The sequence below is a fragment of the Synechococcus sp. H55.8 genome (assembly GCF_047462375.1).
Classification (GTDB): domain Bacteria; phylum Cyanobacteriota; class Cyanobacteriia; order Thermostichales; family Thermostichaceae; genus Thermostichus.
In genome coordinates, this window is the sequence record NZ_JANSJC010000016.1 from 1 (window position 1) to 55497 (window position 55497).

At 60.6% G+C, this 55497-nt stretch carries 61 protein-coding genes, 1 tRNA gene, 1 pseudogene and 1 riboswitch (1 of these 64 only partly in view); of the genes and pseudogenes, 45 read left to right on the top strand and 18 right to left on the bottom strand.

Annotated elements, in window-relative coordinates; genetic code table 11:
- The first annotated feature begins 171 nt into the window (after positions 1-171).
- From NW862_RS08095 to NW862_RS08140, 10 genes are all read left to right on the top strand, one after another.
- The gene (locus NW862_RS08095) at positions 172-903 is read left to right on the top strand and encodes an alpha/beta hydrolase-fold protein (RefSeq protein WP_414337128.1); all 732 of its coding nucleotides are present in this window, start codon (positions 172-174) and stop codon (positions 901-903) included.
- Between the two features lie 45 nt (positions 904-948).
- Positions 949-2007 carry an ATP-grasp domain-containing protein gene (locus NW862_RS08100; protein WP_414334826.1) on the top strand — a complete coding sequence of 353 codons (1059 nt, stop codon included), beginning with the start codon at positions 949-951 and terminating at the stop codon, positions 2005-2007.
- A gap of 212 nt (positions 2008-2219) precedes the next feature.
- Entirely contained in the window at positions 2220-3407 is a 1188-nt protein-coding gene (locus NW862_RS08105; RefSeq protein ID WP_414427092.1) for a GNAT family N-acetyltransferase, read from the top strand.
- 22 nt (positions 3408-3429) lie between these two features.
- A complete protein-coding gene (gene rlmD, locus NW862_RS08110) occupies positions 3430-4824 on the top strand; it encodes a 23S rRNA (uracil(1939)-C(5))-methyltransferase RlmD (protein ID WP_414348808.1) in 1395 nt (464 codons plus the stop codon).
- 193 nt (positions 4825-5017) lie between these two features.
- Positions 5018-6109, top strand: a complete 1092-nt coding sequence (gene ychF / locus NW862_RS08115) for a redox-regulated ATPase YchF (RefSeq protein WP_414334824.1) — start codon at positions 5018-5020, stop codon at positions 6107-6109.
- A 520-nt stretch (positions 6110-6629) separates the two neighbouring features.
- A complete protein-coding gene (gene folP / locus NW862_RS08120) occupies positions 6630-7532 on the top strand; it encodes a dihydropteroate synthase (protein WP_414334823.1) in 903 nt (300 codons plus the stop codon).
- On the top strand, positions 7519-7890 hold the full coding sequence (folB, locus tag NW862_RS08125) for a dihydroneopterin aldolase (RefSeq protein WP_414334822.1): 372 nt from the start codon (positions 7519-7521) through the stop codon (positions 7888-7890). Before folP ends, folB begins: the two co-directional genes overlap by 14 nt.
- Positions 7891-7898: 8 nt before the next feature.
- The gene (folK, locus tag NW862_RS08130) at positions 7899-8405 is read left to right on the top strand and encodes a 2-amino-4-hydroxy-6-hydroxymethyldihydropteridine diphosphokinase (RefSeq protein WP_414334821.1); all 507 of its coding nucleotides are present in this window, start codon (positions 7899-7901) and stop codon (positions 8403-8405) included.
- Between the two features lie 46 nt (positions 8406-8451).
- Positions 8452-10050 (top strand): glucose-6-phosphate isomerase, encoded by a 1599-nt coding sequence (locus tag NW862_RS08135; RefSeq protein ID WP_414334820.1) that lies wholly within the window; start codon positions 8452-8454, stop codon positions 10048-10050.
- 125 nt (positions 10051-10175) lie between these two features.
- Entirely contained in the window at positions 10176-11315 is a 1140-nt protein-coding gene (locus tag NW862_RS08140) for a glucose-6-phosphate dehydrogenase assembly protein OpcA (protein WP_414334819.1), read from the top strand.
- 14 nt (positions 11316-11329) lie between these two features.
- Here the strand turns inward: NW862_RS08140 and NW862_RS08145 are convergent, their stop codons facing one another.
- The gene (locus NW862_RS08145; RefSeq protein WP_414334818.1) at positions 11330-12253 is read right to left on the bottom strand and encodes an NAD(+) kinase; all 924 of its coding nucleotides are present in this window, start codon (positions 12251-12253) and stop codon (positions 11330-11332) included.
- Positions 12254-12372: 119 nt separating this feature from the next.
- Here NW862_RS08145 and NW862_RS08150 point away from each other — a divergent pair, with 119 nt between their 5' ends.
- The 3 genes from NW862_RS08150 to fabG all read left to right on the top strand — a co-directional run bounded on the left by NW862_RS08150 (position 12373) and on the right by fabG (position 15130).
- Positions 12373-13320, top strand: a complete 948-nt coding sequence (locus NW862_RS08150) for a sugar phosphate nucleotidyltransferase (RefSeq protein ID WP_414334817.1) — start codon at positions 12373-12375, stop codon at positions 13318-13320.
- 49 nt (positions 13321-13369) lie between these two features.
- Positions 13370-14080: a class I SAM-dependent methyltransferase gene (locus tag NW862_RS08155; RefSeq protein WP_414334816.1), complete on the top strand. Its 711-nt coding sequence runs from the start codon at positions 13370-13372 to the stop codon at positions 14078-14080.
- Between the two features lie 306 nt (positions 14081-14386).
- Positions 14387-15130 (top strand): 3-oxoacyl-[acyl-carrier-protein] reductase, encoded by a 744-nt coding sequence (gene fabG / locus NW862_RS08160; RefSeq protein ID WP_414334828.1) that lies wholly within the window; start codon positions 14387-14389, stop codon positions 15128-15130.
- 5 nt (positions 15131-15135) lie between these two features.
- Here the strand turns inward: fabG and NW862_RS08165 are convergent, their stop codons facing one another.
- Both NW862_RS08165 and NW862_RS08170 read right to left on the bottom strand, forming a co-directional pair.
- On the bottom strand, positions 15136-16788 hold the full coding sequence (locus NW862_RS08165; protein WP_414427088.1) for a gamma-glutamyltransferase family protein: 1653 nt from the start codon (positions 16786-16788) through the stop codon (positions 15136-15138).
- Between the two features lie 13 nt (positions 16789-16801).
- Complete coding sequence (locus NW862_RS08170) at positions 16802-17530, bottom strand: HAD family hydrolase (RefSeq protein ID WP_414334814.1); 729 nt, start codon at positions 17528-17530, stop codon at positions 16802-16804.
- A 318-nt stretch (positions 17531-17848) separates the two neighbouring features.
- Between NW862_RS08170 and NW862_RS08175 the strand changes: the two genes are divergently transcribed.
- Positions 17849-17921 (top strand) — tRNA-Glu (locus NW862_RS08175).
- Between the two features lie 157 nt (positions 17922-18078).
- Here the strand turns inward: NW862_RS08175 and NW862_RS08180 are convergent.
- Entirely contained in the window at positions 18079-18423 is a 345-nt protein-coding gene (locus NW862_RS08180) for a DUF1815 family protein (protein WP_414335905.1), read from the bottom strand.
- A gap of 703 nt (positions 18424-19126) precedes the next feature.
- Between NW862_RS08180 and NW862_RS08185 the strand changes: the two genes are divergently transcribed.
- Positions 19127-19279: a hypothetical protein gene (locus tag NW862_RS08185; RefSeq protein WP_414338101.1), complete on the top strand. Its 153-nt coding sequence runs from the start codon at positions 19127-19129 to the stop codon at positions 19277-19279.
- Here NW862_RS08185 and NW862_RS08190 read toward each other — a convergent pair.
- Positions 19276-20643: a cobyrinate a,c-diamide synthase gene (locus tag NW862_RS08190; protein WP_414348825.1), complete on the bottom strand. Its 1368-nt coding sequence runs from the start codon at positions 20641-20643 to the stop codon at positions 19276-19278. The two genes, NW862_RS08185 and NW862_RS08190, sit on opposite strands and share 4 nt — an antisense overlap.
- 17 nt (positions 20644-20660) lie before the next feature.
- A complete protein-coding gene (gene cobO, locus NW862_RS08195; protein WP_414352266.1) occupies positions 20661-21386 on the bottom strand; it encodes a cob(I)yrinic acid a,c-diamide adenosyltransferase in 726 nt (241 codons plus the stop codon).
- 100 nt (positions 21387-21486) lie between these two features.
- On the opposite strand from cobO, the gene NW862_RS08200 reads away from it, so the two are divergent.
- Entirely contained in the window at positions 21487-21855 is a 369-nt protein-coding gene (locus NW862_RS08200; RefSeq protein WP_414335902.1) for a hypothetical protein, read from the top strand.
- A gap of 68 nt (positions 21856-21923) precedes the next feature.
- Positions 21924-22034, top strand: a riboswitch (SAM riboswitch).
- Positions 22035-22317: 283 nt separating this feature from the next.
- Positions 22318-23577, top strand: a complete 1260-nt coding sequence (gene metK, locus NW862_RS08205; RefSeq protein WP_414335901.1) for a methionine adenosyltransferase — start codon at positions 22318-22320, stop codon at positions 23575-23577.
- Between the two features lie 475 nt (positions 23578-24052).
- Here the strand turns inward: metK and NW862_RS08210 are convergent, their stop codons facing one another.
- From NW862_RS08210 to NW862_RS08225, 4 genes are all read right to left on the bottom strand, one after another.
- On the bottom strand, positions 24053-24613 hold the full coding sequence (locus NW862_RS08210) for a hypothetical protein (protein ID WP_414427089.1): 561 nt from the start codon (positions 24611-24613) through the stop codon (positions 24053-24055).
- A gap of 148 nt (positions 24614-24761) precedes the next feature.
- A complete protein-coding gene (locus NW862_RS08215) occupies positions 24762-27137 on the bottom strand; it encodes a tetratricopeptide repeat protein (protein ID WP_414427090.1) in 2376 nt (791 codons plus the stop codon).
- A gap of 98 nt (positions 27138-27235) precedes the next feature.
- Complete coding sequence (locus tag NW862_RS08220) at positions 27236-27511, bottom strand: hypothetical protein (RefSeq protein ID WP_414333297.1); 276 nt, start codon at positions 27509-27511, stop codon at positions 27236-27238.
- 34 nt (positions 27512-27545) lie between these two features.
- Positions 27546-29534, bottom strand: a complete 1989-nt coding sequence (locus tag NW862_RS08225) for a hypothetical protein (RefSeq protein WP_414333295.1) — start codon at positions 29532-29534, stop codon at positions 27546-27548.
- Positions 29535-29977: 443 nt separating this feature from the next.
- On the opposite strand from NW862_RS08225, the gene rplC reads away from it, so the two are divergent.
- The 23 genes and pseudogenes from rplC (at position 29978) to NW862_RS08340 (ending at position 43480) form a co-directional block, all read left to right on the top strand.
- Positions 29978-30622, top strand: coding sequence for a 50S ribosomal protein L3 (gene rplC / locus NW862_RS08230; protein WP_414333293.1), 645 nt, complete (start codon positions 29978-29980; stop codon positions 30620-30622).
- Between the two features lie 42 nt (positions 30623-30664).
- A pseudogene (rplD, locus tag NW862_RS08235) lies at positions 30665-31291 on the top strand (50S ribosomal protein L4); the annotation flags it as partial.
- Positions 31292-31517: 226 nt separating this feature from the next.
- On the top strand, positions 31518-31817 hold the full coding sequence (locus NW862_RS08240) for a 50S ribosomal protein L23 (protein WP_414333291.1): 300 nt from the start codon (positions 31518-31520) through the stop codon (positions 31815-31817).
- Between the two features lie 58 nt (positions 31818-31875).
- Positions 31876-32760 (top strand): 50S ribosomal protein L2, encoded by an 885-nt coding sequence (rplB, locus tag NW862_RS08245; RefSeq protein ID WP_414333289.1) that lies wholly within the window; start codon positions 31876-31878, stop codon positions 32758-32760.
- Positions 32761-32830: 70 nt separating this feature from the next.
- The gene (rpsS, locus tag NW862_RS08250; RefSeq protein ID WP_414333287.1) at positions 32831-33112 is read left to right on the top strand and encodes a 30S ribosomal protein S19; all 282 of its coding nucleotides are present in this window, start codon (positions 32831-32833) and stop codon (positions 33110-33112) included.
- Between the two features lie 41 nt (positions 33113-33153).
- Positions 33154-33528: a 50S ribosomal protein L22 gene (gene rplV, locus NW862_RS08255; protein WP_414333285.1), complete on the top strand. Its 375-nt coding sequence runs from the start codon at positions 33154-33156 to the stop codon at positions 33526-33528.
- Between the two features lie 42 nt (positions 33529-33570).
- Positions 33571-34320 carry a 30S ribosomal protein S3 gene (rpsC, locus tag NW862_RS08260; protein ID WP_414333283.1) on the top strand — a complete coding sequence of 250 codons (750 nt, stop codon included), beginning with the start codon at positions 33571-33573 and terminating at the stop codon, positions 34318-34320.
- Between the two features lie 47 nt (positions 34321-34367).
- Positions 34368-34844, top strand: coding sequence for a 50S ribosomal protein L16 (gene rplP, locus NW862_RS08265; protein ID WP_414333281.1), 477 nt, complete (start codon positions 34368-34370; stop codon positions 34842-34844).
- 16 nt (positions 34845-34860) lie between these two features.
- Positions 34861-35097 (top strand): 50S ribosomal protein L29, encoded by a 237-nt coding sequence (rpmC, locus tag NW862_RS08270; RefSeq protein WP_414333279.1) that lies wholly within the window; start codon positions 34861-34863, stop codon positions 35095-35097.
- On the top strand, positions 35097-35348 hold the full coding sequence (gene rpsQ / locus NW862_RS08275) for a 30S ribosomal protein S17 (RefSeq protein WP_414333277.1): 252 nt from the start codon (positions 35097-35099) through the stop codon (positions 35346-35348). Before rpmC ends, rpsQ begins: the two co-directional genes overlap by 1 nt.
- Positions 35345-35713, top strand: coding sequence for a 50S ribosomal protein L14 (rplN, locus tag NW862_RS08280; protein WP_011434162.1), 369 nt, complete (start codon positions 35345-35347; stop codon positions 35711-35713). The genes rpsQ and rplN overlap by 4 nt, the downstream gene beginning before the upstream one ends.
- Positions 35714-36112, top strand: a complete 399-nt coding sequence (gene rplX, locus NW862_RS08285; protein WP_414333276.1) for a 50S ribosomal protein L24 — start codon at positions 35714-35716, stop codon at positions 36110-36112.
- 59 nt (positions 36113-36171) lie between these two features.
- Entirely contained in the window at positions 36172-36714 is a 543-nt protein-coding gene (gene rplE / locus NW862_RS08290) for a 50S ribosomal protein L5 (protein ID WP_414333275.1), read from the top strand.
- Positions 36715-36768: 54 nt separating this feature from the next.
- Positions 36769-37179 (top strand): 30S ribosomal protein S8, encoded by a 411-nt coding sequence (gene rpsH / locus NW862_RS08295; RefSeq protein ID WP_414333273.1) that lies wholly within the window; start codon positions 36769-36771, stop codon positions 37177-37179.
- A gap of 33 nt (positions 37180-37212) precedes the next feature.
- Positions 37213-37758, top strand: a complete 546-nt coding sequence (rplF, locus tag NW862_RS08300; RefSeq protein ID WP_414333271.1) for a 50S ribosomal protein L6 — start codon at positions 37213-37215, stop codon at positions 37756-37758.
- Between the two features lie 7 nt (positions 37759-37765).
- A complete protein-coding gene (gene rplR, locus NW862_RS08305) occupies positions 37766-38134 on the top strand; it encodes a 50S ribosomal protein L18 (protein ID WP_414333269.1) in 369 nt (122 codons plus the stop codon).
- Positions 38135-38152: 18 nt separating this feature from the next.
- Positions 38153-38689, top strand: coding sequence for a 30S ribosomal protein S5 (rpsE, locus tag NW862_RS08310; protein ID WP_414333268.1), 537 nt, complete (start codon positions 38153-38155; stop codon positions 38687-38689).
- Positions 38690-38724: 35 nt separating this feature from the next.
- Complete coding sequence (gene rplO / locus NW862_RS08315) at positions 38725-39192, top strand: 50S ribosomal protein L15 (RefSeq protein ID WP_414333266.1); 468 nt, start codon at positions 38725-38727, stop codon at positions 39190-39192.
- Positions 39193-39297: 105 nt separating this feature from the next.
- Complete coding sequence (secY, locus tag NW862_RS08320; RefSeq protein WP_414333264.1) at positions 39298-40596, top strand: preprotein translocase subunit SecY; 1299 nt, start codon at positions 39298-39300, stop codon at positions 40594-40596.
- Positions 40596-41177: an adenylate kinase gene (locus NW862_RS08325; protein WP_414333263.1), complete on the top strand. Its 582-nt coding sequence runs from the start codon at positions 40596-40598 to the stop codon at positions 41175-41177. The genes secY and NW862_RS08325 overlap by 1 nt, the downstream gene beginning before the upstream one ends.
- A 32-nt stretch (positions 41178-41209) precedes the next feature.
- Positions 41210-41983 carry a type I methionyl aminopeptidase gene (gene map, locus NW862_RS08330; protein WP_414333305.1) on the top strand — a complete coding sequence of 258 codons (774 nt, stop codon included), beginning with the start codon at positions 41210-41212 and terminating at the stop codon, positions 41981-41983.
- A 267-nt stretch (positions 41984-42250) separates the two neighbouring features.
- Complete coding sequence (gene infA, locus NW862_RS08335) at positions 42251-42475, top strand: translation initiation factor IF-1 (RefSeq protein ID WP_011434173.1); 225 nt, start codon at positions 42251-42253, stop codon at positions 42473-42475.
- A 24-nt stretch (positions 42476-42499) separates the two neighbouring features.
- A complete protein-coding gene (locus NW862_RS08340; RefSeq protein ID WP_414333261.1) occupies positions 42500-43480 on the top strand; it encodes an alpha/beta fold hydrolase in 981 nt (326 codons plus the stop codon).
- Positions 43481-43531: 51 nt separating this feature from the next.
- Here the strand turns inward: NW862_RS08340 and NW862_RS08345 are convergent, their stop codons facing one another.
- The 4 genes from NW862_RS08345 to NW862_RS08360 form a co-directional block, all read right to left on the bottom strand.
- Entirely contained in the window at positions 43532-44422 is an 891-nt protein-coding gene (locus NW862_RS08345; RefSeq protein ID WP_414333259.1) for a PRC-barrel domain-containing protein, read from the bottom strand.
- 74 nt (positions 44423-44496) lie between these two features.
- Positions 44497-45633, bottom strand: a complete 1137-nt coding sequence (locus tag NW862_RS08350) for a glycosyltransferase family 4 protein (protein WP_414333257.1) — start codon at positions 45631-45633, stop codon at positions 44497-44499.
- A gap of 71 nt (positions 45634-45704) precedes the next feature.
- A complete protein-coding gene (locus tag NW862_RS08355) occupies positions 45705-46148 on the bottom strand; it encodes a ubiquinol-cytochrome c reductase iron-sulfur subunit (RefSeq protein WP_414333255.1) in 444 nt (147 codons plus the stop codon).
- Between the two features lie 174 nt (positions 46149-46322).
- Positions 46323-47453 carry an AI-2E family transporter gene (locus NW862_RS08360; RefSeq protein WP_414333253.1) on the bottom strand — a complete coding sequence of 377 codons (1131 nt, stop codon included), beginning with the start codon at positions 47451-47453 and terminating at the stop codon, positions 46323-46325.
- A 77-nt stretch (positions 47454-47530) separates the two neighbouring features.
- On the opposite strand from NW862_RS08360, the gene xseA reads away from it, so the two are divergent.
- The 3 genes from xseA to folD all read left to right on the top strand — a co-directional run bounded on the left by xseA (position 47531) and on the right by folD (position 50048).
- A complete protein-coding gene (gene xseA, locus NW862_RS08365; RefSeq protein WP_414427091.1) occupies positions 47531-48817 on the top strand; it encodes an exodeoxyribonuclease VII large subunit in 1287 nt (428 codons plus the stop codon).
- Positions 48798-49034, top strand: a complete 237-nt coding sequence (gene xseB / locus NW862_RS08370) for an exodeoxyribonuclease VII small subunit (protein ID WP_414333250.1) — start codon at positions 48798-48800, stop codon at positions 49032-49034. Before xseA ends, xseB begins: the two co-directional genes overlap by 20 nt.
- A 144-nt stretch (positions 49035-49178) precedes the next feature.
- On the top strand, positions 49179-50048 hold the full coding sequence (gene folD / locus NW862_RS08375) for a bifunctional methylenetetrahydrofolate dehydrogenase/methenyltetrahydrofolate cyclohydrolase FolD (protein ID WP_414333248.1): 870 nt from the start codon (positions 49179-49181) through the stop codon (positions 50046-50048).
- Positions 50049-50061: 13 nt separating this feature from the next.
- Here folD and NW862_RS08380 read toward each other — a convergent pair whose 3' ends face one another.
- The 4 genes from NW862_RS08380 to NW862_RS08395 form a co-directional block, all read right to left on the bottom strand.
- Complete coding sequence (locus tag NW862_RS08380) at positions 50062-50646, bottom strand: hypothetical protein (protein WP_414333247.1); 585 nt, start codon at positions 50644-50646, stop codon at positions 50062-50064.
- Positions 50647-50847: 201 nt separating this feature from the next.
- Entirely contained in the window at positions 50848-51453 is a 606-nt protein-coding gene (locus NW862_RS08385) for an Npun_F5749 family FMN-dependent PPOX-type flavoprotein (RefSeq protein ID WP_414333245.1), read from the bottom strand.
- A 23-nt stretch (positions 51454-51476) separates the two neighbouring features.
- The gene (locus tag NW862_RS08390; RefSeq protein WP_414333243.1) at positions 51477-52745 is read right to left on the bottom strand and encodes a GNAT family N-acetyltransferase; all 1269 of its coding nucleotides are present in this window, start codon (positions 52743-52745) and stop codon (positions 51477-51479) included.
- A 122-nt stretch (positions 52746-52867) separates the two neighbouring features.
- Entirely contained in the window at positions 52868-53521 is a 654-nt protein-coding gene (locus NW862_RS08395) for a DUF3386 domain-containing protein (RefSeq protein ID WP_414348750.1), read from the bottom strand.
- A gap of 421 nt (positions 53522-53942) precedes the next feature.
- On the opposite strand from NW862_RS08395, the gene murA reads away from it, so the two are divergent.
- Together murA and NW862_RS08405 are read left to right on the top strand one after the other, a co-directional pair.
- A complete protein-coding gene (murA, locus tag NW862_RS08400) occupies positions 53943-55277 on the top strand; it encodes a UDP-N-acetylglucosamine 1-carboxyvinyltransferase (protein ID WP_414333303.1) in 1335 nt (444 codons plus the stop codon).
- 103 nt (positions 55278-55380) lie between these two features.
- On the top strand, positions 55381-55497 hold the 5' end (the start) of the coding sequence (locus NW862_RS08405; RefSeq protein ID WP_414348749.1) for a transglycosylase SLT domain-containing protein. The gene runs 2016 nt beyond the window's last position; 117 of the gene's 2133 nt are visible here — the first part of the coding sequence; its start codon is at positions 55381-55383; the stop codon falls past the right edge of the window.

The window sequence follows — 55497 nt, forward strand, 5'->3', positions numbered from 1 at the left end:
GGCAGAGGAAGAGACAAAAATCTCGCCGTAAAGCGGATGGGGAAACCCCACCCGCCTGCGCGGTGGGGTAGTTCATGGTTGCAGCTTGGCTTTCTTGGCCAGGCAAGGCACAACTTTTCCCCCGCAGAAGAGAAAGTTGGGTATGTTTTGAGGATCCCTTCCCCGTTTTTCATGTCCTACGCTCGCCGCTACTTGCGTTTTCCCTCTCCGATCTTGGGCCGGGAAATGGAGATGCTCCACTTTGGGCATCACGGCTACCCGCTCATCTGTCTGCCCACCAGCAACGGGCGTTTTTTCGACTTGGAAGATCGCGGCATTATCGCCAGCCTCGGCCATCATCTGGAACAGGGCTATTTGCAGGCTTTTTGCGTGGAAACCCTGGATTGGGAGACCTTGTTCAACCGCGAGCTGGACGTGCCCCAACGGCGGGATCGCTGGCTGTTGCTGGAGCAGCACTGGGTAGAAGAGCTGATCCCCTATGCCAAAGCAGAAGCACAAAATGACTTTCTGGTGGTGGCAGGCTTCTCTCTGGGGGCCACCCACGCCGTCAACCTCACCTGTCGGCACCCCGGCCTGGTGCGCCGTTGTCTGGCGCTGGGAGGGCCCTACGATGTGGCTGCTCTCGGCCCCATCACCGGCTGGGATCCCCAGCAGGCGGAGCAGGAGCTGTACTTCATCAACCCCTTGGCTTACATGTCCAACATGAGCCGACAACTCTGGGATCAACTGGGCGGGCAAAATACCGAGCTAAAACTGCTCACCGCCCACCGGGATCACTGCCTCAACGACAACCTGCGCCTGGCAGAAGTCCTCCGCCGCAACGACATCCCCCATCACCTGGAGGTGTGGGAAGGGGATCACGACTGGCCCACTTGGCAAGCCCAAATCCGCGCCTTCGCGTAGGATCCCTTGCAGAGGATTGAGAGAGCTTTTGACGAGGGAGCCTGGATGATCGAAGACTACTGGGTTGGCAGCCTGCACTTCAGCGAGCCTTTTGGGGACGACACCCTGGCCCGCCTCAACGCTCTTCCCCCCGTTCAAGCCCGCAACGGCCAAGCCTACAAGATCCGGGCGGAACATGTCACCATCCACGAGGTGAACCTGGATTACCGCACCAAGTACCGCCTCATCCTAGACCGCTTCAGCTACCTTTACCCCCAAGCAATTGGCCTGTTCATGGGCTTTGCCTTCAGGGGAGTATACATCATCAACAACCCCTTCAGCTTTTACTACTACTTGCGCAACAAAGATGCCGCCTACATGGTGGTCAAGGAGCTGGGGATCTCCATTCCAAAGACTTACATTCTACCTCCCAAGGAAGCTCCGGCTTTGAAAACAGAAGACTTTAAGTATCACAAGTTTTTCGATTGGCAGGGGATGGCAGAAGATCTCGGCTGGCCGATTGTCATCAAACCGGCGGAGGGACGGGAGGCCATCGGGGTCGAAATTGCCTATAACATGGAGCAGCTCCTCTACTTTTACGACCGCTCCGGATCCCAGGTGATGATGCTCCAGGAGAAGGTTAAAAGCCCCTATCCCTGGCAGATTCGCGCCCTCTGCATTGGCCGAAAGATCATCCCCATTAAATACATCTTTCGCAAGTTCGATGCCAGCGAGTACTTATTTGATCCAGAGTTTCTCACGCCAGAGATGGGCAAAAAAGTTATCGATACGTGCCGGATTATCAATCGGGCGTTGGGCTATGAAATGAACTCGGTGGAGCTGTTTATCGACGAGCAAGGGGAGCTGCAAGCCATTGACTTTAACAATCCGGTGCCCGATGGCCGCCTCAAGGCTTTGGGGGAGATTTTTTACAACGATTACCAGCAGGCCCTTTGCGATTTGGTCGTAGATATTGTGCGGGAACAGCGGCCTTTCGACTTCTTGCCCCCAGATGTCAACCGCTTTGCCCAGATCGCCCGGCAGGCCGACCTCACCCGTGAGCAGAAGTTTCAGATGGCTCTGGAATTGGCCAACCACTACTACGAGCCCAGGGATCGCGAATAAAATACGTTAACACAAAGGCACTCTCTGGCGCCGGGTCGAGGAGCAGTTCTCTGTTTTCCAATCTTGTACATATTATGTGGGTTAAGCAGGCAAGCAAGCGCAGGGATCCTGTCCCGTGTTGAACTTAAAGGCGGCGGATCCTCTCTGCAAGGAGTATGGGGACAGCCAAGCTGACGCGGCTGCAGGGCGAGTTGGTCTATCTGGGCAGGCAAATGTCAACCGGCTTGAAATGGCGCTGGTGCCACGATATTCGCGAGATCCCGGCGGTTGCCTGGCACACTTTGCAGACGGAGCGCACCTCTCCTTTTTTGGAATACGAATGGCTGCACAGCTTAGAGGCTTCCGGTTGTGCCAGCCGCAACACGGGTTGGTTGCCCTGTCACCTGTTGGTGGAGTCGGGGGGGCAATTGATCGCCGCTGCCCCCTTGTATTTGAAAAGCCACAGCCAGGGTGAGTTTATCTTCGACCAAGAATGGGCTGCGGTTGCCGGCCAACTGGGGGAACGCTACTACCCAAAGTTGATCGGCATGGCCCCCTTTACGCCGGCCACCGGCTATCGCATTCTCGTCCACCCCGACTACTCGGCAGCAGAAGTGTGGCCGTTGATGTTGGCCATTATCGACCGCTTTTGCCAAGATAATGATATTTCGGTGTTTAGCTTACTTTATGTGGATTTGGACTGGCGGGCCCAATTAGAATCGGATGGATTGACGCCTCGAATCACCCACAACTACCAGTGGCACAACCCTGGCTACCGCTCTTACGAGGACTTTTTGAGCCAGTTCAATGCCAACCAGCGGCGCAACATTAAGCGGGAGCGGGCTGCGATGGAAAAAAGCGGCATACAACTCAAGATCTACACAGGAGAGGAGATCACGCCGCGCCTGCTCTCTCTCATGTATGATTTTTACAGCAACACCTGCGCTCAATTCTGGAACTGGAGCAAATATCTCAACCGCCGCTTTTTTGAATCTCTCTATCCCAACTATCGGCAGCGGCTGGTGCTGGTGGCCGGGGAACGAAATACAGAAATTCTGGGGATGTCTTTTTGTGTTCGTAAAGAAGATCGCCTATTCGGTCGCTACTGGGGCTGTCGGGAAGAGGTGAAGTTTTTGCACTTTAACGTTTGCTATTACGAGCCGATTGCCCTGGCCATCCGCGAAGGGATCCGCAACTTTGATCCCGGCGCCGGCGGATCCCATAAGATCCGGCGGGGATTTCCGGCTACGCCTGTGTACAGCTACCACCGTTTTTATCGACCACGGCTGCAACAGGTTTTGGTGCCTTATTTGAATCGGGTTAATCCTCTCATGTTGGCCGAGCTGGAGAATGTCAATCAAAATGAGGTTCCTTTTCGAGAGGATGTTTTGCCTTCTCTGTCTGCTTTGACCCAGGAATAAGCCACTCTAGCGAAACAGCTTAATGGAACAGCCGCTCCCTTCTGGTTTTCTGGATCCCGTTAAACCCGGCGATCTCCTATCCCTGGAGATCACGGATCTGACCCCCCAAGGAGATGGCATTGCCCACACGGCGGGACTGGGACAAGGGCGGGTGGTGTTTGTCTCCCAGGCGGTGCCGGGGGATCAGGTGGTGGCCCAGATCACCGAGATCAAGCGCAACTATTTGGTCGGACGAATTCGGTCGTTAATGACTCCCTCTCCCGAACGGGTGCGACCGGCCTGCATCGTGGCTGACAAGTGCGGTGGCTGCCAATGGCAACACGTCAGCTACGCTCAGCAACTGGCCACCAAGCAGCAGATCCTCAGGGATGCGCTGGAACGGATTGGCGGCCTTACCCTGCCGGAGCCTGTCCCCATTTTGGGATCCCCGCAGCCGCTGCGCTACCGCAACAAGGTCACCTACCCCATTGCCAAAGCGGCAGGCCAGCCGTTGCGCGTGGGCTACTACCAACGGGGCAGCCACCGCCTGGTGAACCTCAACCAATGCCCCGTGCAGGATGAGCGGTTGGACGTGTTCCTGAGGGAGATCAAGCGGGATCTCCAGGAAACGGGCTGGAACGTGTATGACGAAAGCCGCCACCAGGGCCATCTCCGCCACCTGGGCTTGCGCATCGGTCGCCGTACCCGCGAGGTGCTGCTGACCTTGGTCAGTTGCAGCCGCGACCTGCCCCATCTGGAAAGCTGGGCTGAACGCTGGATGCAGCGCTACCCCGACCTGGTGGGGGTCTGTCTCAATCTCAATCCGGCCCGCACCAACGCCATCTTTGGCCCGCAAACGGAGGTGATTGCCGGTCGGGGATCCCTGCGGGAAGAATTTGCCGGTTTTTCCCTCTGGATCGACAGCACCTCTTTCTTCCAGGTCAATACCGAGCAAGCGGAGGCCTTCTTTACCTGGATAGTCGATCAACTGAACCTGCGGGGAGAGGAGACCGTCCTGGACGCCTACTGTGGCATCGGCACCCTGACCTTGCTGCTGGCGCAACGGGCCAAACGGGTGATGGGGGTGGAAGCGTTGCCGGAAGCGGTGGCCCAGGCCCGCTACAACGCTCGCTTCAACAACCTCTCTGCTGTCCAGTTTTTCGAGGGCACGGTGGAACAGGTTTTGCCAACCCTGCCCCCTGCCGACATTGTGGTGCTGGATCCGCCGCGACGTGGCTGCGACCGCCAAGTGCTCGAGATCTTAAAGCTGCGACGGCCACCGCGCCTCGTTTACATTAGCTGTCACCCGGCCACCTTGGCGCGCGACTTACAAATCTTGCTGGCCGAGGGATCCTACCACCTAACCCAATGGCGAGCTGCCGACTTCTTTCCCCAAACCGGGCATGTAGAGGGAGTCGCCTTTCTGGAGCGGGTTTAAGGGCAACCCCAAAAACCTCTCTCCGCCTATCCCCCCTCTCCCTTTGGGAGAGGGGCTGGGGGTGAGGGAGCGGATCTGTCACCGGGGAAGGTGCTCCAGCCGGAGGCGACAAATGCTAACGTCAAAATAGTGATCTTAAAGTTTTGCAACGGATCCCCTTGCCGTTACCCTAGCTTTTTCCTCCGCGATCTCGATGCTCAGAGCTGGAATTGTCGGCCTGCCCAATGTAGGCAAATCGACTCTGTTCAACGCCCTCTGCGAAAATGCCAAAGCCGAGGCGGCCAACTTTCCCTTTTGCACCATTGAGCCGAATGTGGGGCGGGTGGCGGTGCCGGATGAGCGCCTAGAGGTGCTGGCCAAGATCAGCGGCTCTGCCGAGATCGTCCCCAGCCAAATCGAGTTTGTGGATATTGCCGGGCTGGTGGCAGGGGCCAGCAAGGGAGAGGGGCTGGGCAACCAGTTTCTCTCCCACATTCGCCAGGTGGACGCCGTGGTGCATGTGGTGCGCTGCTTCCAGGACGAAAACATCGTGCATGTGGCCGGCTCGGTGGATCCTCTGCGGGATATCGGCGTCATCAACTTGGAGCTGGCCCTGGCGGATCTGGCCCAGATCGAGCGGCGCTTGGAACGGGTGCGCAAGCAGGCCAAATCCGACAAAGCTGCCCAAGCGGAGCTGCAGGCGCTGGAGAAGCTGCAGGCCGCTCTGGACGAGGGCAAACCGGCCCGGCTGGTGCCCCTCAGCCCGGAAGAAGAGCAGTTGATCAAAGGGCTGGGGCTGCTCACCCGCAAGAAGGTGATCTACGCTGCCAACGTGGCGGAAACGGATCTGGCCGGCGGCAATGCCTGGGTGGAGCAGGTGCGCCAGTTTGCCAAGGCGGAAGGGGCGGGCGTGGTGGTGGTCTCAGCCCAGGTGGAAGCAGAGCTGGTGGAGCTGCCCCCTGAGGAGCGACAGGCCTATCTGGATTCGTTGGGGGTGAAAGAAGGCGGGCTGAAATCCCTCATCCGGGCCACCTACGAGCTGCTGGGCCTGCGCACCTACTTCACCTCCGGCCCCAAGGAAACCCGCGCCTGGACGATCCCCGTCGGAGCCACAGCCCCCCAGGCAGCCGGCGTGATCCACTCCGATTTCGAGCGGGGCTTCATCCGGGCCGAGACGGTGGCCTATGCTGATCTGGTGGCGGCGGGATCCCTGAATGCCGCTAGAGAGAAGGGCCTGGTGCGCAGCGAGGGCAAAGACTACGTGGTGCAGGAAGGGGATGTGATGCACTTCCGCTTCAATGTCTAGGCTCATGTCCAGCTCCCCCTGCCTTTCTCTCAGGCAACCGGCTTTGCTCAGCACTGAGAATCTGCCCATACCCTGTAGGCCAAAAAACCTAGCCCCCTTCCGGCAAGGGATCCCAGCACAGCTCCGGTCTGGCCTGAGGAGGAGCTTTTTCCTGAGAGAACTGTTGACGCTGTAACGAAACATCACAATAATTGGACTAGATAAACAAATGTTTTAGGGATGTATTGATGGATCTGCTGCAATATAGCCCGATGGCCTGGGTTTACATGGCGATCTTTGCCTCTATCATTTGGTGCATCTGGGGTCGTTCGGAAGACGACATCATGTTCTAGAACGGGATGAGCTTCTCTGCCGGCTCAGGCCACCCCCCGCGCCTAAGCCGGTGGGAGATCCTCCCTGAGCTTGCTCCTAAAAGCTGGAGAGGCCAAAGCGCTTTATTGGATTTCAGGCAGGTGCAGAGCTTAGGCTGTAGTATCCTGAGCTACAGAAAAATGTCTCTGCTCCAGCAGCATAAGGCGACATGCTTGTTGCACGGGATCATGGTCTACTGCTTACACGTGTTACCGGCTTAACTTCTCGGCGTCCCCTGCCCAGGGCCGAACAGGTGGCCGAGGGCTACCGCCTCTCGTGGCGCGGGGTGGCGGTGATGGGGGTGCTGAATGTAACCCCTGACAGCTTCAGCGACGGCGGCCAGTGGGGATCCGTGGAAGCAGCCGTACAGGCAGCCAGGGCCATGGCGGCGGCGGGGGCCTTGATTGTGGATATCGGCGGCGAGTCCACCCGTCCGGGGGCGGAGCCGGTATCCGTGGAGGTGGAATGCGACCGGGTCTTGCCTGTGATCCGGGCCCTGGAAGGATCCGGGATCCCCATCAGCGTCGATACGCGCCGAACGGAGGTGGCGGCGGCGGCCCTGGCCGCGGGAGCGCACATCGTTAACGATGTCACCGGGCTGCGCGATCCGCAGATGATGCAGGTGTGCGCCGAGAAGGGGGTGCCGGCGGTGATCATGCACATGCGGGGAGAGCCGCGCACCATGCAGCAGCAGACCGACTACGACGACCTGGAGGGGGAGGTTTTTGGCTTTCTGCAGGCCCAGGCGGAGCGGGCTCTGGCGGCCGGTGTGCCCAGCGTGGTTTTGGATCCCGGCTTGGGTTTTGCCAAAACCGCCGAGCAGAATGTGGCCCTGCTCAAAGCCCTGCCACGGCTGGTTGCCTGCGGTTACCCCGTGTTGGTGGGGGCCTCCCGCAAAAGTTTTGTGGGCAAGCTGGCCGGCATCGCCGTGCCCAAAGAGCGGGATAGCGCCAGCGTGGCCGTGCATCTTTTTGCCGCCAGCCAGGGTGCTGCCTTGGTGCGAGTCCACAACGTCCCTGCTCATGTCTCCGCCCTGGCTGTTTGGGAAGGTCTCCACCGTGACCCAGGCTAGGTTGGTGCTGCAGGGTCTTGTCTTTCATGCCCGCCACGGCTACCGCCCTGAGGAAGCGGTTTTGGGCGGGCGCTTTGTGGTGGATGTGGAGATGCAGCTTTCCCTGGCCCCGATCCAGGATGACCTCTCTGGCACGGTGGACTACGCCCAAGTGTATGAGGTGGTGCGGCAAGAGGTGACCGAGCGGCGCTACCGCTTGATCGAGACCTTGGCAGACCAGATTGCCGAGCGGCTGTGGCAGAGCTATCCCCAACTGGAGGCCCTGACGGTGCGGGTGCACAAGCCCCAAGCTCCCCTGCCGGGGCTGTTTGGGGATGTCTACGTAGAGATCGACCGCTGGCGATCCGTCAGCAGATGAGAAGCCTCATGAATCCCGACCTGGCCTACATTGCCCTGGGCAGCAACCTGGGGGATCCGCTGCGGCAATTGCGCTCGGCTGGGCAGAAGTTGCTCAGGTTGGGCCAGGTGGTGGCTCGCTCCAGCCTCTACCGCAGCCCTGCCCAAGGGGGGCCAGCCGGCCAGCCCGACTACCTCAACGCCGTGGTGGCGTTGGATCCCTTTCCCCCTTACCAGTCCCCTCTGGAGTTGATTGGGGCGCTGCTGGCCATCGAGCAGGAGGCGGGGCGGGTGCGGCGCATCCGCTGGGAGGCCAGAACTCTGGATTTGGATCTGCTGGCCGTGGGCAACCGGATCCTAAATAGCCCCGAGCTGACGTTGCCCCACCCTCGCATGATGGAACGTGCCTTTGTCTTAGCTCCCTTGTGTGAGATCGCCCCCAACTGGCGTCACCCTGAGACGGGCGTCGGGGTCGAAGAGGCGCTGGTCAGTTTGGATCGATCCTGGCTGGAGCGCACGACCCTCGGCTGGGAGTAGAGAAGGGTTTGGTAAGCTGGTTACGGCTTTTGGCGAAAAGGATCCCATGGACGGCCTTCAACTCTGGCAGCACTACTGCAACTGGCTTTACTACCATCCCAGCCTGGAGATTTTCGTCGATATCAGCCGCATCCGCTTGACTCCTCCTCAGGTGGAAGCGCTGCGGCCTCGCTTTGCCCAGGCTTTTGCCGAGATGCAGGCTTTGGAAGCCGGGGCCATCGCCAACCCCGACGAAGGCCGCCAGGTGGGCCACTATTGGCTGCGGGCGCCGGAGCTGGCTCCCACCCCGGAGATCCGGCAGGCCATTCAGGATTGCATTGAGCAAGTGGAAACCTTTGCCCAACAGATCCATCGTGGAGCCATCCCGGCCAGCGGCGGGGGGCGTTTCACCGAGCTCCTCTGCATCGGCATCGGCGGCTCGGCTCTGGGGCCGCAATTTGTGGCCGAGGCCCTGGCTCCTCTGCACCCTCCTCTGAATATCCACTTCATCGACAATACGGATCCCGATGGGTTTGATCGGGTGCTGGGACGGCTGGCGGGCAAGCTGGGACAAACCCTGGTGATCACCACCTCCAAATCCGGCGGCACCCCAGAGCCGCGCAATGGCTTGGTGGAGGTGAAGCTGGCCTACCAAAAGGCCGGGATCCCTTTTTCTGACCATGCGGTGGCCATCACCGGGCCCGGCAGCCAATTGGAGCAACAGGCGCGGCAAGAGGGGTGGCTGGCGGTCTTCCCCATCTTCGACTGGGTGGGGGGACGCACCTCCGAAACTTCGGCAGTGGGCCTGTTGCCGGCAGCATTGCAGGGGATCGACATCCGGGCTTTGCTGGCCGGGGCCGCCACCATGGACGCAGCCACCCGCCTGCCCCACCTGGAGCGCAATCCTGCCGCCCTGCTGGCCATGGCTTGGTACATCGTCGGTCAGGGCCAAGGGCGCAAAGATATGGTGGTTTTGCCCTACAAGGATCGCCTGCTGCTGTTTAGCCGCTACTTACAACAGTTGGTGATGGAATCCCTGGGCAAATCCCATGATCTGAACGGCAACCGCGTGGAGCAGGGCATCGCCGTTTACGGCAACAAAGGCACCACCGATCAACACGCCTACGTGCAGCAGTTGCGGGATGGTTTGAACAACTTTTTTGTTACCTTCATCGAGGTGCTCCAGGATCGAGAGCCCGGGATCCCTTCCCCCTTCGTGGAGCCGCAGGTAACCAGCGGCGACTACCTGGACGGCCTGTTGCAGGGCACCCGCCAGGCCCTCTACGAAAACGGGCGCGACTCCATTACCGTGACGCTGCCACGGGTGGATGCCCGTTCAGTGGGGGCCTTGATCGCCCTCTACGAACGAGCCGTGGGCCTCTATGCTTCTCTCATCCGGATCAACGCCTACCATCAACCGGGGGTAGAGGCAGGCAAAAAAGCCGCCCGCGCCGTCTTGGAGCTGCAACGGCGGGTGCTGGAGACGGTACAGGCGCAGCAGGGATCCCTGACTTTGCCCCAGTTGGCAGAAAAACTAGGCTGCCCGGAGCGCATCGAAACCCTGTACTGGATTGTGCGGCACCTGCACGCCAACGGTCGCGGCGTGCTGTTGGTAGGGGATCCCGCCCGTCCCTCAGAGCTGACCATCCAGCCCCGGCCCGCCTGAGCCTGCTGTTTCGCAGATCGGGTGCAGAAGCTGGAGCCGGCCAATCTGTACCCCACCTTAAACCCTTCCCGGCCAGCCGGCCCATCTGCTTAGAATCGAGCAAGAGCCCGCTCCAGGAGGAGACCATGGATCAATCCACCGCCGTCCTGCCTTTGCAAACCCCGAAAGATGTCTCCATCGAGGATATTGAGCAGGAGCTGAACAAAATCTGGTCTTCTAAGGGAGAGAGCGTTGCCGCCCGCGCCGCCACCTTTACCCTAGTGGTCTATGAATCTCTGGACGACGCGCTGTTGCTGCCCTCCCCCACCGTCGAGGCCATTGCCACCCAGAACCCCTGTCGCGTCATCGACCTGCGAGCCAAACGGGCGGGATCCGCAGACGACACCATCGAGGCCCAGGTGGCCGCCTATTGTCCGGTAACTCGCGAGCAGCGCAGCTCGTTGGTCTGTTGCGAATACATCACCCTGAAGGCGCCGGAATCGGCCTTTGTGCGGGCCTGCAGCACCATCGCTTCCCTGCTGATCCCCAACTTGCCCACCTTTTTGTGGTGGCAAGGGGATCTGGACTTGAACAGCCTGCTGTTTCAAAAATTGGTGGCCCTCAGCAACCGGGTCATCGTCGATTCGCGCGGCTTTGTCAATCCAGAAGAAGATCTGCAGGAGATCCACCTCTTGGTCGGCGAGGGGCGCCACTGCGGGGATCTTAACTGGCGGCGGCTGCTGCCCTGGCAGGAACTCACCGCCCAAGCCTTTGACCCTCCCGACCGGCGGGAGTCCCTATACCTTGTGGATCGCGTGACCCTCGACTACAAAGCCGGCAATCCCTGCCAGGCGTTCCTTTTTTTGGGCTGGCTGGCTGGTCGCCTGGGGTGGACGCCCACAGAGCGGGTTCAGGCTCAAGAACACGATTACAAGATCGACCGCCTCTGCTTTCAAACCCAAACGGGCGGCCAGGTGATGGCGGAATTGGCCGCTGTGCCCTTGGCCTCGGAAATCAGCCAGCCGGGGGATCTCATCGGGCTGCGCCTCACCGCCAGCAATCAAGAAGCCAATGCCTGTACCGTGCTGTGTTCGGAAACCACAGGGTGTATGCGCATGGAAGCCATGGGGGGCGCTCAGAGATGTGTGATTCGCCAGGTGGCTCCCCTGGAGCAGGATTCCCTCGATACCCTGTTGGCCGCTGAGTTGCAGCGGCCCGGCCCCGACTACCTCTACGAAGAAACGCTGGGGGTGGTGGATCAGATGCTGAAGCTGGGCAAAAGCTGAGATCTGCTTCTGGTTCAAGGCAACTCCACCGATGTGGGCTTAGAAGCATGGGGCAGTCCCCACCCCAACTTCTCTCGCATGACGCGGAAAAACTCCGGTCGGCGTAGGCGCATCAGATCCGTCCAGTAAGGGGCACGCACCACCCGAATTTGGTCTTCCGGCAGGATGTAGCAGCCGGCATTCCCATCTACCACCAAAACCAGCGGCTGAGGAGTAACGGGGCTGATCCACACCTCCTCCGAATCGGGGAAGACCAAGGCCCGCGAGGCCATGGAATGGGGGCAAATCGGGATCAACTGCAAAACCGGCACCCCCGGCGTGATCACCGGCCCGCCCGCCGAGAGGGCATAGGCCGTCGAGCCGGTGGGGGTAGCCAAAATCACTCCGTCGGCAGCTACATCCAGGGGAGAGTGATCCCCAATGGTGATCTCGAAATGGCACATGCTGGTCAAAGGCTCCCGGTGCAGCACCATCTCGTTTAAGCTCAAGACCTCCCAGCGCAATTCCTGCCCTCGGTAGGCTTGCACCAGCAACATGCTGCGGCGATCCAGGGTGTACTCCCCGGCGATGGCGGCGCTGGCAGCCTCTTCTAGGTGAGAAAGGTAAGTCTCCGTCAAAAAGCCCAGGTGGCCTGTGTTCACCGCCAACAGGGGGATCCCTTTGGGGGCCAGTTGCCGCGCTGCTGCCAAGACGGTGCCATCTCCCCCCAGCACCACCGCAAATTTCATGGTCTCGTCAAATCCAGCCGGGGCCAGGCTATCCACTTTGGTCAGGCAGATGGGGCTATCGGGCTTGGCGTAGCCGAGGATGCCGCCCCAGTTGGGGGCCACACAGACTTCCCAGCCTTGTTCCTGAAACCAGCGGGAGAGGGCCTCGCTGCTGCGTTTGGCGGCGGGCTTGGCATCGTTGTAGAGGATCCCGGCTTTGGGCTTGGTCATGGGCGGTGGCAAGGCAGAGGTGCCAAAACTCTATCAGTTCTGTAGGCTCTTCTGCCGGCCAGATCGCCGACAAAGCGCTGCTCTATATTACAGGTAGGGAATTAGGGTTGAGGGGGGGTATGCAGGCGGTGATCTTGGCGGGCGGGAAAGGCACTCGCTTACGGCCTTTTACCTTTGTGCAACCCAAGCCTTTGCTGCCCCTTTTGGAGGTGCCTTTCTTGGAATGGCTGCTGGGGCGCTGCCGACGAGCCGGCCTGACGGACATTTTGCTCAGCGTGGGGTATTTGGGCCAACAAATTGAGGCTGCTTTGGGAGATGGCGCTGCTTGGGGGGTGAAGCTTCGCTACCTTGCCGAAGAGACGCCTTTGGATACAGCAGGAGCCCTGGTGCTGGCCCAGCCCTATTTCAGCGGGGATCCCTTGGTGGTCTTCAATGCCGATATCCTCACGGATCTGGATTTGCAGGCGCTCATGCAATGCCACCTGCAGAGCCAGGCCGTTGCCACCCTCACCCTCACCCGCGTGGAGGACATCACCGCCTATGGCCTGGTGGAAGTGGGGGAAGGGGGCCAGATCCAGTCTTTTCGGGAAAAGCCCACCCCTGCCGAAGCCCTCACCCTCACCACCAACACGATCAACGCCGGCACCTATGTCCTCGATCCGGCCATTTTCAAAGACTACCCCAGCGGGGATCCCCTCAGCTTCGAGCGGCGCGTCTTTCCTGATTTGCTCCGGCGAGGGCAACGAATGCAAGCCTACCTTCATGCAGGCTACTGGCGGGATCTGGGCACGCCGGCCAGCTACTACCACGGCCAACTGGACATTCTCTTGGGCCGGATGACGGATTTTCCCCTGAAGGATGTGGAAGAACAAGCGCCGGGGATATGGGTGCACAAAACGGCTGAGATCCATCCCAACGCCCAACTGCACGCCCCCTGCTACATCGGCGCCCACACCTGTCTGGGATCCCAAGCTCAAGTCCCCGCCGGCACCATCCTCGGCAGCCACAGTTGGGTGAATGGATCCCTGCAGCCGGGAGCCTATGGGTCAAGGGTCTTGGTAGTGTAGGTTAAGTGCCAGTTAAGTCCACAACCATCCACAACAAAGCCATCCAAAGATGGAGCTACCGCAAACCGGGGAACGCTGGGATCCCTACCTGGCTTCTGTAGCCGCTCGCTTCAACCGAGAGCTGGAAATGCAACTGGGTCGGCCAGGCTGGCAACTTCCCCCAGATCTGGAGCAACTGCCCTTTTGGCAAGCCCAGCAGCGAGATCATCTGCAAGAGCGCCTCGGGATCCCCTTTTGGCAGTTGCGTGCCCCCAAAAAACGGGAAGCCTGCCTGGATTTGGGCTGTGGGGTGAGCTTCCTGACTTATCCCTGGAACGATTGGCAAGCCCACTTTTACGGCCATGAGCTGAGTGGCGAGATCGTACGCTTTATTCGCTCGCGGGCACCTCAGCTCAACTCCAAGCTATTCAAGTCGATGCAACAGGGATCCGCCCACCATCTGGAAAACTACGAGCCGGAGCAGTTTGATCTGGCCATCGCCACCGGATTTTTGTACTACTACCCGATTGAGTACTTCGACGCGGTTTGGGCAGAGTTGCTGCGGGTGTTGCGACCGGCTGCGCCGGTGATCATCGAAGTGGTCAATCCTGACTCGGTGTGGGCAGAACAATGGGGTCTCATCGAGCTATTCAAAGGCACCGAACCGATTTTCACTCCCCTAACAGAGTGGGAGCGACGCATCGCAGACTTAGGGGGCAAAATTCAGAAACAGGCCGGTGGCGAACTGTTTACCACCTATTGGATTCAGCGCAAACCTTGACATGCTCATGAGCGGGAAAGTAGCCGAGCATTTGCAAGATATTGAGATAACTTTTATAGTCGTTTCAAATATCAATTATCAATGAAACAGTTTGCGGCGTCGTTATTGCTCTGCAACGCTGTCACGAACGCGCCAGCGGCGCGGAGCGCTATCCTGAATCTGGCCCAGCCCCCCGGTTTACTATTCCCTCAGGAGAAGGGTGGGGAGTGGACAAAAAACCTGGCCCCAGACACAGCCAAAGCATCCTATACTGTTGCGGCTGTCCCAACAACGAGGAACCTGCCGCTTATGTCTGAGCTTCTCCCCTTGCCTTCGCTCCACAACCAGGTGGCGGTGGTCACCGGAGCCAGCCGGGGCATTGGCCGGGCCGTTGCCCTGCACTTGGGGGCGATTGGCGCCAAGGTGGTCGTCAACTACGCCCGCTCCGCCGCCGAGGCCGAGTCGCTGGTGCAGGAGATCGCCGCCCTGGGGGGAGAAGGGATGGCCGTGGCCGCCGATGTCTCCCAGCCGGCAGAAGTGGAGCAGCTCTTTGAGCAGGTGATGGAGCGCTGGGGGCGGGTGAACGTGCTGGTGAACAACGCCGGCATGGCCCGCGACACCCTGCTGCTGCGCATGAAGCCGGAAGATTGGCAGGCGGTGCTGGATCTCAACCTCACGGGGGTCTTTCTCTGCCTGAAGGCAGCCGCCAAGATCATGGTCAAGCAGCGGCAGGGGCGGATCATCAACATCACCTCGGTGGTGGGCCTGGTGGGCAACGCCGGCCAGGCCAACTACAGCGCCGCCAAAGCAGGGGTGATTGGTCTGACCAAGACAGCAGCCCGCGAGCTGGCCAGCCGCAACATCACCGTCAACGCCGTTGCCCCCGGCTTTATCACCACCCAGATGACCGAGAAGTTGGATCCCGGCCCTATCCTGGCGCAGATCCCCCTGGGGCGACTGGGATCCCCAGCGGAAGTGGCGGGGCTGGTGCGCTTTTTGGCGGCCGACCCGGCGGCAGCCTACATCACCGGGCAGGTTTTCGCCATCGACGGTGGCATGGTGATGAGCTGATCCTTCTACCAGGCCAGGGCCAACCCATCGGCACGGGGTTCGGAAGCCCCGATCAGGTGATCCCCATCGCGAAAGATGATCTGTCCCCGGCCAAAAAGGCCGTAGTCCTCTTCTGCAGCCACCACCTGCACCGCGTGGCCCCGCGCAGCAAGCTCTCCCACCACCTGAGGGGGGGCCGTGCTCTCCAGCGCCACCTGCGGGATCCCTTGGTCGAGAAGCACTCGCCAGCGGGGCGCATCCAGAGCCGCTTGGGGGTTCAGGCCGTAATCCACCAGATTCACCACCACCTGCACATGGCCTTGGGGCTGCATCGTCCCTCCCATGACACCGAAAGGGCCGAGGGGGATCCCATCTTTGGAAAGAAAGGCGGGGATAATCGTGTGGTAGGGGCGCTTGCGCGGGCCCACCTGGTTGGGATGACCGGGTTCCAAGGTGAATCCGGTGCCGCGATTGTGGAGGGCAATCCCTGTCCCTGGAACCAGCAGGCCGCTGCCGAAGCCGTCGAAGTTGGATTGGATCAAAGACACCATCAGGTCGCCATCAGCTGTGGCCAAGTAAACCGTTCCCCCCTGAGGTAGCCCTGGCTGAGCCAAGGGGATGGCCCTAGAACCGATCAACAGCCGCCGTTGCTGGGCATAACGTTTATCCAGCATTTGGGCGGGACTCACCCGCAGATAGTCGGGATCCGCTACCTGTCGGCTCACATCGGCAAAAGCCAGCTTCATCGCCTCAATCTGCAGGTGATAGCGCTCGCCGGCCTCGTAGGGGATCCGACCCAGCTCAAAACCCTCCAAAAGGTTGAGGGCCATCAGGGCGGCAATGCCCTGGCCATTGGGGGGGATCTCCCAGACGGTGTAGCCGCGGTAATCGGTATGGATGGGTTCTACCCAGTCGGCCCGATGTTCTGCCAAGTCGGCGCGGGACAGGAGACCGCCGGTGGCATCCGAAAAAGCCAGCAGCTTCTCCGCCAGCTCCCCCCGGTAAAAACTCTCGCCGCCACTATGGGCAATCTCCGCCAGGGTTTGTGCATGCAGAGGGCTGCTCCAGCGCTCCCCCGCCCGTGGAGCACGCCCCTGGGGGAAAAAAACGGCTTTGAAGGCCTCGTGGCGGGGATCTGGCAGCGGCAAATAGGTGGCCTCCGCCGCCTGCCACAGCTGGGCAATCCGGGGAGAAACCGGAAACCCCTCGCAGGCCAAGCGAAGGGCGGGCCCAAACAGGCGCTCGAAGGGCAGCCGTCCCCAGCGCCGGTGCAAGGCTTGCCAAGCCGAAACAGCCCCCGGCACCGTTACTGCCAACCAATCGTAAGCGGGAATCTGGCCGACACAGCGCTCCGGCGTCAGGGCAGCTGGGCTGCGACCGGAAGCATTCAAGCCGTGCAGCCGGCCCTTCTCCCCTCCCTCCCACACCAGCGCAAAAGCATCGCCACCAATGCCATTGGAAGTCGGCTCCACCACCGTCAAAGCCACCGCCATTGCCACGGCTGCATCCACGGCATTGCCGCCGGCCCAGAACATCTCCATACCCGCCATTGCCGCCAGCGGTTGGCTGGTGGCCACGGCTCCCCGTTTGCCCATCACCACCCGTCGCCGCGAGGTAAATGGATAGCGATCCAGGGCCTGCCGTAAAAAAACCGGTGCTGGAGAGAGAGGATCCTGCATGGGTCTGTGCTCCCTATACAGGCAAGCTCAGAAGTGCTGCCAACTCGGCAAAGCTGTCCACCACCGCATCGGCCCCCGCCCGGCGCAGTTCCTCGGCAGTGAAAGCAGTGGTGAGGCCAACTGCCAAGCAGCCGGCCCCCTTGGCGGCGCGGATCCCGTGGGTGGAGTCTTCGACCACCAAACACCGGCTGGGATCCAAGCCCACCTTGGCAGCCGTTTTCAAATAGGGCTCGGGGTCGGGCTTGGCCCGCCGAATATCTTCGGCAGTAATCACGGCGTCGAACCAGCGGTGCAGGTTAAAGCGCTGGAAAATCTGCTCTTGATCCCGACGGGTGGCCGAGGTGGTGAGGGCGAGGGCGGAGAAGCGGCGGCGGCTGGCCGCCAAAAACTCCAGCACCCCTGGCACCAGCGGCACCTCTCCCAGTAGTTCTCCAAAAGCCTTGGCCTTTTCCTCGATCAAACGCTGCACCAGCAGGGATCGTTCCGCAGGCGGGGTGTCCGTCAGGTGTTCTACGAGATACTCGAACATGTCCTGGTCGGTGCGCCCCTTAAACTGCAGGGAGATGGGAGCCAGATCCAGAGAGATCTGACAGCGCTGCAGGGCGATGACTCCGGCGCGGGCGTGGATCGGCTCCGAATCCACGATCACCCCGTCCATATCCAAAAGCAGGCCGGCAGTTGCGTCAGCGGCGCAGTTCCCGTGCGTGCCAGCGTTGCCCAGCAATAGAACTTTGGGTTGCATAAGCAGTCCAATGGCATGAGTCCCCTGCCTCCGTAGGCTGGAGAGATGAAGCAAGGGATGCTCCAGTTGCAGCCATCACTTCACCGCCTGAAACTGTCTCACATCCTCACCGTAGTCTGCAAACTCAGCATCACCCCACACAGGAGCCAAGAGAAATTCCCGCCGCACCTTGGCAAGCGGAGGAACGCCTGAGGCGACCTGGAACAGCCAAGCGCAGCCGCAGAAGCAGGAGCAAGAATCTCTTGTTTGGGTGGGGGCGTGTCAAGTTGACAAGCTCGTCCCTCCTTCTCTAGGATTAGGATCGCTGCATTTATGAGCGCCCCCATCGTCTAGAGGCCTAGGACACATCCCTTTCACGGATGCGACAGGGGTTCGAATCCCCTTGGGGGTATGGCGCAATGGCCGGCGGAGAAAATGAACCCTACAACAACTCCAGGCAGCCCAGGAGCCGAGGGAAGTTCTCGGCCTCCTGTTGCAACTTGAGCTGAGGCCAGACCCGGTTGTCCAATCGCTTGGGACTTGGGGGCGAGAGACTTACGGCTTGTTTTTCAGGTGCTGGCTACCAGAGCCTCAGCCGGAGCGGCAGCCACCAACTCATCTTTGATCAGCTCTGCCAAATCCTGCAGTTGGCGAATCGCCTCTGCTCCTTCCAGTTTCATGAGCTCCCGGTCATCCCGCATTTCTGTCCAGCTAATGGAGCATTCGGAAACCAAAAAGCGAATCAAGTGCCCCTCCCGTAAGCTGACCATGAAGGAGGCGCTCTCAAATGAAGTACCGCAGGTGTAGCAAGAAGCTGGATAGCCCCGCTTCTCCAAAACAATGGCCAGAGCCTGCAAACTCATCACCAGATCTTGAACATAGCTGCGGTACTGTTCCGCCAACCGTGTGAACATCACACTCCTCCCTACATGAATCGCCCGCTGTGGGGCTCAGTCTAGCCGAAAATGAGCCAACTAGTAATTTATGCTTATTCTGCTTGAGAGCTAAAGACATGTCTAGGATAACAACCGACAAACCCTCAAGGAAGTGATTAAAGCCACAGGGTAGGCAAAGTCTAGCCCACCAAGGTGTAGTATCCCATACTCGTCTTAACCAAAGACATCAAAATTTACCCCGACTCAAAACTTCTTACCTACTGGGATCCTCACCCAGTGCTTAGCTCAGTCTTTTCTCGAAATGCCCCGACGCAGTCCTTTTGTGGACAATTGCCTCAAAGCCCACTCCTACAGGGGTTTCAGCAGTGGGGAAGCAAGATGTAGTCCTTTGGGTTGGGTTGCCCTCTAGGTTTCTGAGCCTCTGCAAGAGGCTGGCGTGTTTGGAGTCAAGAAGGCTAAGTTTTGTAGACGAATGTGGAGCAAGGTGAGTTCCCGCCCAATTATGCTGAAAAACTCTTGGATGAAGCGAGGGATGCTTGAGAGGGAAGGGCTCAAGGTCGGCATCTGTTGTTCAGGAAAAACGAGTGACTTATTTTCAGAGTCCTCAAGCCATTCGGGATCGCTGTAAGTTGCTATTTGAAAGGGTTTTGGCCGGTGAATCGGAGCATTCTCGCCTCGATGCCGACTGCGTGACCGCCACGATCACGATCCCAGCGGGGAAATGCCCTTCCACAGGCGCTGGCGACATTCTCGCGGAGGATCCGCGGATCGCTTGGCCTGGCCGGAAAAGCGGCTCAAAGACCTGGATCCGCCGGAGCTCAGGTCAGATGTTTCTCCGCCCATCCAACGGCTCAGCGATGGCATGGTCTTCTAAGGGGAGATGGGCAGAGTTGTCCTCAAGAAGCTTTGTAAGAGCCGCATGGCCAGGTCGGGACGGGATCCCCAGTGGAGATGCAGGTAGGAGGCGTGCAGGCGCCGACCGGCCCAGCCTTCCTGGTGAGGCGGGGATCCCCAGATGTAGATTGGGTTGGGGGAGAGAGGGGTGCTGCGGGAGCGGTGAAATTCGTGCCCTCGTAGGCGATCCCCGGCCTTGGCCAGCAGGGTTGGGCGCAGGACAGTGGCCTCGCGGTAGCCCAGACACAGCCGGTCGCCCATGTCCACCTGGATAGGCAGCAGCCCGGCCAGGGGGTAGGTCTTTCCCTTGAAATCGGTGAGGGATCGTCCCAGCACCATCAGCCCGCCGCATTCGGCATAGAGGGGTGGATGGGCGGGCGGCGGTGGGCGGTGGCTTATTTTTTCGGAGAGGGTGGCGGCAAACAGTTCTGGGAACCCGCCCCCCAGCAGCAGGCCATCGCAGGGCTCCGGCGGCCACAGCCCCACCTGCAGGGGAGAGTACTCCAGCAGCTCGGCGCCACAGGCCCGCAGGAGATCTAGGTTGTCGGCGTAGTAGAAGTTAAAGGCGGCGTCTTGGGCCACCCCTACCCGAACCCGACGCGGTTGTGGGGAAATCTCTGGCCACAGCTCCCCCACTGCCGGCGGCAAGGAGCGAATCAAGGGCAGTAGCTCATCCCAATTCAGATGCTGCTCGGCCAGGTCGGCCCAGGTCTCCTGCCAGCGGGGGAAGTGATCCAGTTCTGAGACGGGCACCAACCCCAGGTGGCGGCTGGGCAGGCGCAGATCCTCACGGCGGGGAAACTGGCCCAAGACCGGGATCCCCGCCGCCGCTGCTGCTTGCTGTAAAATCTGGCCGTGCCGCTCCGAGGCCACGCAGTTGAAAATCACCCCGGCAATGGTGAGGCGGGGATCAAAGCGGCTCAAGCCGTAGAGCAGAGCGGCCACCGTCATTCCCAGGCCGCTGCCGTCGATAACCAACACCACAGGGATCCCCAGCAGGCGGGCCACGTGGGCGCTGCTGGCAAAAAAGGGTTCTGTCTCGCCGGGCAGGGATGCGGGCGCTCGTCCATCGAAGAGGCCCATCACTCCCTCTACAATTGCTCCATCTTTGCCTTGGCAGTGGTGGCGAAAGCAGCGCTGCACAAAGTTCTCATCGGTTAAAAAGGGATCCAAGTTGCGACAGGGGATCCCGCTCACCGCTGTGTGGAACAGGGGATCAATGTAATCCGGCCCCACCTTGAAGGGCTGAATGCGCAGGCCCCGCCGCCTGAGAGCGGCCAACAGAGCCAGCGTGACAGTGGTCTTGCCGCTGCCGCTTGTGGCTGCCGCCACCAGAATGGCCATCTTGCCCTACCCAAGGACTAGAACTCAATGCCGATTTGCGCTTTGATCCCCTGGTCGCGGAAAGGATGCTTGACCAAGGTCATCTCGGTTACCAAGTCGGCCCGGTCGATCAGGGCAGCCGGCGCGCCCCGCCCGGTCAGGATCACATGCACCCGCTCCGGTTTTTCGGCCAGGCCGGCCAATACCTGCTCCAGGGAGAGGTACCCCAGCTTGAGGGCGACGTTGATCTCATCCAAAAGTACCAGGTGGTACTCGCCGCTGCTGAGCAGCTCCCGCCCCTTTGCCCAGGCCGCCTGCGCATGGGCGATATCCCGCTCGCGATCCTGGGTTTCCCAGGTAAAACCTTCCCCCATGGCGTAAAAGGCGATTTTCCCCAGGCCCAGCTCCGGATGGGCGGCCAACTGGCGCAACAATTTGGCTTCCCCCGGATCCCAGGCCCCCTTGATGAATTGCACTACCCCCACCGACAAGCCTTGGCCGAGGGCACGGAAGATCATGCCGAAAGCAGCCGTGCTCTTGCCTTTGCCCTGCCCTGTATGCACGATGATCAAGCCCTTGTCATCGCGCATGCCCGATAGGCGCTGCCGCTGGATTTGCTGGCGGCGCTGCATTCTGCGGCGGTGCCACTGGTTGAGGTCAGTCTCTGTGCCCGCTAGAGACTCCGTCCCGCAATTGCCAACGCCAACAGCCTCAGGCTCTGTTGTCGAGTGGGATCCCCAAGCCGGTGCAGAGAGGTCAGACATGGCGGGTTGGGCCATAATCAGAGGAAATTCGGGTGGGCCGAGCAAGCTCTTCCCCAGCAAACTGCTTTTATCCTACCTCTGGCTGGATTGGGCTGGGATCATGAAAGAACCGGCTACCGCTTTTCGAGATAGCCTGCTGATGTACTCCTTCATCTGGGCCGTGCTGGCGGTAGGGTGTTTTCAAGTCCTGCCCCGTTTGCAAATTGCCTCTGCCGCCCAGTTACAGCCGTGGCTGGGGCCCGCCTATCTGGCCGGGCTGGGGGGATCCCTGTTGGCGGCCCTGGGATCGATGTTGGCCGTCTTGGCGGAAACAACCGCGGGCGCTGCCAGCAAAAGGCATCTGCATCGCTTGGCTTGGGCACTGGGGGCGGTTGGCTTTCTGGGAGTTCTCTTCCCTCTGGGCTTGGCGGGCGTCTTTTTTCTCAGGGCCGCCCAGTCCACCGACTGGTGGCAGGAGCTGTTGGGTTGAGACCGGCCCAGAGCGCATTTTTTTGACAAATGCGTCGAGGTTAGGGGTACCATAAGAACAAGTTCCGTTCTTTATCCAGAGCAGACTGAGGGATCAGGCCCAATGAAGCTGCGGCAACCGGCGGAAGTCTCCGCTACGGTGCCAATTCCTGCGGTTAGTCAGTAACCGAAAGATAAAGGCAATAAAGTTTTCTCTAGAGGATAGCCCTTTTAGGTGGGGGCTTTTTCTGGCGACTTTACCCTTTAGCGGCTCCCACAGCTCTGGTCGCAGCGGCGGAGCAAGGCTCTATCGCGTCAGTGGGACGAAGTCCTCGGGTGCGGTGGGTTGCTCTGGCAACTGCGCTGATCCACCGGCTAGGCCTGCCTTTCTGGGTCCTGGCCGCCGATGAACGGACAGGTGGGCCTGGCTTTCTGGCCTGAGCAGGCTCCCAGTTTCATCTGTTTCGTCTTAAGGAGAGGTTCGTTGTCCAAGTCGTTTTTGTTTTCCTCGGAGTCGGTGACGGAGGGGCACCCCGACAAAATCTGCGATCAGATCTCCGATGCCATCGTGGATGCCCTCTTGACGGCGGATCCCATGAGCCGGGTGGCGGCAGAGGTGGTGGTGAATACGGGCATGGTGATCCTGACCGGGGAGATCACCTCGCAGGCGCATGTCAACTTCACCCATCTGGTGCGGGACAAGGTGGCCGAAATTGGCTACACCGACGCCAAGAACGGTTTCTCTGCCGATAGCTGCGCGGTGTTGGTGGCTTTTGATGAGCAATCTCCCGATATTGCCCAAGGGGTGAACGTGGCCCTGGAAAGTCGCGCATCCAGGGAAGATCAATTCGACTTGGTCGGGGCCGGGGATCAGGGCTTGATGTTCGGCTTTGCCTGCGACGAGACCCCTGAGCTGATGCCCTTGCCGATCAGCTTGGCCCACCGCCTCAGCCGCCAGTTGGCCACTGTTCGCAAAAACGGCACCCTGCCCTATCTGCGCCCCGACGGCAAGACGCAGGTGACGGTGGCCTATGAGGAGGGGCGTCCGGTGGGTATCCACACCCTGCTCATCTCCACCCAGCACACGCCCACCATTGGCGCCATCACAGAAGAGGCGGCGGTGCAAGAGCGCATCCGCGCCGATCTCTGGGAGGCGGTGGTGCAGCCGGTATTTGCCGAGCTGCCCATCAAACCCGACAGCCATACCCGCTTCCTCACCAATCCCACCGGCAAGTTCGTCATCGGCGGCCCGCAGGGGGATGCCGGCTTGACCGGCCGCAAGATCATCGTCGATACCTATGGCGGCTATTCCCGTCATGGGGGCGGGGCCTTCTCCGGCAAGGATCCCACCAAGGTGGATCGCAGCGCCGCCTATGCTGCCCGCTATGTGGCCAAGAACATCGTGGCTGCCGGCCTGGCGCAAAAATGCGAGGTGCAGGTTAGCTATGCTATCGGGGTGGCCCGTCCCATCAACCTTTTGGTGGAAACCTTTGGCACAGGGCGCATCCCCGACGAAGATCTGCTGCGGCTGGTGCAGCGCCATTTTGACCTGAGGCCGGCAGCCATTCTGGCCCAGTTCCAACTGCGAGAGTTACCCCGTCAACGGGGAGGGCGCTTCTACCAAAACGTGGCGGTCTATGGGCACTTCGGGCAAACCCACCTGGATCTGCCCTGGGAGCGCACCGACAAAGCTGCGCTGCTGCGGGAGGAAGCTTTCGCCGGGGCGGCCGCCGTCCTAGCCTAGGCAAGAGTTGGGATCCCCAGGCGGCGACAGAGACGGTTTGGGGGCCCTCGGTTTTGGCTCTGCCAGGGTGGCGACACAGGGGGGCAGCTGGGTAGCCCTGTACTAAGCGCTCCGCACCGCTGACGCGAGTAGTACGGAGCGGAAAAGCCTGTTCGCGTTAGCGGGACGTAGTCCTTGAGCGACTTGAGTCGCTCGCCAATGCTATGATTACCAATCCCAAGCAAGCACCCACCCCGGTGAAAGACCCGGACAGTGCTGTAAGTCAGCAAGTAAGCGGAACCTTGAGACTTGGTTCCAAGGAACCGTCTAGGGGCGTCTTGACAGCGCCTTTGCGAGTCCGTCTATGGACTGCGTAAGAATCCCCCGACTAAAGTCGGGGGAGTGTCAATCCTATCCCCCATCCCGACAAGCTCTGCTGTGGCGGGAGTACGCCGGAGTTGGTGATGGCAAGGATCCCTGAGGCAAAATTGCAAACTCACCGAGGCTGTCCTTGGGATGGCTGGGCAGGATCCGAAGGGTCGGCAAGCTGCAGCTCCAAAGTTACCAAAAGCTCCGTCCCGCCAGCGCGAGCCGCCGAGGAGGTTGGCGGGGCAGGATGCAAATGAACGAGCAGGTGGCGCAGCTTGGGCGGGAGATCCTGCAACTGATCCAACAACAAGTTTAGAGATATGGCCGATTCTCTGGAAAACAGGGATCCCGCCGGGGCTACGGGTGGCAAAGGAGAACGGGCAAGGGCATCCGCAACCAAAGACCGGATCAGCTCCTGCTGTTCCCGCCACAGGGATTGGCTGATTTCTAGGGGAAAGGTGAGGTGAGGAGCGCCGCGGCGCTGCCAGAGGCGGAGGATCTGTTCCACAGAGGCGGCCTTGTAGCGCCCCTGGTAGAGGGCTTCCAGCAGAGCTGCCGGGATCCAAGAGGCCGGGAACCGCTGGCTCCAGCGCTCCACCCACACCTGGCCGGGCTGCCCCTCCAGCTCAAACCCGTAGCGCTCCAAAAAGGTGGCGGGATCCATCAGGCAGGGCCCAAGGAAACTCAACCCAAGGCTAACCCAGATCCGGCAAGATAAAGGGGAGATAAAGCTTTCCTTCCCGGATCCCGCAAGACGGCTCTCGTCCTAGAATACCGCTATTGGCCTTCCATGCAGGCTCTGTGAAGAGGCTATGAAGCTGCGGTACGGCGAAGACTCAGTGGTCAACGGGCCCCAGCTCCAGCGCTGCCTCCAGAGCACGATCGCTGTCGGGAAATTGCGCCAGCAGCCGCCCTAGAAAGGTGGCATCTCCCGTCAGGCCGTACAGACTCATGAGCACATCCCCGGCATAGCGGCTCTGCGGGAAGCGGGCCAGCAGCTCATTGCCGGCGTAGATCGCCTGGCGGGCATAGCCGTCCCGCAAGGCTTTGGCTTCCAGAAAGTAGCGATCTCCAGGGTCGCTGGGATCCACGTAGTCGGGCAGCGGCGTGTCGAACAAGCTGGCATCTTCGGTCACCCCTGGGGGAAAGCCCGGCAGCGGATAGATGGCTGCCGTCTCGTCGGGAGGGTAGGCGGTGTACTGGCGGTAGAGGATCACCACCTGCCAGTAAAGACTTTTCTCTTGCAAGTGGGCAGGGGCGCTGGGATCCGCCAGCACAGAGCCGAGCAACTCTGCTGCCACAGCATGGTGATTGGCCCGCTGATAGTTGGATAAGGAACCATCAGAAGCAGCCGGTCGGGGCGGTGTCCTTTCCTCGGCATCCAGGCTGAGGCCAGCAGCGCGGTTGCGGTTAAACAGCCACAGGTAGCCATTGCGCCAGCCGTCGGCAGCGGCCCAGTGGGCGGCCAGTTGATAGCGCTGCTGGGGGGTGGAGCGGGCTTGCCACCGCCTCAATTCTCGCCAGCGTTTTCGTTGGGCCTGGATTTCCGGATCCAAAGGGGTGCGGCTGCCGGGTTCTGGATCCCAGTCGTAAAGCCAGTAGCTGCCATCCAGCAAGGGGTAGCGCTCCAACACCGCATCCAAAGCCAGATTTTCCGTCAACCGGAGGGCTTGGTCGTAGCGGTGCTCGCGGGCGTAGCGCACCGCCAGCGCATAGCGGACGGCGGCAGCCAGAGGATGATCCCCGTGGCGGTCGAGAAAAGCCTGCAACTCGCCGGGGGTTGCGCCGCTGTCTAGGAGCAAAAGCAGGCGGCGGCGCAAGACGTAGCGCATGTCCCCATCGCCAAAGGGCTCCGCCAGCCAGTTGGCCAAAAGGAGCAGCGCCTCCTCCCGCTTGCTTTGCCACTCCAAGGTGCGCGTCAACCAAAAGAGGGCATCGTCGGCGCCGGGGTGATCCGGGTAGGCGGTCAGCCAAGCCCGCCAAAGGGCCTCTTCTTCTGCCGGGGGGAAAGGCCGCGGGATCGGCTCGCCGGTCTCGGGATTGTGGGGGGAATAGCCAAAATAGCTGCCCCCGCGAATGCGGGCATATTCCCGGCAAGCTTGGGTAAAGCGGGAGTTGGGAAAAGCCTCCGCCAGCTGCAGCAAAACCAAACCATTGCTGATGCCGTGCAGAGCGGCCAAATCCTCGTTGAGAGACCTCTGCAGCAGCGGCTCCCCGACGGGATCCCCCTTGATGTAGAGCAGGGCCGCCGCCAAAAACCGCTGTGGGTCGGCATCATCGGCCACCACACTGCGCAACAACACCTGAGCACCAGGGTTGAGGGTTTCCGGCTCCGCTATCTGCAGCAGAAAAAACTCTCGAGATGAGGGTGGCAAACCTTCATACAGAGGGCGCACCGCCTGCACTGTTGGCTGTTCTAGGAGCAGCACCTGGTCGGCGCGCCCATAAAAATCGATGTAAGAGGTGGTACTCCCCTCAACCCGCTGCCGCACCGCCTGCACCTGGGATAGCGCCCAGGATGGGATCCCTTCCTCCTCATAGGGCAAGACGCTCAAGAGTTTCTTGGCCCGCTGTGGAGGGCTGCTTTCCAAGGCGGGGATCAGCACCCCGTAGACCTGCTCTCGAAAGGGAAATCCTTCTTGGGTGAGCAAGCTGTTGAGCCAGTTGAGATTGAAACTCCACTCCGGGCTATCGGCTTGGATCCCGGCCAAGGCCAGCTCGGTGAGGCGCTGCACCGACTCTGGCCGATCCAGCCCAAACAGCTCGTACTGGGGCGGGATCTCCTGACCGCTGGAGTAGTCGTAGCCCCCGAACAACGCCGCTGGGGCGAAAAACTCAGCCGGATTTTGCCGCAGCCGATCCTCCAACCACCAGCGGCTGTAAGGCAGGCCATGGCTTTGTAAAGTGTAAAAGGCGTAGCTGCGGCGGCTTGGGTCGGCGGATCCCCCCCAGCGGGCTAGCACAGGATAGATCAGAGGAAACCAGCGGTCGCTTGGGCCGGGATCGAACGCTGCCACATCTTCATAGCCGGAGAAAGCGGCGTACCGATAGAGGATCAGATCCCGGTGCATCTGCAGCCGTAGCCGCTGCAGTAGGACGTAGCCCCCCGCTCCCAGCCCCGCCAGGAGGCCGGCGGCGAGGGCCAGCGTTGCCACAGGACGAAGGGGAAAGCGGCGGGACGAGGGCGCAGCAGGCGGGGTATCCGGATTCATAAAACCCAATCCAAGTCCAGGCGGGCGTCCCCACTCTACTCGATTCTTTCCGAGCGCGGATAGAGGGCCTACAGCCATTTCGGGCCGGCCGCTTTCGATCACGGCTGCCGACGTAAACACCACACGGCTCCGGGCACGTCGGTTTCTCCCTCTCGCCGCAGGGTAAAGTTCTGATGATAGACGGGATCCAGCCCTGCCCGTTCTGCCTGCCGCAGCACGTAGGCGGCGGAGTGGGCAGAGCGCCCCGTGGTGGATCCCAGCTCGTAGCCGGGGACGGATCCCTGCTCGACGGTGAAGGCCAAAAGCCCGCCGGGATTGAGCACCCGCCCACAGGCCGGCAAGACCTGGCCCAAATCCCCCAGATAGATGAACACATCTGCCGCCAGGAGCAAGTCGTAGCGCTCTGAATCAAGCCGTGGCCATGGCCTTCGCGGCCTTTAAAATGAGGTAATCTAACATGCCGGTGTTCTCTTCGCCGCGGTAGTTACAAGTGGAGCGCACCAGCCACAGCCCCTTCCGAGTTCGGCAACAGAGGTTGAGCAGCGTGCGAGCCAGAATTTGTTGACGCGCCTGTAGGTCTTGGGCCGCGTCGAAAACCTCCCCATCCCACTCCGGTGTCAGCACACGGCTGTTGTAAAGCACACGCCAGAGAGAACGGGACCAAAGCGGATTGGTGATGTCGAACCAAAACTGGTAATCTGCCTCTAAACCTCGATTGATATAGGCCACCGGCGTCGCCACCACCAGGTAGCGGGAATAGTCGGGCTCAAAGCGTCCGCTGCTGGGGGTTTGTCCCGAGCGGATCATGGCCAAAAAGGCGGCATCCCCTTCGGTAGGGAAGGCCCGGCGAAACCGTTGCGCCGCCTCTATCAGCACGCGCAGCAGCTCCTGATCCTGAGGGGAGGAAATCACCGGGGCCAAGTGATCGGCAAAAAACCGCTGAAAGAAGACGGCCAATGAAGGCCCAGGAGGATAGCCGCGTAGCCAATCGAACAATCGCTGGTAGCGCTCCAGGTTGGCAAACCCCACCCGCTCCGGCTGCCGTACCGCGGTTCGGGAACGCAGAGAACGACCCACCGGATCCCAGGTATCTTGGGCCAACAGGGCTGCCCGGATGGGATCCAGATCCAACACCCAGCTCAACAGCAGCCGCCAGGCCGGCAGGGTGGGAAAAGCGCCCCACTCGGGATGGGCCAATTCCGCTGCCGTCAGCACTGCGCGCACCAACGGGTAGCGGATCAACGCCGGGAAAGGGGCGATCGGCAAGACCTCCGGCAATTGCTCCTGCAGCCTCAGGCTCACCCCCACATCCATACGCGGCAGCAAAACAGCAATGCGAGAGGCCGGGATCCCGGCCCGCAAAAGCTGCCGGATCTCAGCAACCATCCCTTCCACCGCTGTAAACAGAGTCTCTCCCTCCAGCACCTGCACCTTCGGCGGCTCTCCCCCCTTCGGTTCGGGCAGCGAATGCGAAAACTGGGGATCCAGCACCCGCACAATCTGCACCCCCAGCCGAATCATGCCGGCCGAGCCGCGATAGCTCCTCTCCAGAAGCTGAACCCGGGTGTTTTCCATCAAAAAGTCAGCTACTGCCTCCGGGATCCCGGTCAACGAGACTCCGCCGCCGAGGGTGTAGCTAAAAAACTGGCTTTGCAGATGGGCTTGCCCTTGCCGGTAAAACTCCAGCGCCACCCCGCAACTGTCTTCCGCCTGATCCACGATCAGGTGATCCCACTCCTGCCAAAACTCCGCCAGCGGCAAGATGTACTCACCAAACAGCCGGATCTGCAAGCCAAAATCCAGGGATCCCAGCCGCAACCCCACCTCCCACAGCCGCTCCACACAACAGCCCATCGCCTGCAAAGCCTCTGCCCGCCCCGGATCCCCCTCCGCCGGCCAGGCCGCTGCCAGCCGGGATCCCACCGCTTCCGCCGCCAAACCCGAAGCCCCCGCAATATAGGCAGCACTGCTGATCTGATCCCAGATCTGGAACTCCTTGAGCCCAACGCCGGCAAAGACTTGCCCATGCCGCGGGCACAAAGCGCAGGCCCGTTGGCAGAGAAATTGAGTCAGATCCTTGGCCAAGGGGATCGGCTCAAACTGAGGGGGCAACTGCGGGAGGCGGGCACACACCTGCGGCCAATGATCGGCCAGAGAGCGCCCCACCCGCTGCAAGAACGTCTCGATCCGCCACGGCCCCACCAAACCCAAGCTGGACTGCTGCAAGCGCCGCAACACCTCATCCGCCTGCCGTTGACTCCGCACCAAAAACAAGATCCGCGCCGGATCGGATCCCGCCTGCAACAAACTCCAATAGCGCTCCACACAAGCCTGGGTCAGCCCACTGCCTGCCCAGCCCAGCACACTTTGGAAGGGATCCCGCCAATGGTTCCTCATTGCTTCCACCGTCATTGGCCTCCCCAACCATTTTCTCGGCAAAAGACTGGACAAATAGGCCTTCGCTTCATTATGATTGGTTTTCGTTGCCAACTAAGCCCACGCGCTTCGGCAACCCAACGTACTGCTATTCCAGATACTGCCTCTTTGCAGGCAAGTCTGAGCAGTTCTAAGCAAAAGCAGTTTGGCGTGTAACTTCAGGCCGAGCTGAGCAGCAGGCCCAGTGCTGTCCAGATTGGCAGGGATCCTAGCCTCTCCCTGCACTGTTTTTTTGCCTGAGCCAGCAGACTTAGCCAGAGTCTGATTTTCCTGCCGTCACGCTGCTGCTCTACGCATCTGGCTGACCCAGCCAAAGGGCTCCGTCTCGACGGCTAGCTGATTGTCGGAGTGAGCCGGTTCTGAGTTGATGAAAACGAGTCGTGCAGGCTCGAGGGGAGGTTCTTGTGGCACTTGGCATCCTTGGCAGAAAAGTCGGCATGACCCAGATCTTCTCTCCAGAAGGGCTGGCCATTCCGGTCACCGTTGTACAGGCCGGGCCTTGCACGGTGACCCAGATCAAAACCCAAGCCACAGATGGCTACAACGCCGTTCAGTTGGGCTACTTGCCCACTGCCGAAAAGCATCTCACGCGGGCGCAGCGGGGCCACCTCAGCAAAGCGGGGGTGGCAGAGCTACTGCGCCACCTGCGGGAGTTTCGGGTTGACCAGCCAGAAGCCTACCAGTTGGGGCAAAAAATTACCGTTGAGATTTTCTCCCCCGGCCAATTGGTGGATGTGGCGGGCACCTCCATCGGGCGAGGGTTTGCCGGCTATCAGAAGCGGCACCACTTCGGCCGTGGCCCCATGTCCCACGGCTCCAAAAACCACCGCCGGCCAGGCTCCATCGGCGCCGGCACAACTCCAGGCCGCGTCTTTCCGGGGATGCGCATGGCAGGGCGGCTGGGAGGTGGCCGAGCCACCACCCGTAAATTGCAATTGGTGCAGGTGGATCCGGAGCGGGATCTGCTGGTGATCAAGGGTTGCGTGCCCGGCGTGGAAGGGGGGCTGCTGGAGATCACCCCTGCTAAGCAGGTGGGCAACAGACGTTAGGCAAAACCAAGGCTGACCGGCATCCGCGAAGACGAGGAAACCATGGCAAGTTGTGTGGTGAAAAATTGGCAAGGGGAAACGGTGGGCAGCGCCGAGCTAAGTCTTAAAGTGGCTCGTCCCGCAACAGCTCCCCACATCCTCTATCTGGCTCTGCGCCGGCAGATGACCAACGCTCGCCAGGGCAACGCCCACACCAAGACCCGAGCCGAAGTGCGGGGTGGCGGTCGCAAGCCTTGGAAGCAGAAAGGTACCGGTCGGGCTCGCGCCGGCTCCATTCGCTCCCCCCTGTGGCGCAAAGGTGGGGTGATCTTCGGCCCCCGCAAGCGGGAGTACAACCTGGCCATGAACCGCAAAGAGCGGCAACTGGCCCTGCGCACCGCTCTGCAAAGCCGGGTGGAAGACCTGATCGTGGTGGAAGATTTCCAGGAGCAGCTCAACCCACCCAAGACCCGCGCCGTGGCCCAAGCTCTGCTGCGCTGGGGAGTGATGGAGGATCAATCAGCTTTGCTCATTGTTGCCGAACGCTCGCAAGCTGTAGAGCGGGCCGTGCGCAACATTGCCCGCGTCAAGCTGATCGGCCTGGATCAGATCAACGTTTTTGATCTGCTCAACGTCGATTGGGTGCTGATCACCACCTCTGCCCTGGAACAGCTCAAGGCCCGCTGGGGATCCGGCGCAGCAACAGAAGCTGTAACCCAAGCCGAAGCCGCCGAAGGTCAAGCTCAGCCAGAAGATCCAAAAGCGCAAGCAGATCAGGCGGATCAAGAAGTTGCTCCAGCAACTCTCCAAGAGCCAACAGATCAGGCTGTAGTCGAGGAAGAGTTGCAGGAGCAGGACAGTGCCCAGCCACCAGCCGTAGAAGAGGCCGAAACAGCCGCAGCAGAGGAGGAAGACGATGACTGAGAGCAAGCGGATCCTGGCCGATATCTTGTTGCGACCCGTCATCACCGAAAAGGCAACCGCCCTGATGGAACAGCGCAAATACGTCTTTGAAGTGATGCCCACCGCCACCAAGCCCCTCATCCGAGCCGCCGTCGAGGAGATGTTCGGAGTGCGGGTCACCTCGGTCAACACCCTAAAGCTGCCCCGCAAGCAACGGCGGGTGGGTCGCTTTGTTGGCTATCGCACCCGTCCCAAGCGAGCCATCGTCACCTTGGCCGAGGGAGATTCCATCACCCTCTTCCCGGATACCTAGACCCTTTGATCCCTTGTTACTAAGCCGCTACCCCTAGTCCTCCACCCCCACCCGAGCCATGGGCATTCGTACTCTCCGACCGTACACCCCCAGCACCCGTCACATGACGGTCTCTGACTTCGAGGAGCTGTCCCGTGACGAGAACGGCAAGCGGCCCAGACCGGAAAAGTCTCTGCTGCAATTTCTTCACCGCAAGAAAGGGCGCAACAACCGCGGCGTCATCACCTGCCGCCACCGGGGCGGCGGCCACAAGCGGCTTTATCGCATCATCGACTTCCGCCGCGACAAACGCGGGATCCCGGCCACCGTCAAAACCGTGGAGTACGATCCCAACCGCAGTGCCCACATCTGCCTGGTGGAATACGAAGACGGTGAGAAACGCTACATCCTCGCTCCCCGTAACCTACAGGTGGGATCCACCATCATGGCCGGGCCTGAGGCCCCCTTTGAGATCGGCAATGCCATGCCTTTAGAGCGGATCCCGTTGGGAACGGTGGTTCACAATGTGGAGCTGTATCCCGGTCGCGGCGGGCAGATCGTTCGCGCTGCCGGGGCTGGAGCTCAAGTGGTGGCCAGAGAGGGCAAATATGTCTCCCTTAAGCTGCCCTCTGGCGAAGTCCGCATGATCCGCGGCGAGTGCTACGCCACCATCGGCCAACTGGGCAACGTCGACCACAACAACCTCAGCCTGGGCAAGGCCGGTCGCAGCCGTTGGTTGGGGCGCCGTCCCCACGTGCGTGGCTCGGTGATGAACCCCGTCGATCACCCCCACGGCGGCGGGGAAGGAAAAGCACCCATCGGTCGCAGTACCCCTGTCACCCCTTGGGGCAAGCCCACCCTGGGCTACAAAACTCGTAAGCGCAACAAGCCCAGCAACAAGTTCATCGTGCGCGGTCGCCGTCGTGGAGGTCGTCGCGACAGAGGTGGGAGAGCCGCTCAATAGCAATCTGCTGGCCATCCGTATCCTCAAGCGTTTTCGAGGCTGAATTGCTTGTCAAACTGTCGAGGTTCTTATGGGACGTTCGCTAAAAAAAGGCCCCTTTGTGGATGCCAAGCTTCTTCTCAAGGTGGAGAAGATGAATGAGCGCAACGAGAAGCACATGATCAAAACCTGGTCGCGGGCCAGCACCATCCTGCCGGTGATGATCGGCCACACCATTGCCGTGCACAACGGCAAGCAACACGTGCCCATCTACATCACCGATCAGATGGTGGGCCACAAGCTGGGCGAGTTTGTTCCCACCCGTACCTTCCGCGGCCATGCGGGTAGCGACAAAAAAGCATCTCGCCGTTAACTGAGCGGCTGATAAGGAGAGCGATCTAGTAGGAGAGCGTTATGGCTGATTCATCATCGGATATTAAAGCGGTAGCCCGCTACATCCGCATGTCCCCCTTCAAAGTGCGGCGGGTGCTGAACCAGATCCGAGGGCGCACCTATGCCGACGCCCTGATCCTGTTGGAGTTCATGCCCTACGCTGCTTGTGAGCCGGTGCGCAAGGTGCTGCGCTCGGCGGTGGCCAATGCGGAACACAACAGCGGCCTGGATCCGCGGGATCTGGTGATCAGCCAAGCCTACGCCGATCAGGGGCCTGTGCTGAAGCGGTTTCGCCCCCGCGCTCAAGGTCGGGCCTACCCCATTCGCAAGCGCACCTGTCACATCACCATCGCCGTCCGGCCTATAGAAGAAGCTGGAGCAGCAACAACTTCCTAACCTTCCCTATTCCCAGACCTCTACCCCTCAACCGACAACACCATGGGACAGAAGATCCACCCCACCGGTTTCCGCCTCGGCGTGATCAAAGAACATCGCAGCCGCTGGTTTGCCGATCCGGCCCGCTACCCGGCCTTGTTGCAGGAGGACGATCAGATCCGCGCCTACCTGACCAAGCAGTTGAGCAGTGCCGGCCTGGCCGACATCCAGATTGAGCGTAAGGCGGATCAAATTGACCTCGAGATCCGCGCTGCTCGCCCTGGGGTGGTGGTGGGTCGGGGAGGATCCGGCTTAGAGACTTTGCGCCAAGGCCTACAAAAAGAGCTGAGCTCACGAGGTGGCGGCGAACGAACCATCCGCATCAACGTTGTGGAAGTTACCCGTGCCGATGCCGAAGCAGCTTTGCTGGCGGAAAGTATTGCCCAACAGCTGGAACGGCGGATTGCTTTTCGCCGCATCGTGCGCCAGGTCATCCAGCGGGCGCAGCGGGCCGGTGTACAAGGGATCAAAATCCAAATTGCCGGTCGCCTCAACGGGGCCGAGATCGCCCGCACCGAATGGACGCGGGAGGGGCGGATCCCTTTGCACACCCTGCGGGCCGACATCGACTACGCCGAGCACCTCGCCCGCACCACCTTCGGCATCATCGGGGTCAAAGTTTGGGTCTTTAAAGGAGAAGTTCTGCCCGGGCAGGAACGTCCCGAACAAAAGGTTCCCCTGCAACAGCCCAAACGCCGGCAGCAGCGGCGGCGGCCCACCTTTGAAGATCGCTCGGCAACAGCAGAGACTTGAGCGTCGGCTAGGGATCCCATCGGTTCGCCAATGATTGAGGAACGGCTATGTTAAGCCCCAAACGCACCAAATACCGTAAGCAACAGCGCGGGCGCATGAAAGGCAAAGCGACCCGCGGCAACCGCATCAACTTTGGGGAATACGGCCTTGTGGCCCTAGAACCCGCCTGGATTACGGCTCGGCAGATCGAAGCCAGCCGTCGGGCCATGACGCGCTACGTCCGGCGAGGCGGCCAAATCTGGATCCGCATCTTTCCCGACAAGCCTGTTACCCAACGGCCTGCCGAAACCCGCATGGGATCCGGCAAAGGCAACCCCGAGTATTGGGTTTGCGTCGTCAAGCCAGGCCGCATCCTCTTTGAGATGGGAGGAGTGCCTGAAGCCACGGCTCGAGAGGCCATGCGCCTGGCCGCCCAAAAGCTGCCGATCAAAGTCAAGTTTGTAACCAAAGCCGACTTTGAGAAGCCGGAACCTGCCCAGGAAGCAGTTCCGGAAACCCCAGAACCGGTAGCTAGCCCTACCTGAGGGAGGAGAGTCAACCATGCCCATGCCCAAAATTGCCGATGCCCGTGCCCTATCGGACGAGGAACTGAGCCAGGAGATCTACGCCGTCAAAAAAGAGCTGTTCGAGCTGCGTTTGCAGCAGGCCACGCGGCAGTTGAACCAGCCCCACCTCATTCGCCTGCGCAAACACAAGCTGGCTCAACTGCTGACCGTTGAATCCGAGCGCAAACGCGGCAAGTTCTTGCCCTCAACTCAGACCCAGAAGGAGGAGTAATGCCTGCTCGCGAAAAGATCGGCGTTGTTGTCAGCAACAAGATGCAAAAGACGGTGGTTGTTGCCGTGGAAAACCGGGTTGCCCACCCCAAATACGGCAAAATCGTCGTCAAAACCAAAAAGTTTAAAGCCCACGACGAGGAGAACCGCTGCCAAGAAGGGGATCTGGTGCGCATCACCGAAACCCGTCCCCTCAGCCGCACCAAGCGTTGGCAAGTGGCCGAAATCTTACGGGAGGTGAAGAAACTATGATTCAGCAGCAAACCATGCTGACGGTTGCCGATAACACCGGCGCCCGCAAGATGATGTGTATTCGCGTGTTGGGCAGCAGTGGCCGCCGCTACGCCAGCTTGGGCGATGTGATTATCGGCGTCGTCAAAGATGCCCTGCCCAACATGCCCGTCAAAAAATCTGACGTCGTCAAGGCCGTGGTCATCCGCACCGTCGATACCGTACGTCGCCCTGACGGCATGTGCATCCGCTTCGACGACAACGCCGCCGTGATCATCAACAACGACGGTAACCCCCGTGGGACTCGTGTTTTCGGCCCTGTGGCTCGCGAGCTGCGGGAGAAAAACTTCACCAAGATCATCTCCCTTGCTCCGGAGGTACTCTAGATGGCCCGCCCCCTCAAGCCCAGCCAAATTCGGCGCTTAATCCGGCAACCCGGCATTCGCAAGCACCGCAACAGCCTGCGCTACAAAATGCGCATCAAGCAGGGGGATACCGTGCAGGTGATCTCCGGCGATGACAAAGGCAAAATCGGCGAGGTGCTGCGGGTTTTTCCCGAGCGCAACATGGTTGTGGTGGAAGGAGTCAACATCGTCACCTACCACCGCAAGCCGCAGCGAGAAGGGGAAAGTGGCCGAATTGAGACCAAAGAAGCCCCGATCCACGCCTGCAAGGTGATGCTCTATTCCAAGAAGCAGGAGGTGGCCAGCCGCATCCGCTATCAAATCACCGCCGATGGCCGCAAAGTCCGTGTCCTCAAGAAAACAGGCGAGATCCTCGACTAAGTGTCCCTTGAAGTTGACTAGGGCTCTGACCCAGCCCAGAGCCAAAAGGAGAAGCCACCATGCCGCAACGCCTGCAAATCCACTACAACACTGTCATCGTCCCCAAGCTACAAAAAGAGTTGGGCTACACCAACATCCATCAGGTGCCCCGCCTGGAGAAGATCGTCATCAACCGCGGCTTAGGGGAAGCCTCCCAAAATGCCAAAGCTCTGGAGTCCTCCATTGCCGAGATCAGCGCCATCACCGGCCAGCGTCCGGTGATCACCCGCGCCAGAAAGGCCATCGCCAGCTTCAAAATCCGCAAGGGCATGCCGGTTGGCCTGATGGTAACCCTAAGGCGGGAGCGCATGTATGCATTTTTGGATCGCTTGATCAATGTTGCCCTGCCCCGTATCCGCGACTTCCGCGGCATCAGCCCCAAAGCCTTCGACGGACGCGGCAACTACACCCTTGGCATTCGTGAACAACTGATCTTTCCGGAAATTAACTACGACTCTGTAGATCAGCTGCGAGGTATGGATATCTCCATCGTGACCACTGCTAAAACCGATGAAGAAGGCCGTGCCCTGCTCAAGGCGTTTGGCATGCCCTTTGCTTCTTAGGTTTGCCTATCCTGAGTTTTCTTGATCGATCTTCCGAGGAGCACTGACCCACCGATGGCCCACACCAACGACACGATCGCCGACATGCTCACCCGCATTCGCAATGCCACCCTGGCTCGGCACGAGTCGGTGGCAGTTCCGGCCACGCGCATGACCCGCAGCATCGCTCGCGTTCTTCATGAAGAAGGGTTCGTCAGCGAATGGAAAGAGGAAGGAGAAGGGATCCAAGCCCGCGTGGTGTTGCGGTTGAAGTATAAAGGCAAAGGGCGCAACTGCAGGCCCATCATCAACGGCTTAAAGCGAGTGAGCCGGCCGGGCCTGCGGGTTTACCGCAGCCACAAAGAGCTGCCCCGCGTATTGGGCGGAATTGGGATTGCCATCATCTCTACTTCCAACGGCATCATGACCGATCGGGAGGCTCGCAAACAGGGCATTGGTGGCGAAGTACTCTGTTTTGTCTACTAGGTTCTCAGTTTTCTCTTGTCAGGAGTTTTTCCCATGTCTCGCATCGGTAGACGCCCCATCGCCCTTCCTGCCAAGGTGGAGATCCAGATCGACGGCCAGCACATTGCGGTGAAAGGCCCGAAAGGACAACTGTCCCGCAGTTTGCCTCCCCTGATCACCGTCCGGCAAGACGCTCAGATGCTCACGGTCAGCCGGCTCAACGATTCCCGTCCCGCCCGCCAACTGCACGGCCTCTGCCGCACCCTGGTGGCCAACATGGTAGATGGGGTATCGAAGGGATTTGAGCGGCGGCTGGAGCTGGTAGGTGTCGGTTACCGCGCTTCCACCCAAGGCAGCAAGTTAATCCTGAACGTCGGCTACAGCCACCCGGTGGAGATCCCCTTTCCCCCCGGCATCCAAATGGCCGTTGAAGGAAACAACATCGTTGTCGTCTCAGGTATGGATAAAGAACTGGTGGGCAACACTGCCGCCCGCATTCGGGCCGTCCGGCCCCCAGAGCCCTACAAGGGAAAAGGGATCCGTTATCTGGGAGAACAAGTTCGCCGTAAGGCAGGTAAATCGGGCAAAGCCAAGAAGTAAATAGCCTATGAAAACCAACCGCAAAATCACCACCCAACGTCGCCATCGCCGCATTCGCCGCAAGGTCTTTGGCACTGCCGAGCGGCCTCGCCTGGCTGTGTTTCGCTCCCATCGACACATCTACGCCCAGGTGATCGACGATGTAGCTCAGCATACCCTAACCTCTGCCTCCACCCTGGACACGGAGCTGCGCGAAAAATTCAAAGAGACCGGGACGGCCACCCAAGAGGCGGCTGCCTTGGTGGGCCGCTCAGTTGCCGAGCGGGCCTTGCAAATGGGTATTTCTCGCGTGGTTTTCGATCGGGGGGGCAAGCTTTATCACGGGCGCGTTCAAGCGCTGGCAGAGGCTGCCCGAGAGGCGGGGTTACAGTTCTAGCTACTGAGGAAAAGGCACATGGCTGAGCAGAGAGAACGTCGCAGAAGCAAAAAAAGCCGCGAAGAGCAACCCACCGAGTGGCAAGAACGGGTTATCCAGATTCGGCGCGTCACCAAGGTGGTCAAGGGCGGCAAAAAACTGAGCTTTCGCGCGGTGGTGGTGGTCGGCAACGAGCGCGGCCAAGTTGGAGTCGGCGTGGGCAAAGCCAACGACGTGATCGGGGCCGTGCGCAAGGGAGTGGTGGACGGCAAAAAGCACCTCATTGAAGTTCCCCTCACCAAAGGATTGTCCGTCCCCCATCCCATGCGGGGGGCAGGTGGCGGTGCCGCCGTCTTGGTGATGCCAGCAGCTCCCGGCACAGGCGTCATCGCCGGGGGAGCGGTGCGCACCGTTCTGGAGTTGGCAGGTGTACGCAACAGCTTGGCCAAGCAACTGGGATCCAGCAACCCCCTCAACAATGCCCGTGCCACCATTGATGCGCTGCGGCGGATGCGAACCTTTGAACAGGTGGCTCAAGATCGAGATATCGATGTGCGCCGCCTATTCAGCAAGTGATGAACCCATGATATAGAGCAAGGGAGCTGGAAGCCATGCGACTGGAAGACATTCGACCTCAAGCAGGTTCGAGGCGGCGGCGGCGGCGCCTGGGCCGTGGCGTTGCTGCCGGGCAGGGAGCCTCCTGTGGCAAGGGGATGCGAGGGCAGAAGGCCCGCAAGGGAGGCAGCACGCGACCCGGCTTTGAAGGCGGCCAGACCCCTCTTTATCGGCGTTTGCCCAAGCTTAAACATTTCCCCCGCTACACCCGGCGTCTGGAGTACACGCTGATCAACCTGCGCGCCTTGACAGAGCTGCCTGCCGGCAGCGAGGTTAGCCTGGAAAGTCTGATGGAACGGGGGATCGTGACCACCAACGATGGCCCGCTGAAGATCTTGGGAGATGGGGAAATCGGCGTGCCCCTGACGATCAGGGCGGCTGCCATCACCCCCTCAGCCCAAGCCAAGATCGAGGCAGCCGGCGGCCGGGTCGAGCTTGTGGGATCCCAAGCCGCCGGCTCCTAGATGGGCCGAGGTTGGCAGCATTTCATTTTGCCGACTTCCCCAGCGGAAGCGTAGAGTGGTAAGTAGCTCACCTGGCCCTTTGCTCCTGCGAGGTTTTCTTTACCTATGGCTGACACACGAGGCTCTGCTCCCTCCGCCCAAGAGACCTTCATGCAGATGGCGATGGCCTCTGGCCTGCGCAGCCGTCTGTTGCTGACCCTAGGACTGTTGTTGTTGGTGCGGCTGGGCATCTACATTCCGATCCCCAGCATTGACCGGGCCCGCTTTGCCGCCGAGGCCGCCAACAGCCCAGTGTTCGGCTTTCTGGATATCTTCTCCGGAGGCGGTATCTCTGCCCTCGGGATCTTCGCCCTTGGGATCCTGCCCTTCATCAACGCTTCCATCATCATGCAACTGCTGGTCTCGGCCATTCCGGCCCTGGAGAACCTGCAGAAAAACGAGGGAGAACAGGGGCGGCGACAGATTTCTCAGTACACCCGCTACGTTACTTTGATTTGGGCCATCATCCAGGGCATCGGCATCTCCTTCTGGGTGCGGGAGTTTGCCAACACCACCAATGAGCTGGCCTTTATGGCCTCCACCACCTTGGCTCTGGCGGCGGGATCCATGTTCGTCATGTGGTTGGGGGAAATGATCACGGAAAAGGGGGTGGGCAGTGGCCCGTCGCTGCTGATCTTTGTCAACATCGTGGCCACGCTGCCCCGCGCCCTGGGCCAGACCATCAGCTTGGCCCGCGCCGATAGCAGCACCATCGGCGGCATCTTGCTGTTGACGGCTATCTTTTTGGCCACCATTGTCGGTATTGTCTTTGTCCAAGAGGGCAGCCGCAAGATCCCGATCGTCTACGCCAAGCGCCAGGTGGGCAACAAACTATTCCGCGAGCAGAAGAGCTACCTGCCCCTGCGGCTAAACCAAGGGGGGGTGATGCCGATCATCTTCGCCTACTCGGTGATGTCTCTGCCCTTGGCTTTGGCTCAGTACACCCAGAACCTAACGTTGGTGCAGGTGGCCAACTTTTTATCTCCCACCTCCTGGTTTTACATTCCCTTCTATTTCGTGCTGATCCTCTTCTTCAGCTACTTCTATGCTTCCTTGATCATCAACCCGGTGGATCTGGCGCAAAACTTGAAGAAGATGGGGGCCAGTATTCCAGGGGTGCGACCGGGCAAGGCTACGGCTGAATACATCGAAGGGATCCTCAACCGGCTGACGCTGCTGGGAGCCCTATTCTTGTGTGCGGTGGCCATCATCCCGACGACGGTGGAGCGGGCGACCGGCATCACCACTTTCCAAGGTTTGGGGGCGACTTCGCTGCTGATTTTGGTGGGGGTGGCGATCGAGACCTCCAAACAAATCCAGACCTATGTCATCTCACAACGCTACGAAGGGATGGTCAAGCAGTAGTGCCGAGGTTGATCTTTTTGGGGCCGCCGGGGGCGGGCAAGGGTACACAGGCGGAGCGGCTGGCGGCCATCTACCACACGCCCAAAATTTCCACAGGCGATCTGCTGCGGGCAGAGGTGAAGGCCCAGACCCCGCTGGGATGCCAGGCCAAAGTATACATGGACGCGGGAGAGCTGGTGCCCGATGAGGTGTTGATCGGGATGGTCAGAGGCCAGTTGCAGCAGTCTCCAGAGCAGGGTTGGATCCTGGACGGATTTCCTCGCACCCTAGCCCAGGCGGAAGCCCTGGAAGAGCTGCTGCGCGAGCTGGGGCAAGATTACGACTGCGTCCTCAACTTGGATGTGCCGGACGAAGTGGTGGTGGCCCGTCTGTTGGCCCGGGGCAAGGAACAGGGGCGCAGCGATGATGCGGATCCCTCGGTGATTCTCAAGCGTTTGGAGGTCTATCGGCAGCAGACGGCTCCCCTGATCGATTTTTATGCGGCCAAGGGGCGCTTGCAGCGAGTCAACGGCAACCAGCCGATGGAATCCGTACAAGAACATCTGCAGGCTCTTTTGGACGGCTTCAGGAGGACAGCGTGATCAGACCAGGAGCTGAGAAGCAGCGGCGGGGCATGCAGCTCATCGAGATCAAATCTCGCCGCGAAGTGGAAAAAATGCGGCGGGCCGGGCGGGTGGTGGCCCAAGTGTTGCAGGAGATCGCCGAGCGCTTAGAGCCGGGCTGGACGACGGCAGATATCGATGCCTACGCCGAGCGACGGGTGGCCGAACTGAACGCTCTGCCCAGCTTCAAAGGCTACTACGGCTTCCCGGCCTGCGTCTGTGTCAGCATTAACCACGAGGTGGTGCACGGGATCCCCAGTCCCCGCAAAGTGGTGCAGCCGGGAGATGTGGTCAAGGTGGATTTCGGCGCCGTTGTGGAGGGCTGGCATGCGGATTCTTGCCTCAGCATCGGCCTAGAACCCCTGAGCGATGCAGCCCGGGATCTGATCGATACTGCGGCCAAAGCCTTGCAGACGGGCATCGACCATGTGTGCCACGGCGTCTGGCTGCAGGATGTTTCGGGTGCCATTGAAGATTACATCGAGGGGCGGGGCTATTCTGTGGTGAAGCAGTATGTCGGTCACGGGGTGGGGCGCAACCTGCACGAAGAGCCGCAATTCCCCAACTATCGCACCCGCGATCTGCCCAATCCCAAGCTGCGCTCCGGCATGACCGTGGCCATTGAGCCCATGGTGAATGCAGGAGGAGAGGCCACCCGAGTGTTGTCGGATGGGTGGACGGTGGTGACGGTGGATGGCGCTTGGTCGGCTCAGTTCGAGCACACGGTCTTGGTCACCGAATCGGGAGCAGAGATTTTGACCGATCGCACGCCTTTTCAGTCCTAAACTAACCAACCCCGATACGGAGCGGGCTTTGGGTAGCCCTGCAGTTGGCAAGCCAACAGCCCGGGCCCCCTCTCTCCCCGTATAGGGGGGGAGGGGTCGAGACGGTATAGGGACGGGCTCCTGCGGTTTCTAGCTGAAGGATCCCCTAGTGAAGGACTGCAACAGCTAGGATAGAAGAGGTGGAGTATTTTTTCACTTCTTAACAGCGCGTGTCGTCGCGGCTGTGAGGAGTGGGTTGCTCACTGTGTCGTTTTTTGGGAGGTCTCCTTGTCTAAGGAAGATGCCATTGAAATGGAAGGGGTCGTCACAGAGTCCCTGCCCAACGCCATGTTCCGGGTGGATCTGGATAACGGCTTCAACGTGCTCGCTCATATCTCCGGCAAGATTCGCCGTAACTACATCAAGATCCTGCCCGGAGATCGGGTCAAGGTGGAGCTCAGCCCTTATGACCTCAACAAAGGGCGCATCACCTACCGCCTCAAGAAAAAGTAGGATCCCCGGCGGGGGTTGCTGCTCATGAAGGAGCTGAGCCAAGTTTTCAAGACCGGTCTTTGGGTTGCAGCCGGCGGGGTGGGCGCCCTGGCCGTTCTCAACGCCTGGATTGCTTCTCGCACCCAGCCTTTGCCCAGCCTGTTGCCGGGAGAGGAGAGGCACCACTTTTGGCGGGGCCATCGCCTGTTTTACAAAGTGGCGGGATCCGGCCAGCCCTTGTTGCTGCTGCACGGCATCGGGGCCGGCTCTTCCAGCTACGAGTTCCGCGCCATCATGGCGGAGCTGAGCCAGCACTATCAGGTTTATGCTTTGGATTGGTTGGGTTGGGGCAACTCGGAGCGCCCCGATCTGGAGTACACCGGTTATCTCTACGCCGAGCTGATCGGGGATTTTGTTCGGCAGGTGATCGGGCGGCCCTGCCACGCCATCGCCAATTCCCTCTCGGCAGGATTTGTGCTGCGCTCGGCCCGGCTGCAACCTCAGCAGTGGCAGAAGCTGCTGCTCATCGCCCCCCTGGGAGACAACAGCCTTATCCCCCCGGCGCTGGGGATCCCTTTGGCCGAGGCCCTCTACGGCTTCCTCAGCCTGCCTGTGTTGGGGTTAGCCTTTTACAACGGCATCACCGCCCCCTGGAATATACGTCTGTTTACGGAGCAGAGCCTGTTCTCGCCGGGGTATGCTCTGGAGGAGGCGGTGGTGGATTACTACTATCAGGCGGCTCACCAGGCGGGGGCCCAATTTGCTCCCCGTTCTTTTTTGACCGGCAAACTCAATTTGCCCATTCAAGACGACTTTCGCGTTGTGGCCAAACCCATGGCTTTGGTTTGGGGGGAACAGAACCGCCTTACCGGCCTTGAGCAGGTGGAGCGGTATCGCGCTCTGCGGCCAGAGGTGCCGGTTTACCGATTGCCGGGAGCTGCTTTCCCCCACATCGAAGCGCCGCAAGCTTTTTTATCGGTGGCTTTGCGCTTTTTAGCCGAGGCCGATCCTGCCCTGCCGGGATAGACCTCAACGCCCCAGGCGTCGCATCCGTTGGGGATGGGATACGCTCCGCCATCAGGTGGGCTCGCCGGACTTGTCTTCCCAGGGGTCGATATCCGTGGGCGTAGAGGGGGGAGGAGTGGGCTCGGGAGGAGAAGGAGGAGCTTCCTCTTTGGCGTACTCTTGCTCCCATTCCGGTTGTTCAGAGACAGGAGGCGGCTCGGGCCGACGGGGAGGCGTCGCCTCGCTCTGAGGTTCCGGCTCTGCTTCGGCGTAGGGGTCTTCTTCTGCGCCCTCCTCGTACTCCTCCTCGTATTCTTCTTCGTAGTCTTCCTCAACAGCGGAACCCTCGACCGCACTGGGCAGGGCAGGGGCAGGACTGACTCCGGATTCCCAAGGAGGCTTGCCGAGTCCCAGGGTTTCCAAGATTCCCTTGGCCAGTTGGGTCAGGCGGGTTTCGGCGCCATCGGCAACAATGAGGCGCTCGCCGCCAACCGAGACGATCTCATCAGCCGGAAGCAAATAGGTGCTGAGGATAAAGCCGGGCAAAAAGGTGAGGCCAAGGTTGGAGAGGATTAAACCCGTGATCAGGCCGGAGACGGAGTTAAATTGAAAATCTTTGACCTTGCCGAGGCGGATCCCTTCTTCCGTAACCACCTCGCTGCCAACCACCCGGCTCAGGCCTTCCAAATCCAAGTCGTCGAAAACCTCATCGTTGGGGACGAGGATGGCATCCTGGCCCAAGGCCGTCACTTGCCGCAGCTCCAGCAACCGTGGGGATCCGGCAAAGGCTTTCTCCAGCACCCCCAGCACCAGCACTTGCTTGGCTTCCAGATCTGCCCAAACTTCGCTAACTACTCCGAGCCGGGCCGCATTGACCTGGCTGATCACCTGCGTTCCCAGAACCTGTGACCGCCGACGAACCTCTGATCGCACCAGCGCAACAGATCCTTTCCCAGTCGTCATGGTGGTTTCCCTGTCGTAAGTCAAAATGTTCGCGTCGTTGGGCTGCGCGTCTGGCGCAGATTGCCAGAATCAAGTTAATAGTACCATTGCCTGTCTCCTCCCTCGCGGGCTGCCCAGATGGGATCCCGGCCAATTGCCTCGCTCCAGGCCAAAAACCGCTCCGCCATGGCCTGCAGGGAATAGCGCTGTTCTGCATGGTGTCGGCAGCGGCTGCGGTCGATGCGATCCAAGTTTTCTACAGCCCTGGCCAAGGCCGCCACGTCGTCTGGATCCACCACCCAGCCGGTCTCGCCATCGCTAACAATTTCCGCTGGCCCCCCACGGCGGTAGGTGATCACCGGCACGCCACAAGCCAAAGCCTCCACTGCCACCAGGCCAAAGGCTTCCACCCACTTGGGGGTCATGACCAAGGCGGAGCATTGCCCTAAAATTCGCTGCATTTGCGATGTGGGCAGAAACCCTCGGTAATCCAGTTGGGCCTGTGGGTACTGTTCCTGGATCTGCTGCCAGTAGCTTGGCTCTTGCAGGTGGCCCAGGAGCACCACCGATCTTCCCGTCTTCTCGGCCAGGGCAGCACAGTCTTCCAGGCCCTTTTCCGGAGCAATGCGGCCAATCCAACACAGGGATCCGTTCCCTTCGGGCACAAAGTCGTAGCGGCTGAGATCAACGCCGCAGGGCAGATAGACAAAGGGATCCCGACCTGCCGCCATCTGGGCGCGGGCAAAGGCAAAGGTCTGGGCTTGGGCTCGCGAGTGCACCGCCAGCCGGCCAGGGTAGGTCTGCGCAATGTGCTCCAAGGCCTGATCGACGGCGTCGCTGAGGGATCCCATGCTGACGATGTGGGCCACCGGGGTGCGGAAAAAATCCGTCAAATAAAACGACAGCCAATCGTAGCTCCAGTTCACAATCAGATCGAACTGGTCTTGCAGTTGGGCAGCCCGCTGCCACAGATTGGCCAGCAGAGAGGGGGTGTGGATCTGAACCGGCTGGTCGCGGCGCTGGCTTTGCGCATAGGTCGGGGGAAGGCCGGTTACCGCCTCGATCACCTCCACCGGCAATGCGTCGATTTGGGATCCCTCGGGGGCCAACACCCGCACCTGGGATCCCATCTGCAGCAAGACACGGGTCAGGTTGGCAAGATTGAGCTCCACGCCGCCGCCAGCCCCCGATCCGAGCGGGCCAACGGGGGTGGAGACAAACAAATAGCGCAAGTAGCAACGCTCCCTGGGTGGCCTCATTGGCTCAGCCCATTACCTGCTTTTGCAGAAAGCTGGCTACCCGCCTAGGATTGGCTTTTGGCTACGAAAATCTCCTCCTTCTCCACCTTAACTTTGTAAGCGGTCAGGTCGGCCTTGGCCGGGCCCCGGGTACGGCTGCCATCGACAGCAAAGGCCGAGCCATGACAAGGGCAGACAAAGTTCTCCCCCCGCCAGTCCACGTCACACCCGGCATGGGGACAAGCGGCATCCAGAGCCAGGAAAGAGTCTTCTTTTTGGGGATCCTTGACCAACCAGAGGGTGGCGGTGTTCTTTCCAAAGGCGTTTTCCACTTTGAAGGGGCCATCTTTGAAATCGGCGAGGTTGGCCACTTTCACAAACTCTGGTTCAGGAGCCTTGGTTTCCCGGGCAAGGGCAAAACGGCGCCGGGCCAAGGCCGGTAACAAACCCGCCAGCGAGCCGAAACCGAGAGCCAACCAGCGAAGAAAACCGCGACGATTGTTGTACATGGCTATGTGTCCCTAAATATCTGCCAAATGTCGGTCGTGGGCCAGCAACAGCCTGCCCCGCAAGGGATCCCAATGCAAGTGCTGCCCTTAATATTTTGTTACGCCAAGACAGTTTCGGCCAGAGCTGAGCCCCATTTTTTCTGGCCAAAGTCCGCAGCAGGCATCTGGGTTGCTTCAATCTGTTGGCGCCGATTGCGGTAGCGAGGCGGAGTCCGGCAGATGGGTGGAGCTCTGGTCTGCCCTGCTCTCTAATCTGAGCAAGGGGAGCGTCCGGGATCCCTGCCAAGGATCCAACACATCCCGAATCAGCACCTCTTGGATCCACACCTGCAGGATGGCCGCCAAGGGCACAGCCAAAAACAGGCCCAGCACCCCGAAGAAAAAGGCCGAGGTAATTTGGGCCACCAAAGTCAGAGCCGGCAAAAGCGACACCTGCCGCGACATGACGATGGGGGTGAAGACGCTGCTTTCCAACTGTTGGATGAAGATGTAGAGCCCCAGCACCGCCAGCGATTTCCAGGGGGCATCGGTGAGGGCCACCAGCATGGGGGCGACCACGCTCAAGGTGGGGCCGATGTTGGGGATGAAATTAAACAGTCCCGCCAGCACGGCATTGGCCAAGGTTAAAGGCACGCCCAAAATCCACAGCCCAATGCCGCTCAGCAGCATCACCAGGCTGCTGGTGAAGAGGATCCCCACCAGCCACCCTCGCAGGGCCAGCTCGCAGCGCTTGAGGATGTAGCGGACGCGGGGGCGGTAAAAGGCGGGGAAAACCGAGACAAAGGCGCGGCTGTAGGCCTGGGGATCCACCAACAGCAGGATGGTGAGGATGATGACAAACAACAGATTGAGCAGGGTGGCAAAGAAGGCGGTGAAGGACTGGGAGAAAAAGTCCCGCACCTGGCGCACCAACTCAGTGGCCTGGGGCACGAGGCTATTGGCCAACTCCCGCAGCGTCGGCAGCTCAATATCCGTCGGCAACGAGAGGATGAGGCTCTCAAATAGCCGCTGCGCCTGCACGATCCCGGCGGGCACCCCATCGGTAAACAGCCGCCGCAACTGATCCGCCAGGGGAGGCACTACGATCAGCCCCACCAGAATCGCCCCCACCAGAACCGTCAAGCCGGTGATGAGGAGCGAGGGGCCGCGGCGAAAGCCGTAGCGCTGCGGGATCTGAGCCAGGGTGTCCAAAGCTACTGCCAAGACGATGGCCGCAAACACCAATAGCAGAATCTGCCGGATCTGCCAGAGCAGAACCAACAGGCCCAGCAGCGCTGCCAGCCCCAGCCAATGGGCGAAGGTCACCGCAGCTCACCTCCTCTCTCGTCCTGTCGTCGCCTATTCTAGATGGGATCCCGAGCATTCCCATGGGGAAGCGCCGTATGCGCGATCTGGATCCGCAAGCAATGGCTCTGGCCTTTGATGGCCTCGACTTCGGGACAGAATCCTTTCCTGCCGAGGAAGTCCCTCTCCTCTCGGTGGGGGGAGTGTCCGGCTACTTGAAGTCGCTGCTGGCCGGGGATCCCTACTTGGCCAGGCTGTGGGTGGTTGGAGAAGTCTCCAGTTGCCAGCGCAACCGCAACGGCCACCTGTTTCTGACCCTGGTGGATCCGGAAAGCGGCGACATCCTCAAGGGGGTGATCTGGCGGAGCCAAACTTCCCGGCTCAGCTTCTGGCCAGAAGTGGGGCAACAGGTGCTTGCGCTGGGGCAAATCGGCATCTACAGCGGCGGCAGCTACTACCGCCTTGTTATCTGGCAACTGCTGCCGGCGGGCGAGGGGCTGTTGGCGTGGCGCTTGCAGCAGCTCAAGGCCCGCCTGGCTGCCGAGGGCCTGTTCGACAACCAGCGGCCTCTACCTACCCACCCTCAGTGCATTGCCGTCGTCAGCTCTCCCGACGCCGCCGGCTGGGGCGATATCCGCCGCACCCTCAACCAGCGCTACCCCGGGCTGCGGGTGCTGTTTTCGCCGGCCCAGGTGCAAGGGGAAGCGGCCCCGGAGTCGATCGTGCGGGCCATTCGCCGGGTGGAACAGGATGGGCGGGCGGAAGTGCTGCTGATTGCCCGGGGGGGTGGATCCGGCGAGGATTTGGCTTGCTTTAACGATGAGCGGGTGGTGCGAGCCATTGCCGAGTGCCCTATTCCGGTGGTGACGGGGATCGGCCACCAGCGGGACGAGACCTTGGCGGACTACGCGGCCGACTACGCGGCCCACACCCCCACAGCGGCGGCCGAGCGGATCGTGCCCGATCTGCGGGAATTGCAGCGCCAGGGATCCCAGTTGCGTCAGAAGTTGATCGAACGCACGCTGCAGGCTTTGGAGAGGGCACGGCGGCGCTTCCAGCACACCCAGCGCCATCTCGCCCAAATCCATCCGGAGCGGCTGCTGCAACAGGCGCAGGAGCGCTTGACCCAACGGCAGCAGCGCCTAGTGCAGGCGGTGCGCCACCGCTTTCACCATCACCAACAGCGCCAACAGGCCCTCCAGGAGCACCTGCAAGCCCTCGACCCTACCGCCGTCCTCAGGCGGGGCTATGCCCTGGTGCGGGACGAACGGGGATCCCTGGTTCGCACCCACCACCTACCGCCGCAGACCCGGCTGAGGATACAACTGGCCTCGGGAAGCCTCTGGGCCCGAGTGGAGGAGAGCCATGAGCCGCCGCAAACGTGAGGATCCCTGGCGCTACGAAGCAGCCATCGCCGAAGTGGAAAGTCTGATCGCCCAGATCGAATCGGGAGAGCTGGATCTGGCAGAGGTGGTGGAGCGCTTCCAGCAGGCCGCCCAGACCCTAAAGCGCTGCGCCCAGTTTTTGGAGGAAAAGCGGCAGCAGGTGGAGATCCTCATTGAGGAGTTAGGGCCCGGCGAAGAAGAGTCGCGCGAGTTCTAGAGCCGGGGGGAATGGGGCAGCCCAAAAAACTGGGCAAAGGCCCCAGGTGCCCCTGCTGCTGTTGCTCAACGGCGGCAAGACTTGACGAAGGGGGCGGCGCCCCTGAAGATGGTCAAGTTGTCAAGATCTCTTGGGGCGCCCTCTATGTCCGCCAAGATCTTGGATGGCAAAGCCTTGGCCGCCCGCCTGCAAGCGGAGATGGCCGCCCAAGTGCAGGCTTGGCTGCCGCGGGTGGGGCGTCCGCCGGGATTGGCGGTGCTGCGGGTTGGGGAGGATCCCGCCAGTGCAGCTTACGTGCGCGGCAAAGAGCGGGCCTGTGAGCGGGTGGGCATCGCCTCCTTTGGCCGCCATTTTTCCGCCCAAGACTCCCCCGCCCACCTGCTCGACGCCATCGCCCAACTCAACCAGGACGAGCGCGTCGATGGCATCCTCGTGCAACTGCCCTTACCCCCCGGCTGGGATCCCATCCCGCCCCTTCTGGCCATCGACCCCGACAAAGACGTGGACGGGCTTCACCCCCTCAACCTGGGCCGGCTGCTGCGCGGCGAGCCCGGCCTGCGCAGTTGTACCCCCCTGGGCGTGATGCGCCTGTTGCAAGCGGAAGGGATCCCGATTGCCGGACGAAAGGCGGTGGTGGTCGGTCGCAGCATCCTGGTGGGCAAGCCCCTGAGCCTGATGTTGTTGGCTGCCGATGCCACCGTTACCCTGGCCCATTCCCGCACCCCCGACTTAGCCGAAGTAACCCGCGCCGCCGACATTGTGGTGATGGCCGTCGGTCGCCCCCACTTGCTCAAGGCAGAGATGGTAAAACCGGGAGCCGTGGTCGTCGATGTAGGCATCAACCGTATCCAGGGCCCCGACGGATCTGAGCAATTGGTGGGAGATGTGGATTACGCGGCAGTCAAGGAGTGGGCCGCCGCCATCACGCCCGTGCCGGGTGGTGTGGGACCCATGACGGTAGCGATGCTGCTGGCCAACACCCTAGAGAGCTACAAACTGCGCAGCCACCTGTAGCTTGGAGACTGCCCTAAGGCTGCAGGATCATCGACCAGGAGCCGCTCTCCTCATTCCAAAACGGGGCCAGAGACTCTCCCACCACGTTCGGCCCCCAGTAGCGGCGGGTTCCATCGAGGACAAAAGCCACCACAATGTCTCCGGGGCCGATCTGCAGCGGCTCTTCCCCCAAGCTCAGCACCAATCCTTCGCTACCGCCTTCTCCGGGCGCAAAATCCCAGTGGGCCGTTTCTGGGTTGAGCAGCCGCCCGCCGCTGCGCATCAAGATCACCACCCGCACCGGATGGGGGGTGCGGTTGCCAACACGAAAGGAGCCTGTGCGGGCAGAGGTGGGGCCGGTCTGCGAGGGTGAGGCCGCTTCTGCAAGCAGAACAGGAGCAACATTCCCCTCAACCGAGTCTTCTAGAGCTTCCGGCGTCGGTCTCCCCAGAGTTTGTGCTCTCAACCCCTGCACGGCAACGCTCACCCCAAACAAGGCGGCAGCTAAAAACAGGGATCCCTTGCCTTTCGCAGTCATGTTCACCGACGGCCCGCCGGCAAGAAGAGCGGCAACAGCTTGGGCAATGCGGTCAGGAAATGAGGGGATCAAGGCGAACATCAGATTACCGCAACCAGGAATGCTACATACCAGATGGAGAAAAACCCGAGCGGCCACCCTCACAGCGTCGGTGGGGTGGGCACGGAACAGGACGATTGTTCAGCTACGTTAACACCTTTATTCTCTTAATTCTCTTCAAGATTTCAACATTCTCTCGAAAGGCGCTGCCCCACGCCAGCTTGAAACCGGCTGGGATCCCTTCTAGGGGTTGACCGCTCGGCATTGCCAGCCTTGCAGCTTGCGCTCGTACACCGTTCGCCGTTGGGGATAGATCGAATCCCCCTTGAGCTGCAGGTGATCGACCTCAGTCGGCTGCAACAGGAGCACCACAAAAGTCGGAGGCGGCCATGAAGCTTTCTCTGGCGGCAGCTTTTGAACAAAAGCCTCGGGCGAGGCAAGAGGCCCCTTGGGTTCCGGCCAAAACCAGAGGAGCCGTCCTTTTTCCGAGATCTGTTGCCACAACTGCTGCCGCTGCTGCTGCGCTTCAGGATCCGGATGATCGGCGGTGATGGCCTCCAGAGTGCCGGCAATGCGAAATTGCTCGCGCGTCTTGCTGAAATACCAGCAGATCTGAGCCAGCGGGCAGTGGGCGATCTGGCAAAGCTTCTCGCTGCGGCCGTCCACCGCCAACTGGATGCGGTCGGTGTCCCCCAAAAACCCCCGAAAAACCACCGTGCGGTTACGCGGATGCCCCTGGGGATCCACTGTAGCCAGTTGCAAATAGCGTACACCGGGATCGCTGCGGTTGCGGTGCAGGGCCGCCTGGAGCAACATCCGCCAAGAGGGATCCCTGGCTAACGGGTTCATGGGGGTGCCAGCCAAGACTTCAACTAGGGAGGGGGAGGAGCCTCTGATTGCGAGTCTCTGGCGCACCCCGGTGAGGACTCCGGCTGAGTAGCGCGAACGGCATTGGGATCCGGCACAGTTGGGTGAAGAGAATGAAAGGGATGTTCCAGCCAGCCCTCCGCCAGCCCCTCAAAGCGTTCTGGCACCGGCTGCTTCACCGGCAATTTTTGGAGCACCAGAGCGAGATACTCGCTATACCAAGGGGAGCGGACTTCCCGCACCTTATGCCACACCGAGCGCGACATCAGCAGCGTCCGCTCCACATCCTGGGCGCCCAGCTTGAGCAAAAACTCCTCCCGCTCCGGTTGGTAATCGGTGGAAGCCAAGGCCAAAGCCTGCGGGGGATAAGCTTGGGTGAGCTGGGCCATCTTGGCCATGAGCTCAGGATAGAGCCAGGTATAGGCAGGGTGAACTGTGAGTTTGGCCACGTGCGGCTGCTGCCCCGTCCGATCCAACTTGAGGTTGAAATAGCCAATGGCGGTTTTCCGCTCGGGCTCATAGACACACATCTCCACCCGTTCCGTTTGGCTGATGGCACACTTGGCCCGTTCCAAAAGCCACTCCAGTGGGCTGGTGCGGAAGTCGCTCACGTCGCGGTCGTACACCTGGCGCACAGTGGCCGGCATGGATCCCGTATCCAGTTGATAGATGGCGTAGGCATCGCGGTTGGTCACCGGCACCAGGTTGGGCAACTTGGCCTCGTGCCGGCTGAGAGCAGCCAGAATCTCCGCCGGGATCGACCAATAGGTGATCTGAGCCAAGGGCTGGAAGCCGTTGTGTCGGTAGAGGGCCATTGCCCCCTTATTGTGGATGTTCACCTCCAAAATCCAGGTGTGGGCCTCGCGAAAGTGCTCCGTGCAGTGCCTGAGCAACTTAGACCCGATTCCCTGCCGCTGGGCCGAAGGCGCCACCGCAATGTGATCCACCCGCCAGGTGCTGCGGGAATGGTTAAAGGGAGAAACTTGAATGACCCCCTGGATTTTGCCCTCCAGCTCCGCCACATGGACGGTAAACATGTGCTGAAAGCGGTTGGGAAACAGGCTCAGGGTTCTCAGGGGGCCATACCACTGACGTAGCCGCCGCACCTGGCGACGAATATCCACCGAGCGGCTGCTGTAGTCCTCCTCAAAGGCTTGCGCCAGGATCTCCTCCACCGCCTCCAGATCCCCCAGTTGAGCGGGGCGGAGAATCAGTTCGGGAACCTCGGTAGGGGCTTTGGAATCTGGGTCGGGCTTTGCCGCAGGGTTGTTCATGCCAAAGTGTAGGCGGGAGAATATTCAAAGCATAGCTCAGGCTCCCTTTCTAATTCTAACTGAGGAGGTCGTTGCTGCCATAAAGTTCATGATTATCGGGTTTTGCGTTGGCGTTTGGCCAATTAAGCCCCGGCATCCAGCAACGCCAAGTTGCGGAAGGTAAAGCGCTTTTCCACAGGGCCGGTTTCCGTCTCTGTTTGAATGCGTCGCTCCGAGAGGATGTAGTACTTGCCGACTTTGGTGTAGAGATCCTCAAATTGGCTGCGCCCGCCCTTTTGCTCACCCGTTTGGGGATCGTGATAGACGGAATCGTAGCGGTGAGAGAGGTAGCCTTCGCCCGTGTCGTGGCTGCTGAAGGTGTGGATGGTCACCACCACCCCATGAATATGCCGATGCACCAGGGTTACTTGGTTGTCGCGCACGTGGTAGCGATCCCCTTCGGCTTTGCCCCCCACCAGGATCTCCACGGTGCCATCGGGTAGGGTCTGCCCATAGCGGAAAGTGTTGTTCCCGTGGGTCTCGGCAAAGCTGCGGCGCACCCGGTGAATGGCAATTTCCCAAAGTTGATTGTGAATGGCTTTCCGGGCTTCCTCATCCTCCACGCCCGTAACGGTGGCCTTTAGGTCTGCCCCCACTCGCACCTGCCCCACAAAAGTGCGCTCCCCATCCCAGTAAGTGACCTCGGCGCTATAGCCCGGGAAAGCGGGATCCCAGGTGTAGCGATTTTCATAGGCGGCCCGAAACAACTCTTGGGCAGAGACTTGAGTGGCGATCATCGACTGTCTCCTATGGCTATTGCAAGCATTTCTCACGAGTATCATACTGCTTCTGGCTGCTGGGCCCAACCCAGTAGGAGTCTATATCTAACATGGGGCATCTTTTTTGGGGATGTGCGGAGACCGGTCTGCTTCTTTCGGCGTAACGTAGGGCACTTCCAGATGGGGCTTGGATTCTGTTGGCGCCGGCGGAATAGGATTCTTTGGCCGAGTTGCCCCAACTGCTGCCGCAAACTGAGGAACTTGGGTAAGATAGGGGCAGAACTTCTCTTCCTTCCTCTACCAAGTTTCTGGTTGCCCTTTTGGCTGCTTCTCTCTCCAGAGTATTTCCCGGAAGAGGCTTGCTTGTGTGCTCTATATTTTCTGTGGCTGAGGAGGAAGATTGGGAGAATTCACGGCAGAGTTCCAGCACGTCAGCAGGGTGGAATCCTTAGTTACACCCTCACCCGAAATGATGGGGCCAGTGCTGCAGATAACTGGCAAGCAGCCCTTGAGCGGCCACATTCCCATTGGCGGGGCGAAAAACTCTGCCTTGGCGATTATGGCCGGATCCCTTTTGGCTCCTGAGGCTTGCCGAATTCACAACGTGCCGCGTCTGCTGGACATTGAACGCATGGGGCAGATCCTGACCACCCTGGGGGTTAAAGTGTCCCATGTGGGCAATACCCTCGACCTGGATGCCAGCTCCCTCAAAACTTCCCAAGCTCCCTATGAATTGGTCAGCCAGTTGCGGGCCAGCTTTTTCATCATCGGGCCCCTGTTGGCGCGGTTGGGGGTAGCCAGAGTTCCCCTGCCGGGCGGCTGTGCCATTGGCTCCCGTCCAGTGGATCTGCACGTGCGGGGCCTGCAGGCGCTGGGGGCGACCGTGCAAATCGAACATGGGGTTGTTCATGCCTATGCCCGTAGGCTGGTGGGAACCCGCATCTACCTGGACTATCCCAGCGTCGGCGCTACTGAAACCCTGATGATGGCCGCTACGCTGGCGGATGGGGAAACGGTGATTGAAAATGCCGCCCAAGAGCCAGAAGTGGCGGATTTGGCCCGTTTTTGTCAGGCGATGGGGGCGCGCATTCGCGGTGTTGGCACTAACACGGTTGTGGTGGTGGGGGTGCCCCGCTTGCATGGAACCGAGTACACGGTTATTCCCGACCGCATCGAGGCCAGCACTTATCTTATTGCCGGGGCCATTACCCGCTCTCACCTCACGGTTGGCCCTGTTATTCCCGATCACTTGCGGGCGGTGATCGCCAAGCTGCGTGACATGGGGCTGCGGGTCGAAGAAGAAGGCCCCAACCGGCTGCGCATTGCCCCGGCTCAGCTCAGTTCGGGCTGGCTCTGCCAGGCGACCGATATTCAAACGCTGCCCTATCCGGGTTTTCCCACCGATGTGCAGGCGCCGATCATGGCCTTGGCCGCCCTGAGCGAGGGCAGTTGCACCATCGAGGAGACGGTGTTTGAAAACCGCATGCACCACATTCCCGAGCTCAATCGCATGGGGGCGGACATTCGTTTGAAGAACCGGGTGGCCCTGATCCGGGGGGTGCCGTCGCTGTCGGGGGCGCCGGTGGTGGCTACGGACTTGCGGGCGGGGGCAGCCTTGGTGTTGGCCGGCCTGGCGGCTGAAGGCTGCTCTACGATCCACGGGCTCCACTACATCGATCGCGGCTACGAGGCCATCGACAAAAAGCTGCGCGATGTCGGGGCCAAGGTGTACCGCAGTGAAAGTCCGCCGCGGATCCTGCAATCTGGCAAGTAACTCATAAACGACTGCCGGGCCCAATGCCTGCGGTACAGGTATCCCAGGTGACCCAACGCAGTCGGGTTGAGTATCGTAGTCAGAGGTTGCAGAGAGACAAAGCATGGGTATCCTGACAGGCAGCAAACGGTGCTGGGCAAGATGGGTTGCCGGTGTGCTGGCGGCAGGAGCGGCTCTGGGCGGGGCCATCTGGGGCTTTTACACCTCATCCTGGGCAGAA

Coding starts and splice junctions, on each gene's coding strand:
- NW862_RS08095 (WP_414337128.1), top strand. CDS start 172: ATGTCCTACGCTCGCCGCTACTTGCGTTTTCCCTCTCCGATCTTGGGC.
- NW862_RS08100 (WP_414334826.1), top strand. CDS start 949: ATGATCGAAGACTACTGGGTTGGCAGCCTGCACTTCAGCGAGCCTTTT.
- NW862_RS08105 (WP_414427092.1), top strand. CDS start 2,220: ATGTCAACCGGCTTGAAATGGCGCTGGTGCCACGATATTCGCGAGATC.
- rlmD (WP_414348808.1), top strand. CDS start 3,430: ATGGAACAGCCGCTCCCTTCTGGTTTTCTGGATCCCGTTAAACCCGGC.
- ychF (WP_414334824.1), top strand. CDS start 5,018: ATGCTCAGAGCTGGAATTGTCGGCCTGCCCAATGTAGGCAAATCGACT.
- folP (WP_414334823.1), top strand. CDS start 6,630: ATGCTTGTTGCACGGGATCATGGTCTACTGCTTACACGTGTTACCGGC.
- folK (WP_414334821.1), top strand. CDS start 7,899: ATGAATCCCGACCTGGCCTACATTGCCCTGGGCAGCAACCTGGGGGAT.
- NW862_RS08135 (WP_414334820.1), top strand. CDS start 8,452: ATGGACGGCCTTCAACTCTGGCAGCACTACTGCAACTGGCTTTACTAC.
- NW862_RS08140 (WP_414334819.1), top strand. CDS start 10,176: ATGGATCAATCCACCGCCGTCCTGCCTTTGCAAACCCCGAAAGATGTC.
- NW862_RS08145 (WP_414334818.1), bottom strand. CDS start 12,253: ATGACCAAGCCCAAAGCCGGGATCCTCTACAACGATGCCAAGCCCGCC.
- NW862_RS08150 (WP_414334817.1), top strand. CDS start 12,373: ATGCAGGCGGTGATCTTGGCGGGCGGGAAAGGCACTCGCTTACGGCCT.
- NW862_RS08155 (WP_414334816.1), top strand. CDS start 13,370: ATGGAGCTACCGCAAACCGGGGAACGCTGGGATCCCTACCTGGCTTCT.
- NW862_RS08165 (WP_414427088.1), bottom strand. CDS start 16,788: ATGCAGGATCCTCTCTCTCCAGCACCGGTTTTTTTACGGCAGGCCCTG.
- NW862_RS08170 (WP_414334814.1), bottom strand. CDS start 17,530: ATGCAACCCAAAGTTCTATTGCTGGGCAACGCTGGCACGCACGGGAAC.
- NW862_RS08180 (WP_414335905.1), bottom strand. CDS start 18,423: ATGTTCACACGGTTGGCGGAACAGTACCGCAGCTATGTTCAAGATCTG.
- NW862_RS08185 (WP_414338101.1), top strand. CDS start 19,127: ATGCCCTTCCACAGGCGCTGGCGACATTCTCGCGGAGGATCCGCGGAT.
- NW862_RS08190 (WP_414348825.1), bottom strand. CDS start 20,643: ATGGCCATTCTGGTGGCGGCAGCCACAAGCGGCAGCGGCAAGACCACT.
- cobO (WP_414352266.1), bottom strand. CDS start 21,386: ATGTCTGACCTCTCTGCACCGGCTTGGGGATCCCACTCGACAACAGAG.
- NW862_RS08200 (WP_414335902.1), top strand. CDS start 21,487: ATGAAAGAACCGGCTACCGCTTTTCGAGATAGCCTGCTGATGTACTCC.
- NW862_RS08215 (WP_414427090.1), bottom strand. CDS start 27,137: ATGAATCCGGATACCCCGCCTGCTGCGCCCTCGTCCCGCCGCTTTCCC.
- NW862_RS08225 (WP_414333295.1), bottom strand. CDS start 29,534: ATGAGGAACCATTGGCGGGATCCCTTCCAAAGTGTGCTGGGCTGGGCA.
- NW862_RS08240 (WP_414333291.1), top strand. CDS start 31,518: ATGACTGAGAGCAAGCGGATCCTGGCCGATATCTTGTTGCGACCCGTC.
- rplB (WP_414333289.1), top strand. CDS start 31,876: ATGGGCATTCGTACTCTCCGACCGTACACCCCCAGCACCCGTCACATG.
- rpsS (WP_414333287.1), top strand. CDS start 32,831: ATGGGACGTTCGCTAAAAAAAGGCCCCTTTGTGGATGCCAAGCTTCTT.
- rplV (WP_414333285.1), top strand. CDS start 33,154: ATGGCTGATTCATCATCGGATATTAAAGCGGTAGCCCGCTACATCCGC.
- rpsC (WP_414333283.1), top strand. CDS start 33,571: ATGGGACAGAAGATCCACCCCACCGGTTTCCGCCTCGGCGTGATCAAA.
- rplP (WP_414333281.1), top strand. CDS start 34,368: ATGTTAAGCCCCAAACGCACCAAATACCGTAAGCAACAGCGCGGGCGC.
- rpmC (WP_414333279.1), top strand. CDS start 34,861: ATGCCCATGCCCAAAATTGCCGATGCCCGTGCCCTATCGGACGAGGAA.
- rpsQ (WP_414333277.1), top strand. CDS start 35,097: ATGCCTGCTCGCGAAAAGATCGGCGTTGTTGTCAGCAACAAGATGCAA.
- rplN (WP_011434162.1), top strand. CDS start 35,345: ATGATTCAGCAGCAAACCATGCTGACGGTTGCCGATAACACCGGCGCC.
- rplX (WP_414333276.1), top strand. CDS start 35,714: ATGGCCCGCCCCCTCAAGCCCAGCCAAATTCGGCGCTTAATCCGGCAA.
- rplE (WP_414333275.1), top strand. CDS start 36,172: ATGCCGCAACGCCTGCAAATCCACTACAACACTGTCATCGTCCCCAAG.
- rpsH (WP_414333273.1), top strand. CDS start 36,769: ATGGCCCACACCAACGACACGATCGCCGACATGCTCACCCGCATTCGC.
- rplF (WP_414333271.1), top strand. CDS start 37,213: ATGTCTCGCATCGGTAGACGCCCCATCGCCCTTCCTGCCAAGGTGGAG.
- rplR (WP_414333269.1), top strand. CDS start 37,766: ATGAAAACCAACCGCAAAATCACCACCCAACGTCGCCATCGCCGCATT.
- rpsE (WP_414333268.1), top strand. CDS start 38,153: ATGGCTGAGCAGAGAGAACGTCGCAGAAGCAAAAAAAGCCGCGAAGAG.
- rplO (WP_414333266.1), top strand. CDS start 38,725: ATGCGACTGGAAGACATTCGACCTCAAGCAGGTTCGAGGCGGCGGCGG.
- secY (WP_414333264.1), top strand. CDS start 39,298: ATGGCTGACACACGAGGCTCTGCTCCCTCCGCCCAAGAGACCTTCATG.
- map (WP_414333305.1), top strand. CDS start 41,210: ATGCAGCTCATCGAGATCAAATCTCGCCGCGAAGTGGAAAAAATGCGG.
- NW862_RS08340 (WP_414333261.1), top strand. CDS start 42,500: ATGAAGGAGCTGAGCCAAGTTTTCAAGACCGGTCTTTGGGTTGCAGCC.
- NW862_RS08345 (WP_414333259.1), bottom strand. CDS start 44,422: ATGACGACTGGGAAAGGATCTGTTGCGCTGGTGCGATCAGAGGTTCGT.
- NW862_RS08355 (WP_414333255.1), bottom strand. CDS start 46,148: ATGTACAACAATCGTCGCGGTTTTCTTCGCTGGTTGGCTCTCGGTTTC.
- xseA (WP_414427091.1), top strand. CDS start 47,531: ATGCGCGATCTGGATCCGCAAGCAATGGCTCTGGCCTTTGATGGCCTC.
- xseB (WP_414333250.1), top strand. CDS start 48,798: ATGAGCCGCCGCAAACGTGAGGATCCCTGGCGCTACGAAGCAGCCATC.
- folD (WP_414333248.1), top strand. CDS start 49,179: ATGTCCGCCAAGATCTTGGATGGCAAAGCCTTGGCCGCCCGCCTGCAA.
- NW862_RS08380 (WP_414333247.1), bottom strand. CDS start 50,646: ATGTTCGCCTTGATCCCCTCATTTCCTGACCGCATTGCCCAAGCTGTT.
- NW862_RS08385 (WP_414333245.1), bottom strand. CDS start 51,453: ATGAACCCGTTAGCCAGGGATCCCTCTTGGCGGATGTTGCTCCAGGCG.
- NW862_RS08390 (WP_414333243.1), bottom strand. CDS start 52,745: ATGAACAACCCTGCGGCAAAGCCCGACCCAGATTCCAAAGCCCCTACC.
- NW862_RS08395 (WP_414348750.1), bottom strand. CDS start 53,521: ATGATCGCCACTCAAGTCTCTGCCCAAGAGTTGTTTCGGGCCGCCTAT.